The following is a 56655-nucleotide window of genomic DNA, read 5'->3' on the forward strand; positions in this document are numbered from 1 at the left end:
GCCGCAAGGGGCCACTCGTTGTTGCAGCCCTGGCCCGCACGCGAGTGCGGGCGGCGCGCTGCGTCTAGATTGGCCCCTTGCGGCGGGCCTTCGCGGCCCACTGCCATGGCGCCAACAGACCCTTACTCACCGCGGCGGCGGCGGCGGGGCCTTGATCTCGTTGCCCATGCGCTGCGCCGACTCCATGGCCTGCTTGTAGTCTTCCTTGCTCATGCAGCGCCGGACCTTGCGGTTGGTGCCCGTGGCGGCCTCATAGAAGCAGACCACGTCAGCCTGCGGGCCGTCGGCCTGCGGGCTCTCTGCCTGGGCGACTTGCTCCGAACGCTGCTGCGGCTGCGGAGCCGCACAGGCGGACAGCAGGGCCAGCAAGGACAGCACGCTGGTGAACTGAAGAGCAGACCTCACGACGAACTCCCTGATCGAGCGAAAGCGCGAATGTAGCCTCCCGGACCGGCCCTGACACGGGCTGGCATCATCAAAGCCGACCACCATGCCCCTGCCCCTCTTCGAATCCCCCTGGATGAGTGCCGAGCACCGCCTGCTGCGGGACAGCGCGGCGCGCTTCTTCACCGAGCGCTGGCTGCCGCGCGCGGCCGGCTGGCGCGAGGCTGGCCTGATGGAACGCGACACCTGGCGCGAGGCCGGCGCCCAGGGCCTGCTGTGTGCGGCCATGCCCGAGACCTTGGGCGGCAGCGGCGGAGACTTCGGCCACGAGGCCGTCATCGTCATGGAGGCGGCGCGGGCCAATCTGGGTGGCTTTGGCGGCAGCGTGCATTCGGCCATCGTGGCGCCCTATCTGCTGCGCCACGGCAAAGACGAGCAGCGCCGCCGCTGGCTGCCGCTGCTGGCCACGGGCGAGCGCGTCGGCGCCATCGCGATGACGGAGCCCGGCACAGGCTCGGACCTGCAGGCCATCCGCACCCGCGCAAGGCGGGAGGGCGCCGACTACGTCATCAGCGGCCAGAAGACCTTCATCACCAACGGCCAGAACGCCGACCTCATCGTCATCGTCTGCCGCACGGGTGACGCCCCGGGTGCCAAGGGACTGTCGTTGATCGTGGCCGAGATCGATGCCGGCACCACCGGCCTGACGCGTCGGCGCCTGGACAAGATCGGTCTCAAGGCCCAGGACACCAGCGAGCTCTTCTTCGACGAGCTGCGCGTGCCGGTCGCCAACCTGCTGGGCGAGCAGGAAGGCCTGGCGTTTGGCCAGCTGATGGGCGAGCTGCCGCAGGAGCGCCTGGTCATCGCCGTGCAGGCCGTCGCGATGATGGAGCGCGCGCTGGACGACACCGTGGCCTACGCCAAGCAACGCGAGGCCTTCGGCCAGACCATCTGGAGCTTCCAGAACACCCGCTTCGTGCTGGCCCAGGCCCAGAGTGATGTGCTGGCGGCGCGCACCTTCCTCGATGCGGCCATCTCCGCCCATCTGAAAGGCGAACTCGATGCCGCCCGCGCCGCCCTGGTGAAGGCCTGGTGCAGCGACCTCGCGTCCAGACTCACCGACGCCTGCCTGCAGCTCTTCGGCGGCTACGGCTACATGCTGGAGACCCCCATCGCCGAGCTGTGGGCCGATGCCCGCGTGACACGCATCTACGGCGGCACCAACGAGATCATGAAGGAGCTGGCCTCGCGCTCGATGTGAGTTTTTTTGGGGCCGATGTCGAAATGGCGGGCACGCCGGGCGTCATTGTCGGACGGTGCATGTCGCGCCGTTCGAACCCAACGAGGAGATTCCCATGGAATACATGCTGCTGATCCACGCCGACCCCGTCGCTTTTGCGGCGCTGAGCGAGACCGAGAGCGCTGCTGCCATGGCCGCCTACACCGCCTACGCCGAGGCACTGTCCAAGGCGGGCATTGACCGCGGCAGCAACAGGCTGAAGCCGGGCGACATGTCGACGACGGTACGCGTGCGCAACGGCAAGACCGAGGTGCTGGACGGCCCCTTCGTCGAGACCCGCGAGCAGCTGGGCGGCTACTTCATCTTGGACGTGCCCGACCTGGATGCCGCGCTGAGCTGGGCGGCCCGCTGCCCCGGTGCCAGCCACGGCACCGTCGAGGTCAGGCCCGTGTGGGATATGAAGTGAAGCCCCTCGTCCAGCCGCACACCGCCGAACGCGGTGCGTCTGGCCGGTCCCCCGAGGGGACGACGTCGCTTGCGGCATTGAGCCCCAAGCGACGCCAGTCGGGCCGGCTCGGGAGCGGCCCAGCGCTCGGCCCAGGATTGCAACACTCCATGCGCCACAAGTGCAGCAAATGCCAGATGGGCAAGTGAATCCCGCCGCCGCCGCGGAGCAGGCGGCGCGGCGCAGCTATGGGCGCCTCGTGGCCTTTCTGTCGGCCCGCTCGCGCGACGTGGCCGGCGCGGAGGACGCGCTGGCCGACGCCTTCGAGACCGCCCTGGCCCGCTGGCCGCTGGACGGCGTGCCCGACAACCCCGATGCCTGGCTGCTGACCGTCGCGCGCCGCAAGACGGCCGACGCCTTGCGCGAGCGGCGGCGTGGCGACGAAGCCGCCGCCTGGCTGGAATGGCTGGCCGAGCTCGAGACGCCGCCCGAAGCGCATGCGCTGCCGGACCGGCGCCTGGAGCTGATGTTCGCCTGCGCCCACCCGGCCATCGACGCGGCCGCCCGTGCGCCGCTGATGCTGCAGGCCGTGCTCGGCTTCGACGCCGCAACCATCGCCGCGGCCTTCCTGGTGGCGCCGGCCGCGATGAGCCAGCGCCTGGTGCGTGCAAAGGCCAAGATCCGCCAGGCCGGCATCGGCCTGCAAGTCCCGGCCCGCGATGAACTGGCCGAGCGCCTGGGCGCAGTGCTTTCGGCAATCTACGCCGTCTATGCAGACGCCTGGACCGACGCCACCGGCACGGACCCGCGCCGGCGCGACCTCGCCGACGAGGCGATCTGCCTCGCCCGCCTCGTCGCCTCGCTGCTGCCGCAGGAGCCCGAGGCCCTGGGCCTGCTCGCCCTGATGCTGTATTCCCACGCGCGCCGTGCCGCCCGCCGTGACGTCGACGGTGTCTATGTCCCGTTGACGATGCAGGACCCGGCGCGCTGGGAGGGCCAGCTCATCCGGGAGGCCGAAGGGCTGTTGCACCTGGCCAGCAGCCACGGCCGCATGGGCCGCTACCAGCTCGAGGCAGCCCTGCAATCGGCCCATGTCCAGGGCCGGCGCAGCGGCCGCGTCGACTGGCCGGCCATCGAGCGCCTGTACGCCGCGCTGTGCGAGCTGACCGGCTCGCCGGTCGCCGCGCTGAACCACGCCGTGGCGCTGTCCCACACGACCGACGCCACGGCAGCTCTGGCGGCACTGGACACGCTGCATGCGGCGTTGAGCGACTACCAGCCCTACTGGGCCGCGCGCGCCGAGCTGCTGGGCCGCTGCGGCCGCGAGGCGCAAGCGCGCGAAGCCTGCGGGCGTGCGGTTGCGCTGGAAAGCGATGAAGCCGTGCGCGAATTCCTGCGGCGCCGCGCTGCGGCTTGGGGCTCACAATGAAGTTCGCCCAAGTACTGCCAGGATCCCCGATGTTCGACGCCTATCTCTACGACCACTGCCGCACGCCGCGCGGCAAGGGCAAGCCCGAAGGGTCGCTGCATGCAGCCACGCCGATCTGGCTGGTGCGCAGCGTGCTGCAGGCCCTGCAGCAGCGCACGGGGCTGGACACCACGCTGGTCGACGATGTCGTGCTGGGCTGTGTGACGCCCATCGCCGAGCAGGGCGGAGACATCGCCCGCATCGCCGTACTGGACGCCGGCTGGGCGCAGACGGTCGCCGGCGTCACCCAGTCGCGCTTCTGCGCCTCCGGGCTGGAAAGCGTGAACCTGGCCGCGGCCAAGGTGGCGAGCGGCTTCGAGCAACTGGTCGTTGCCGGTGGTGTGGAAAGCATGAGCCGCGTGCCCATGGGGAGCGACGGCGGTGCCTGGATGCTGGACGAACGCGTCGTCCATGCCATCGGCTTCGTGCCGCAAGGCATCAGCGCCGATCTCATCGCGACGCTGGAAGGCTTCACGCGCGAGGAGCTGGACGCCTGGGCGGCCCGCTCCCACCAGCGTGCGGCGATGGCCCGCGCCGAGGGCCGCTTTGCGAAGGCCCTGGTGCCGGTGCATGACCCCGCCGGCGTCCTGCTGCTGGCCGAGGACGAGACCATCCGCCCGCAGACGACGGCCGAAACCCTGGCCGCGCTGAATCCGAGCTTCATCAAGCTGGGCGCGAAATTCGACGGCCTGGCACTCAAGAAGTACCAGCAGGCCGCAGCCATCGAGCACCGCCACCATGCCGGCAATTCGTCCGGCATCGTCGACGGCGCAGCCCTGGTGCTGGTGGGTTCCAGAGCCGGTGGCGACGCGGCCGGGCTCAAGCCACGCGCCCGCATCCGCGCAGCGGCAGTGACCGGCAGCGAGCCGACCATCATGCTGACCGGCACGACGCCGGCCTGCCAGAAGGCGCTGCGTCAGGCCGGCATGCAGGCCAGCGACATCGACTTGTGGGAAATCAACGAGGCCTTTGCGGCCGTGCCGATGAAGACGGCGCGCGACCTCGGCCTGGACCTGGATCGCATCAATGTGAACGGCGGCTCGATCGCCCTTGGCCACCCGCTCGGCGCCACCGGCGCCATGCTGCTGGGCACGCTGCTCGATGAACTCGAGCGGCGCGACCTGCAGACCGGCGCCGTGACACTGTGCGTGGGCGGGGGCATGGGCATCGCCACCATCATCGAACGCGTTTAGAGGCGGATCCAGCCGCCGGCACGCAGATGCCAGCGCCCGCCGCTGTTCTCCCAGCGGTGGGGCTCATAGCGATAGCCGGCGCGCGGGCGCTCGTAGTAGCCGGGCACCCAGTGGTGGCGGCCACTGCTCCAGCCCCAGTAGCCGCCAATCCAGACCGCGCCCGGGTAGGGCATGACGGGAACGACCTCGGCATAGGGCGCCGGCGGCGGTGCGTCGACGACGATGGTCGAGCCGCCGTCGTAGTAGCCGGCCCGGTGGGCGGGCACGACCACGCAGGCCGACAGCAGGGCCGATGAGGCCAGGGCAAGCACCAGAGTCAGTTTTTTCATTGGAATCTCCAGGCCGCGTCGGGGCAGCGGCGGGTTGTCGCCGGTTTATCGAGGGCCGTAACCGCCACCGCGGTAATAGCCGCCATCGCGGTGGTAGCCACCGTCACGGTAGTAGCCGTGGCGGGGCGGCACGATGATGCAGCCCGAGAGCAGGGCGGCGGAAGTGATCAGGCTGATGGCAAGGGCCAGGCGTTTCATGGGACTACTCCAGGCCGCAAAAACACGGCCGTACGCCACTAACCCCCCAGGCCCCTTAGCGGATGACCTGGCGTCACAGAGGGTTACTTGGTTGCCGCTTTGTAGAGTTGCCTGCGCATCCTTTAGATGACTGGGTCGGTGGCGTTAGCAGACGTTTCCTGCCGCTTATCATCCGCGCGCGCAATCCAGCGTAACCGGCGTCATGAGCTCCGTTGATTCCATGAAACACCTTCTGCTTTCCTCCCTGTTCGCCCTCGCACTGGCAGGCTGTGCCTCGACCCCTGCGCCCACCACCAACACGGCCGCCAACGACGGCGGCGCCACGTGCGAAAAGGAAGTCTCGACGGGTTCGATGCTGTCCAAGTCGCGCTGCCGCACCGCCGAGCAGCGTGAGGCCGAGCGCGCCGGCGTTGCCGCCACCGCCGACGCCATCCGCCAACAGCGCAACCTGCCGCCGGGCAAGTAATCCGCTTCAGGCCTCCTGGCGGCGCACCGCCACCAGGAGCAGCATGCCGGCCGCCAGCACGGCGGCCGTCAGCCACACCGCGGCGTCAAAGCTGCCGCTGGCTTCCACCATATGACCGGTCAACGCGGGAGCGCTGACTTGGGCCACGCCATAGCTCAGCGTCAGCCGGGCCATGGCCTTGCCCGGATTGGCCGGCGAGTGCCGGCCGACCAGGGCCAGCGTCAGGCTGACGATGCCGATGAAGGTCGCGCCGTACAGCAACGCACCCGCCAACGCCGCCACCAGCCCGCTGGCCAGCACCGGCAGCAGCACGCCGCAGATCTGCAGGCCGAAGGCGATCAGCAACGCGCCCACGTCGCCGGTGCGGCGTGCGATGCGGTCCCAGACGAACACGGCCGGTGTTGACGCCAGGCCCACCAGCAGCCACGCCCAGGGCCCCTGGCCGGCCAGCAGCGGCTGCTTCTCGACGATGGCGACCGTGAAGGTCGCGTTGACGACGAAACCCCAGCCACCGCAGAAATAGGCCGCTGCCATCAGCCCCACCCAGCGCCGGCTGGGCGCAGCGCCGGCCGCGGCCTGGGTGGCCCGCGGCGGCACCGGCGGCCGCCACCACCAGGCCGGCAACAGGAAGGCCAGGCCCAGCAGCGCAAAGCCCTGCCATTGCGCCGCCCAGCCCAGCTCCAGCCGCGTCATGCCCATCGCGCCCAGAGCCGACACGACGATGCCCAGGCCCAGGCCGATGAAATAGATGCCGAGTTCCGGCCGACGTCCGGACCGGATCAGCCAGCCCTGCACCAGGCCCGAACCCAGCAGCATGCCGGCCGCGCCGCACAGGCCGCCGACATAGCGCGACAGGGCCCAGACGCCGAAGCTGGTGCTCCACCCCATCAGCGCCGTGATCAGCAGTGCCAGCGGCAGCCCCCAGACGTAGAGGCGCTGCCGCCATGCCGGGCTTTCGATCCAGGCGGCCAGCAGCGCGCCGCTCATATAGCCGGCGTAGTTGATGGCCGCCAGCAGGCCGCCATCGGCCACGCCCAGGCCGGCCTGGGCATGCATCAGCGGCAGCAGCGGCGTGTAGGCGAAACGCGCCAGGCCGATGGTCAGCACCAGGGCGCAGATACCGCCCAGCAGAACCTGCCAGGCTTGCAGACGGGACTCGGGTTCGGGCATGGCCGCAGGATAGGGCGAGTCGGGCATACCCCGAGCTCCGGGGGACTTGCAAAGCACGGCGGCGAGCCCAGTTGCGAACCATGCCGCTGTTCATCTGCTTCTGCCTCGTCCTGCTCGCCTCCGCCGGCATCGCGCTGTGGCCGCTGTGGGTGCGCCGGCGCCGCGAACGCATCGCGAGCCGCCCTTTCCCTCAGTCCTGGCGGCGCCTGCTGCGTCGGCATGTGCCGCTGGTGTCCCGCCTGCCAGCCCGCCAGCAGCTGCGGCTGAAGGGGCTGATGCAGGTCTTCCTGGCCGAGAAGCCCATCCTTGGCTGCCGCGGCCTGCGCGTGACGGACGAGATCCGCGTGACCATCGCGGCTTTGGCCTGCCTGCCCCTGCTCGGTTCGGCGCGCGGCCTCTATCCGGAATTGCGCCAGGTGCTGATCTACCCCGGCGCCTTTGTCGTCGACCGGCCGGTGACGGAATCGGGCGGCGTGCTGTCGGACCAGCGCCGCGTGCTGGCCGGCGAAAGCTGGAGCCAGGGCCAGGTGCTGCTGGCCTGGGACGAGGTCAAGCGCGGTGCGTCAACGCCCGGCGACGGCCACAACGTCGTCATCCATGAGTTCGCCCACCAGCTGGACCAGGCCGGCGGCCCGGCCAATGGCGCACCGGCCCTGCCGACGGCCGAGGCCTACCGGCGCTGGTCGACGGTGATGCAGAACGAGTTCGATGCGCTGCGCTGGCGGCTGGCACGCGGCGAGCCGGGGCTCATCGATCCCTATGCGGCGACCGACCCGGCGGAGTTCTTCGCGGTGATCAGCGAGCTGTTCTTCGAGCGGCCGATCGAGTTGGCAGCCGGGCACCCGGCGCTGTATGCAGAGCTGAGCAGCTACTACAAGCTCGACCCGGCGAGCTGGAACTGAAAACACAGGAGGTCAGAAGCCGAGGGAAGCCAGCAGGTCGTCCACGTCGTCCTGCTTGAGCGCCTTGTCAGGCGTCTGCACGCCGCCCAGTTCGGCAGACGTGGCGGCAGAGGCCGGTGCCGGAAGGGATGCGACGAGATCCTTGAGCGGCGGCTCGGCGCGCTCCAGCATCCGGCTGACCTTGTTGATGACCTGGCCGGAGAGATCCTGGAAGTCCTGCGACATCATGATCTCGGTGTGCAGCGACTTCTCGCGCGCGGCAAAGCTCGCGGCATCCGACGCGTAGGCGGCGCACAGCTTCATCAGGGCGCGGGCACGGTCGGGGCTGATGTTGCTAGACAGGGCCAGGCGGTTCAGCGCGTCGGACAGCTCGCGGCCCTTCTTGCGCACGGCCTCGGCGTCGTCGGCGGCGGCTTCCACCAAGTTCAGCACCTTGGTGGCGGCCTGCTCCGTCATGCTGCGCACATAGGCCAGGCGCTCGCGCGCGTCGGGCAGTTCCTCGACCACATCATGCAGGACCTGGGCGGCGTCGGCCCGGATCATGGCCTGGATGGATGCGTCGGACATGTGGAACTCCCTGGGTGTGCCCGGCAACAGCGACGGGACTGGGGCAGTTTAGGACTGGGGCTTTATCAAGCAAATGCCTGATAAGCGGCCGAACGCGCCCTTTGTCACACCATCATGCAAACGTATTCAGCGCGCTGCCAGCAGGGCACGCAGCGCCGTGACCTGTGCCACATCCAGGCGTCCGGCGGCTTCGGCCAGGGCGAGCTGGCGCAGGCCCAGGGCGCGCAGCAGGTCGGCCTCCAGGCCGGCGGCCGCCAGCGCCTCCAGGTGACGGGCCAGCACGCCGGCGTCGCCGCGGGCGATGGGGCCGGAAACAGCGCCGGCCAGGCCGCGAGTCAGCGCCGTGTCCAGCGCGCCGCGGGTCAGCGGCGTCAGCGCGGGCAGGGCCTGCTCGGGCGCCAGCCCCGCAGCCCTCCACAGCGACTGGGCCTCGGCCAGCACGGCCAGCACACCGCTGGCGGCGAGGTTGGCCGCCGCGTGATAGGCCGCCCGGGCCTGGGCCGTCATGGGTGAAGACAACATCAGCGGCACCATGCCCAGCGCCTGGGCAAGTGCTTCCAGCGCCGGGCCATGGACGGCGTCCGCCTCGATGCCGACGTGCACACCCGCCAGCCCGGCGTCGCCCGCCAGCAGCTTCAGCGGATGAAAGCCCGCCCTGGCCAGGCCAGGGCTCAAGGCCGACAAGGGCGTCGCACCGCTGCAATGCAGGGCGAGCTGGCCCGGGCGCCAGGGCAGGCTGGCGGCCGTAGCGGCGATCTGGTCATCGGGAACGGTCAGCCAGACCCAATCCGCCCGCCTCGCCGCCTGCACCTGGCCGAGCTCGCCGTCGACCGGCCAGCGCCGGCCGACAACGACCTGCTGGCCGGCGGCCCGCAGCGCTGGCACCAGGGCCTGCGCCAGGCGGCCATACCCGACAACCGCGTGGATCAAGGCTTGACGAACTTCAGCGTCATGCGGTCGCTCTCGCCGATGGCCTGGTACTTGGCGCGGTCCTTGTCCTTGAGGCCATAGGTCGGCGGCAGGGTCCAGACGCCGTCGGGATGGTCTGCCGTGTCCTTGGGGTTGGCATTGACCTCGCTCTTGCCCGCCAGCTTGAAGCCGGCCTTCTCGGCGAACTGGATGACGGTCGCTTCCTGCACATAGCCGCTCGGCGCCTTGGGGTCCTGGGTGCGCGAGGCCGGCAGGCGGTGCTCCTCGACGCCCAGGGTGCCGCCCGGCTTGAGCGCCTTGAAGGCCGCGTCGAACACCGCCTGGGCCGTGCCCCCGTTCATCCAGTTGTGCACATTGCGGAAGGTCAGCACCACGTCGGCACTGCCGGCCGGGGCGATGTCGAACTGGCCCTTGGCGGGGTCGAAGCTGCTGATCTTGACCTTGCTGTAGACGCCCATGGAGTCCATCTTGGCCTTGAAGCGCACGCTGCCGCCGTCGGCCGCATACAGCTGGCCGCCCTCGCGCAGATAGGGCGCCAGGATCTCGGTGAACCAGCCACCGCCCGGGGCGAGCTCGACGACGGTGTCGGTGGGCTTGATGCCGAAGAAGCTCAGCGTCTCGTAGGGATGGCGGTAGTTGTCGCGGGCGACATTGCCGACCAGGCGGTTGTCGGCGGCAACGGCGGCCTTGAGCGGGTCATTGCCCTGGGCTTGTGCAGCCGCAGCGGCCAGGGCAAAAGTGGCGATCAGCCAAGTCTTCATGGGGGGTGTCTCCTAGTGGAAGTGGCAGTATCCGGTGCGTGTCAGCCGCTGTCCAAGCTCAGCGACGGAATGCCAATGACGCGAGACCAAACAGGGCCAGCGCGGCGCCAAACAGGCCCAGGGCGTGCAGGCCCAGCCCCTTCAGCACCGCACCGCCGACGCCGGAGCCCAGCGTGGCGCCGACATAGATGGCCGAGGCATTGAGCGCGAACAGCACCGGCAGCTGGGCCGGGTCCAGGGCTGCCAGCCGCGCCTGCTGCGGCACCATGAAACTCCAGCCGAACACGCTCCAGACCAGCATCAGTGCGCCCACCACGGGCAAGGGCCAGGTCGGCAGGGTCAATGCCGGCATCAGCAGGCTTTGCGCCAGGCAAAGCAGCACCAGGGTGCGAAGTGAACCGATGCGGTCGGTCAGGCGCCCACCCATGGCATTGCCGATGACGGCTCCCAGGCCGAACAGCAGCAGCATGCCGGTCACGCCGTCACGGCTGAGGCCATAGACGGTCTCGAACAGCGGCGCGACGAAGGTGTAGCAGACGTAAAGCCCGCCGGTGAAGAGGGCCGTGAAGGCGACGGCCACCATGAGCCGAGCATCGCGCAGCACCCTGCCCAGGTTGGCCAGGCTGGCCACCGGCACCGCGATGCCGGCCGGCAGGGCCATGACGATGGCGGCCAGGCCGATCACGGTCAGCGCCGCCACGACGACGAAAGCCGCCTGCCAGCCCAGGGCATAGCCCAGCCAGGCACCGGCCGGAATGCCCAGCACCTGGGCGAATGTCAGCCCGCCGAAGACGATGGCCAGGGCCCTGCCCTGCTGGCCCGGCCCCGCCAGCGCCACACCGACGGAAGCCGCCACCGGCGTGACCAGGCCGCCCCCCAGGGCCATCAGGGCGCGTGCCGCCAGCAGCATGGCAAAGCTCGGCGCCAGCGCCGCCGCGACGGAACCCAATGCGAACAGCGCCAGGCCGATGGACATCAGCCGCCTGCGGTCCAGCCGGCCCGTGGCCGCGATCAACAGCGGCGAAGCGATGGCATAGGTGCCGGCATAGACACTCATCAGCGCCCCGGCGTGGGCCCGGTCGACGCCAAAGGCCAGGGCCACCGGCGACAGCACACCGACGACAACAAAGGCCCCCATGCCGATGGCGAAATTGGCCAGGGCCAGCAGCCAGAGCTGGCGGGTCGCGGAGGGGGTCATCGGCCCATCATCGCCAGCGGCGCCAAGCCGCGTGCGCCTGGGGTCTTCAGTGCGTGGCCCAGCCCATCCACACCGCCAGCGTGTCGAACAGCGCCGTGATGACCAGGATGGGCAGCGGCAGGCCGAGCAGCGTGCCGATGACGTAGTCGCGCAGCTTCACGCCCGACAGGGCCAGCGTGTAGTTCAGCGCCGGCACCGAATGGAAGACCGTGCGCAGCATGACGACGCTGCGCACCGGGTGCGCATCGAGCCTCGCGAACAGCCGGCGCGCCAGGCGGTTGTCCAGCTCACGCAGCGCGTCGGCGCCCAGGGCGCGCACGACGACGAAGGTCACCGTGCAGGCGATGCAGGCGGCCACATAGGTCGTCAGCGCGCCCCACACCGGCCCCAGGGCCAGCACCGCCGCGGCGAGGAAGAAGCCGCCGGGGATGTGCACGAGATTGGCCAGCACGAACATCGCCGTGAAGGCCACCATGCCCCAGACCCGGTGATGGTCAAAACCCTCGCGCACGGCCTGCAGGCTGATCTGCTGGCGCAGGCCGGTAACCTCAACCGCCGCCCACAGCAACGCCACGAAAGCCAGGACCGCCAGCCAGCGCCAACGGGAATGGGATGACGCGACGGGGGCGGTCTCGGTGGGCTTCAACGCTTGGGCTTGGGGGGCTTCTTGGAGCCCGAAGTATCGGCGGGCGCGACGACGCCCTTGACGGCAGCCTGGGCCAGCTTGAAGAAGACGTCGGTGTTGTCGATGACGCCGGTGAAGGCGAGCGCCCCGGGGCCATAGGCCGACAGCGGCACGTCGGTGGCGGTGTGCACGGCCGATTCGCCGGGCACCTGGCCGGTGACGAGGTAGTCGCCCAGCGCATCGTCGCGCTCCTGGGCATTGGCCGGGTACCACTTCAGCGGCGCCTCGCTGGCGAAGGGCTGCTGGACGTCGCGCTGCGGCGTCTTCTTGGTGCGCCAGTCTTCGTAGCGATCGGCATTGGCGCCGTAGCCCACCAGCAGGCGGAAGTCGATGTCGGTCGTCTCGGGGTAGCCGTCGGCCGCGATCTTGTAGTGCGGGAAGCCGGCCTTCTCGTAGACACCGACGACCTGGTTGCGCAGATGGGGCACACCCTTCTTGGCGGCGAGGTCGACCAGGGCCTTGTCCGTCACCATGGAGCCGCCGATCAGGGCCGCGCCCGAGCATTCATGGTCGGCCGTCACGATGACCAGGGTGTCGCCCTGCTCAGCCGCGAAGTCCTGGGCCACGCGCACGGCGCGGTCGAACTCCAGCGTGTCCAGCATCCAGCGCTCGGTGTCCATGTTGTGGGCCTGCTTGTCGATGGAGGCGCCCTCGACCAGCAGCACGAAGCCCTTGGGCGACTTCTTCAACACGGCTATGGCCTTGGCCGCCATCTCGTCCAGCATGGGCTGGTCGGGCAGACCGAAGTCGTCGACGACGCTGCCGCCCTGCAGGCCGTTCTTGTCGGCGCCGCGGCGGCCGTTGATCTTGTCCAGGGCCACGTTCATGTTGGAGAAGGCGAACAGGCCGAGCAGGGGCTTGGCGGCGTCGGCCTTGTCCAGGTCGGTCTTGGTGGCCGCGTACTGGAAGCCGGCGGACTGGAAGGCGCCGATCAGGTCGCGGCCCTTGTCCAGGCCACCCGCGGACACACCCCAGCGCTTGACGATCTCGGCCGTGTGCGGGTCGGTCGCCGAGAAGGCGTAGTCGCTGCTGTCGGTGCGCGCCGAGCCCGGCGTGCCGGCCGGCAAAAACCATTTGCGGCCGCCGCCCATCAGCACCGTCAGGCCGGTGTGGCCGCGGTCGTCGAAGAACTGGTCGACGATGCCGGTGCCTGCGCCACGGTTGCTGGTGTGCACGGCATTGCCGGCCGGCGTGGCGTCGAAGACGTCGGCCGTCGTGACAACGCCAAGCTGCTTGCCCTGGGTGCGGTGCAGATACTCGCTGAGGTACTCGACGCGCGGGTTGTCGAAGGCGTCCACCGTATCGTCGGGGAAGACGCCCTCCTCGTTGTTGTTGTTCTTGTTGCCGCTGACATAGCTCGTCATGCCGGGCGACGAGTCGGTCACGATGGAGTTCAGCGACGAGGTCTTGACCATGGCCGTCGCCGTGAACGTGTCCATGGCCAGGGGCTGCAGGGCCTTGCCCTGCGCATAGCCATGCACGATGCGCGCAGCGGTGCGCTGCGAGGCGCCCATGCCGTCGCCGAGCAGGATGATGATGTTCCTGACCTTGGGACCGAGGGCGGCCGTGAAGGGCACGACCTCGAAGTTGCCCTTGGCGACGACCTTCTGGCCGTCGGCCTGGGTGGCTTCGACGCTGAACTCATGCTTGCCGGCAAGCTCGCTGGAGACGGCCCGCACCGTGGCGATGGTCGTCTCGGCGGCCAGGCCCTTGGTGCAGCCGCTGGCGCATTCGCGCAGCGCGACGGTGGCCGCCACCGGCTTGCCGTCGATGAAATAACGCGCCGCGGTGATCTTCTGGCCGGCGTCGGGCTTGATCGTGGCCTGCAGGTCGAAGCGCTGGCCGGGCAGGAAGCGGGCGATGACGGGGTCGGCGCGGCCGCTGGAGAAAAGTTCGCTGGGCGGCGTCAGGCGGGTCACGGTGGGCGCGGCGACGGCGGAGCCAGCGGCGATTGCGGCAAGCAGCAGGGTGTGTTTCATGGCAACAGCTCAGTGCGAATGGGGAGAGGCGGCAGCCGAGGCCTGCGCGGCCAGGGCGTCAGGCGCGAGGTGCAGGCGGATCCAGCTGACGCGGCCGGTCGCATCCTCGGCGGGGCCGTACTCGAGGCGGCCGGTCAGGGCGAGCGGCCCGGCCTGGTGGGCGACAAAGCGCGCGCTCTGCGACTCGGGCAGCAGCACGGTGACGGTGGAGGCCGGGAGGTCATCGGCATCACCGTCGGCATGCTCGGACATCGAGACCGGCCGCGGCGTCAGCAGAAACTGGCCGGCCTGGGGCTGCTCGCGCTGCACCATGAAACCCACCAGGCGCACCTCGCGGCCAGCGGCAGCCTTCAGTTGCGCCGTGGGCTCCAGCCCGCGCGGGCCGATGGGGGACGCGAAGAAGTCGGAGAAGCCGATCTCGACCGGCGCGGCCGGCGCCATCGCCGGCAGCAGGCTCAGTGCGCCGGCAAGCAGCAGGAAAGGCAGTCGCATGCTGGCCCTGTCAAAAGGGCAGCATGCTCCCGCGAAGCTGTGTCAAATCGATGACGAAGCTCAATAGCCCAGGGCCAGGCCGGAATTGCGCCGCGGGTCGTTGGCGCCGTAGTAGCGGTTCTTGCCCACCGGCTTGCCACCCAGGCGCGGTGCGCCGACCAGGATGCTGGCCAGGTGATTGGCCGGCTGCGGGTCGGCGAACTTCTGGCCCCAGCCCTCGAGGATCTTGCGCGTGTCGGGCGACAACGCATTCACCTCCAGGTTGGTGGCCTCGGGCAGCCATTGCTGGTGGAAGCGCGGCGCGTCGGTCGCCTCTTGCACATCCATGCCGTAGTCGATGACGTTGATCATGGTGTGAAGCACCGCCGTGATGATGCGGCTGCCGCCCGGCGTGCCGACCACCATGACCGTCTTGCCGTCCTTGGTGACGACGGTCGGGCTCATGGACGACAGCGGCCGCTTGCCCGGCTCGATGCGGTTGGCTTCACCCTGCACCAGGCCGTAGAGATTGGGCACGCCGACCTTGGCGGTGAAGTCATCCATCTCGTCGTTCAGCAGCACGCCGGTCTTGGCGGCCGTCACGCGCGCGCCAAACCAGTCGTTCAGCGTGTAGGTCACCGACACGGCATTGCCCCATTTGTCGACGATGGAGTAGTGCGTGGTGTTGCTGCCCTCGTGCGGCGACACGCCGGGCTTGATGTCCTTGGAGACGCCGGCCTTGTTGGGATCGATCACGGCGCGCAGCTGGGCCGCATAGTCCTTGCTGAGCAGGCGCTCCAACGGGTTCTTGATGAAGTCGGGGTCGCCCAGATAGCTGTTGCGGTCCACATAGGCGTGACGCATGGCCTCGATCTGGTAGTGCACCGCCTGGGCCGAGCGGAAGCCCAGCTCCTTGAGCGGATAACCCTCCAGGATGTTGAGGATCTCGCAGATGATGACGCCGCCGGAGCTCGGCGGCGGCGCCGAGACCACGTGGTAGCCACGGTAGTCGCATTCCACCGGCGGCAGTTCGCGCGTCTTGTACTGGTCGAGGTCGGCGGGGCCCAGGATGCCCTTGCCGGCCTTGCTCGACTCGATGAGGGCCGCGGCCACCGGCCCCTTGTAGAAGCCCGCCTCGCCTTTGTCGCGGATGGCCTTCAGCGTGGCGGCCAGGTCCTTCTGCACCAGCTTCTGGCCGACCTGCCAGGGCTCGCCCTTGTTCAGGAAGATGGCCGCTGTGGCCGGGTCCTTGCGGAAGTCTTCGGTGGCCGTGTGCAGCATGTCGATGTCGCCCTGGTCCAGCACGAAGCCTTTCTCCGCGTAATGGATGGCCGGCGTGATGACGGCGGCGCGCTTCATCGTGCCGTACTTGGCCAGCGCGTACTCCAGGCCTGACACGCTGCCCGGCACGCCCACGGCGAGATGGCCCTTGGTGCTCAGGCCCTTGATGACATTGCCCTCCTTGTCGAGGTACATGTTGGCGGTCGCCGCCAGCGGTGCCTTCTCGCGGAAGTCGAGGAAGGTCTTGCGGCCATCGGCCAGCTGGATGGTCATGAAGCCGCCGCCGCCGAGGTTGCCCGCCGCGGGGTAGACCACCGCCAGCGCATAGCCCACGGCCACGGCCGCATCCACCGCATTGCCGCCGTCCTTCAGCACATCCACGCCGACGCGCGTGGCCAGATGCTGGGCCGTGACCACCATGCCGTTCTCGGCCGCCACCGGGGCCTGCGAGGCCGCCTGGACCAGGGTCGCCATGCACAGGAGGGCGCCCGTGGTCAGGCGCAGCTTCATCAGGGATCTCATGCCAGGGTCTCCGTCAACAAATGACGCCGACCCTAATGCCACGGCCCGTGCGAGGCCATCCCCTCAATCGCTCAGTGGCCCGACCAGTACAGCAGGCCCCAGGCCAGGCCCGCGACCAATGCGGCCGCCGCGGCCAGAGGCCAGGGCGTCGGACCGGCTGAAGCAGCAGCGACTCCGGCCTGCCTGCCGGTCCACATCGCCCGCAGCAACGGCCGACGCCGGATGAAGACATAGACGGCAATGGCCACCACATGCAGGCCCAGCCAGGCATAGAGCAGCTTGGCTGCCAGCTTGTGCCAACCGGTCAGCTTCAGGCTCAGGTCTTCCTCGATCCATCCCGACCAGGGCCCGGCAAAGCCGATCTCGTCGTTGCCAAACAGGCCCGTCACCACCTGGGTAAAGAGCAGGGCCAGCACGGCAAAGACCGACAGGGCCCCCAGCGGGTTGTGGCCCAGGCCCTGCCAGCGCCCGCGCAGATAGGCCCACACGCGCGCCGGCGTGGGCAGGAACTGCGCGAAGCGGGCGTAGCGCGTACCCCACAGCCCCCAGCCCAGACGGAACACCAGCAGGGCCGCGATGGCCTGGCCGGCGCGGGCATGCCAGCTCATCCAGGCGCCGCCGGCCAGACCGGTCGCTATGGCGCCTGACACCAGGCCCACCAGGGCCCAGTGGAAGACGCGCAGCGGCAGGTCCCAGACGGCAACGTCGTCGGCCTGATGCTCCCGGCTGGGCTCAGGGCTGGCGAGCGGCTGCGACATCGGTGCTCCCGGCCGCCGCTTGCGCGCGTGGCGGCGGCGGCTGGATGTGGGCGACGGCCTTGCCGCCTTCGTGCTCGTAGTCCTCGCTGCCGGTGGCGCCGACGACCTTGTAGCCCTTGGCGGCCAGCAGGTCGCCCGCGACGCCGGCGCGCACGGCGTGGTTGGACACGGTCAGGATGGCGCGGTCCCTGGGCAGATAGGCGAGGTGCTTTTCCAGGTCCTTGTACTGGATGTTGAAGAAGACCGGGAAGCTGCCGTACTTGATCAGCTCGTCGGGGCGGCGCAGGTCCAGCACCAGCAGCTTGTCGGGCTGGGCCAGCAGCGCATCGACCTCGGGGGCCTTCAGGCGCGGCGTCTTGTTCTTCCATTCGGCGGCCGCGGCCGGTGCCGAGGCCGCGGCGGTTTGCGCCTGGGCCACGGCGCTCAGGCCGAGCAGCGCGACCAAGGCCAGGGTGTGCAGTGTTTTCATGATGGGGGGCGAGAAGGAGTGGCTGAGCTCACCCACAGCGCAGCTTCCGTGCCAGCCCAGGGGCCGTGAAAAACACGCCGCAAGCCTCAGAACTGCGCTGTGACGCGCAGCGCCTGCTGTAGCGCTGTTGAGTTCGCAACAGCGTCCGCGGCGACGGCATCCGCGAGCCGGGCGGCAAGGCCGTCAAAACGGCCCCAAACAGCCCTTGCCAACACGAAGCGCAGTTGCTTAGACGCCCTGCGCATTGGGCACGCTCCCTGCAATGAAGTGAATCGCAACCTGTTCGATCACTCCATTCCATGACCACAAAACACCGCCTCCGTCCGCTGACCGCCCTGATCACCACACTGAGCGCCACCCTCGCCAGCAGCGCCTTCTCGCAGGAAGCCGCAGCCCCCGCTGAACCCGCAGCCGAGGCCCAGGCCCTCGGCGCCGTCACCGTGCGCAGCCGCAACCGCATCGAGAAGCTGCAGGACGTGCCCCTGTCCATCTCCGTCATCCAGGGCGCCGAACTGGACCGACTGGGTGCCGTGGGCATCGACGACATCACCAAGCGCGCCGCCAACGTCAGCTGGAACCTCGGCAACCAGCGCACCAGCTCCATCTCCATCCGCGGCATCGGCAAGATCGGCCAGACTGAGGCCCAGGACCCGAGCGTGGGCATCATCGTGGACGGCGTCTCCTACGCCTACAACGCGCTGACCTCGAGCTTCGACTTCGTCGACATCGACACCATCGAGGTCACGCGCGGCCCGCAGGGCACGCTGCTGGGCAAGAACGCCAGCGTCGGCAACATCATCTTCACGACCAAGCGCCCCAGCTTCACGCCGACGGCCGACTTCACGCTGGGCTTTCGCCAGCGCGACGGCCTGTTCGCCACGGCTGCCATCGGCGGCCCCATCGTCGACGGCCTTGTCGCCTGGCGCGGCACCTTCTCCGCCAACCGCGGCGCCGGAGACATCAAGGACCCCTACAACCGCGACATCAGCTACACCAACACCGACCGCATCTCGGGCCGCGTGCAGTTCCTCGTTACCCCGTCCACCGACTTCAAGGCTCGCTTCGCCTTCGACCTGCAGCCGCGCGCCGGCGAAACCACCAACGGCCGCAGCTTCCCCGTCATCAGCCCGCCGACGACCTATTCCAACGGTGCACCCATCACCTCGCTGACGAATGAGCAGCGCCTGGGTCGCCGCTGGTTCAAGGACAACACCGGCTACTCGTTGAGCGACTACCAGAACACGCTGACGACCGACTCGGTGCGGGGCCTTGTCACCGGCAGCTCGGGCGCCACCGCCGACCTGAACTGGCAGGTCGCCGGCCACACGCTGACCTCCATCACCGCCTACAAGCGCTACCACTTCAACGCCGTCAATGACGATCCGACACCCTTCGACGTCTACCGCAATGCGGGGGGCTTCTGGAACGACTACTGGCAAGCCACGCAGGAGGTGCGTCTGACTTCGGCGCCCGGGGGCTTCGTTGACTATCAGACGGGCCTGTACTTCATCAAGGTCAACAACCAGGTCGACTACCGCCGCTGGTGGGGCAACGACGCCGGCGCCTGGTTCGCCACCAACGCGCAATACGGCCGCCTGGACGCCGACGGCGCCGGCCGCGACCTGCTGCGCAACAGCCTGGCCAATGTGAAGGCCTCCTACAACAGTCCGACCGGCGTTCAGGACATCCGCAACAAGAGCACCGCAATCTTTGCCCAGGCCAACTGGCACTTCAGCGATGCGCTGACGCTGACCACTGGCGCCCGCTTCACCCACGAGGACCGCCGCAACGCGGGCACCAGCCGCATCACCAGTGACGGCAGTGCGCCGGAGCTCGATCCGTCCATCGTCAACGGCGTGCTGCTGGGCGGCTTTGACAGCTATCTCAATACCGGTGCCGCCAAGTGGGTCAAGGACGGCCTGGTCGTTCCCGCAGGCACGGCCGGCGCCGTGCAGGTGGCCGCCGGCACGGCCAACGCGCCCACCGTCGCGCTGACCACGGACACCACCGACGCCGCCCGCTCGGCAAGCGCCCTGGCCGCCGCCGACAAGGCCGCCGCCAAATACTTTGGCGTGGCCAGCTGGAATGCGCTCAGCGCCGCCCAGAAGCGCCAGCTCGCCGATGCCCAGGCCATCCGCCGCGCCAACGTCGGCGTGCTGTTCCCGACGACGACGGCCGAGCCCTACAAGGCGACTCAGCCGGCCTGGGTGCTGAGCCCGAGCTACAAGTTCAGCCGCGACCTGACCGGCTATGCCTCCCTGCAGCATGGCGAGAAGGCCGGCATCGCCCAGTTCGTTAATGGCGTCTCCACGCCTGTCAAGCCTGAGAAAACCGACAGCTTCGAGCTGGGCTTCAAGTCGGCCCTGCTGAACAAGACGCTGATCCTGAACGCCGATGTCTTCCTGACCCGCATCAAGGACTACCAGCAGAGCGTGCGCATCGTCGACAACTACACGACGACGCAGACCAATGACGGCACGCGCTACTACACCAGCGCCACCGGCAACGCGCCCAAGGTCGAGGTCAAGGGCCTGGAGGTCGACGGCGTCTACGGCGGCATCCGCGACCTGACGGTGCGCTTCTCGGCGGCCTACAACGACGCCAAGTACAAGTCCTTCCCCAACGCCGCCCAACGCGTCGAGGACGGTTACCCGGGCTCTTCGCCCTACACCGACGTCAGCGGCCAGCCGCTGGCGGGCGCGGCCAAGTACACCGGCAATGTCGGCGTCGACTACCGCCAGGCCGTCTGGGGCGACAAGGAAATCAACTACACGGCCAATGTGGCCTTCTCCTCGTCCTACTACTCGGACGTGAACCTGTCCGCCTACTCGGTCGTGCCCAAGAGCACGACGGTGGACGCCGGCATCGGCTTCGGCACGCGCAACAAGAGCTTCAACGTCAGCCTGATCGTCAAGAACCTGTTCAACGACGACACGGTGCGCAACATCAGCAGCACCAGCTACACGCCGGCCATCCCGCGCAGCGTGGGCGTCCAGTTCATGGCCCGGCTGTAAGCGCTGTTGATCCGCCAACAGCGCTTCAACAGCGCTGTTGGTGCCACCGCAAACCTGACCCGCTTTCGGCTCGATTCGCGCCGTTTTTGCTGGCGCGCTTATTGCGCTGACCCTTTCAGTTCCGTCTTTGTCATTCCTCCCGGGAGACCTACGTGCCCAAGTTCCGGATCGCCCCTCTTGCCCTCGCCGCCCTGCTGGCCGGCGTCACCACCCTCAGCCCCGCCGAGGACTACGCGCCGCCCGGTGGCTTCGTCAAAGGCAGCGAGCGCCCCTGGTCGTACACACCGCTGAACACCCAGGTCGCCACGCCCACCCCCAAGGCCAAGGCCTGGGTGCGCCAGCCACTGGACGCCTTCGTGCTGGCCAAGCTCGAGGCGCAGGGCATCACGCCTTCGCCCGAGGCCGACCGCCACGCCTACATCCGCCGCGCGACGCTGGACAGCTGGGGCATCCTGCCGACGCCCGAGGAGGTCAATGCCTTCGTCAACGACAAGTCGCCCAAGGCCCACGAGAAGCTCGTCGAGCGCCTGCTGGCCTCGCCGCGCTACGGCGAGCGCCAGGCGCGCCGCTGGCTGGACCTGAGCCGCTATGCCGACAGTGACGGCTACAACACCGACGGCACCCGGCCCAATATCTGGCGCTACCGCGACTACGTCGTCAACGCCTTCAACGCCGACAAGCCCTTCGACCGCTTCGTCAAGGAGCAGATCGCCGGCGACGAACTCTGGCCCGAGCGCACCGAGGCCCTGATTGCCACCGGCTTCCTGCGCAACCTGCCCGATGAGATCAATGCCCGCGACCTGAACCTGAAGAAGCAGGAGGTCGCCAACGACCTGACCGACACGGTCTCGGCTGTCTTCCTCGGCACGACGTTGGGCTGCGCCCAGTGCCACGACCACAAGACCGAGAAGATCACGCAGAAGGAGTACTACGAGTTCCAGGCCTTCTTCGCCAACACCAGCTGGAAGGACGACGTCTCGCCGCTGACGGGCAAGGCCAAGGCCGACTACGACGCCCAGCTGGCCAAGTGGCAGGACGCAACCAAGGACATCCGCGAACAGCGCGACGCCCTGCTCAAGCCCATCATCGACAAGCTGGAGACCGACCGCCTGTCGGGCTTCGTGCCGGCCACGCGCGACTCCATCACCAAGCCGGCGTCCGAGCGAAACGCCTACGACCGCTGGATCTACCACCGCAACCTGTGGACCCTGTCCGGCCGCACCCGCAACGCCGAGAACCAGCTCAAGACCAAGGACAAGGAGGCCTACGCCAAGTACGAGGTGCTGACGGCGCAGCTGAAGAAGTTCGACAACCTGAAGCCCAGGGACCCGGGCAATGTCTCCACCATCGCCGAGCTGGGCAGCGACGCGCCGCCCACCAAGGTGCTGTTCAAGGGCATCTACGACCGGCCGCTGCAGGAAGTGCAGCCCGGCCTGCCGGCGCTGCTGACCGACAACACGACGCTGAAGATCGAGCCGACGGCCACGTCCTCGGGCCGCCGCACGGCCCTGGCCAATTGGCTGGTCAGCCCCGACAACGGCCTGACCGCCCGCGTCTTCGTGAATCGCCAGTGGGCCCAGTTCTTCGGCCGCGGCATCGTCGAGACCAGCGCCGACTTCGGCAAGACGGGCACCAAGCCCACCCACCCCGAGCTGCTCGACAAGCTGGCGGCCGACTTCGTCAAGCAGGGCTGGAGCGTGAAGACGCTGCACCGCGAGATCCTGCTGTCCAGCACCTACCGCCAGGCCAGCCAGGCGCGTGACGTGAAGCAGGACCCCGACAACAAGCTGCTGTGGGCCTTCCCGCGCCAGCGCCTGGAGGCCGAGCAGCTGCGCGACTCCCTGCTGGCCGCCTCCGGCCTGCTGGAGGAGAAGCGCGGCGGCCCGTCGGTCTATCCGCCCATCCCTGCCAACTTCGACATCGGCGGCCAGCGCAACCGCTGGCAGACGTCCGAGGACCCGCGCGACCACAACCGCCGCAGCCTCTATGTCTTCGTGCTCCGTAACTCCCCCTATCCGCTGCTGGAGACCTTCGACTGGGCCAATCCGCAGTCGCCCCACTTCAAGCGTGACGTGACGACGACGGCACCGCAAGCCCTGGCCCTGGTCAACAGCGACCTGGTGCTGGGCTGGAGCCAGGCCCTGGCCGGCCGCGTCATCCAGGAGGCCGGCGGTAACGAGGCCGCCCAGATCGACCGCGTCTACGAGATCCTGTTCTCGCGCAAGCCGTCGGCCAAGGAGAAGGACAAGCTCGTCGCCTTCCTGAACGCCCAGGAAGCCCTGCAGACGGCCCAGGCCGGCGAGGTCAAGAAGCCGCATCTGCCCGACGGCTGGGGCGTGGACCCCAAGATCGCCAAGCAGATCGACGGCTTCTACAAGGCCGCCTACCAGCGCCAGCCCGACCGGTATGAGCGCACCGCCTTCCTGAGCTATCTGGACCAGCAGGCCGCCAAGCGCAAGAAGGCCGACGGCGGCGACGAGTCGGCGGATGACGGCGGCGGCACGACCGCCGTGGCTGCCGCGACGACGGCCAGCCCCGTCAAGGGCGCGGCCAGCAAGGCCCGCGCCGCCGCCTTTGTCGACCTGGTCCACACCCTGGTCAACACCAACGAATTCACTTACCGTTTTTGAGGACTGACGCCATGAGCCACTCCCACGACCATTCCCGCCGCCACTTCCTCGGCACCGCTGCCGGCGCCGCCACCGCAGGCGCCTTCGGTTTCGGCAGCTTCGGCGGCCTCTCCTCCGCCTTCGCCAGCGAACTCTTCGACCCGACGACGCCGCGTCAGCCGCACCACCCGGCCAAGGCCAAGTCCGTCATTTGGCTGCACATGGCCGGCGCGCCCAGCACCCTGGACCTGTTCGACTACAAGCCCGAGCTGATCAAGCTGGCCGGCACGCCCCTGCCCGACAGCTTCGGCAAGGACCTGAAGACGGCCACCGACGGCGGTGTCGGCAACCTCTACGCCAGCAAGCGCACCTGGAAGCAGCATGGCGAGAGTGGCGCCTGGGTCTCCGACCTGTTGCCCAACATCGCCAAGCAGGCCGATGACATCGCCTTCCTGAAGGGCAGCAAGACCGAGGGCAGCACCCACGTCATCGCGTCTCTGAAGCTGCACACCGCCGGCCTGGTGCCGGGCCGCCCGGCCCTGGGCTCCTGGGTGCAGTACGGCCTGGGTTCGGCCAACCCCGACCTGCCGGCCTTCGTCGTGCTGCCCACCGGCGTGGGTGCGGCCGGTGGTGGCCGCGGCGCGGTCATCTGGAGCAGCGGCTTCCTGCCCGCGGCCCTGCAGGGCACGCCCTTCCGCAAGGGCGACTCGCCCATCCTGCACCTGGCCCGCCCCGACGGCATCACCGAGAAGGAGCAGCGCGCCCAGCTCGATCTGCTGCGCGCGCTGAACGGCGAGCACGCCGAGCGCTACCCCGGCGACACCGAGCTGATCGCCCGCGCCAAGAGCTATGACCTGGCCTATCGCATGCAGTCGTCGGCCCCCGAGGCCGTGGACCTGAGCAAGGAGACGGCCGCGACCCGCGCCGCCTATGGCATCGGCACCAAGGAGACCGACGAGTACGGCACGGCCCTGCTGCGCGCCCGCCGACTGGTGGAACGGGGCGTGCGCTTCATCCACGTCATCTCCGGCGCGCCGGACAACAGCGTGGATTCGTGGGACGCGCACAACAACCTGGAGAAGAACCACGCCGTCATGTGCAAGCAGGTGGACCAGCCGGTGGGTGCGCTGCTGGCGGACCTGAAGGCGCGCGGCCTGCTGGAGACGACGCTGGTGGTCTGGGCCTCGGAGTTCGGTCGCACGCCGTATGGGCAGTCGGGCAACGGACGGGATCACAACCCCTGGGGCTACACGCAGTGGGTCGCGGGCGGGGGTATCAAGCCGGGGACGTACGGCGGCACGGATGAGATCGGACTGCGCGCAGCGACCGGGGTGGTGGACACCTATGACCTGCAGGCGACGTTGTTGCATCAGCTGGGGCTGAATCACAAGAAGCTGGTGTTTGCGCATCAGGGTCGTGCTGAGAAGGCGACGACGGTGTTCGGGGATGTGATCAAGGAGATCCTGGCCTGACGTGAGCGTCGTTGTTGCGGGGCGGCGCGTCTCATCGCTGCATTGCCGGGAGTCCGTCCCGGCGGCCGGGTAACTTTCTTCTACGGGGCCAGAAGAAAGTCACCAAAGAAGAGGCCCTGAACCGCACACCAGCACCACAACGCCATCAGCGGCGCGCGAAAACGGCCAACGGCGTTGTGGGAAGAAGCGACCCGCTTCGCTCTCGCTGCTGTCCCTATGAAGAGCACCACGCATCGCAACAGCGGGCCGCTGAACGCGCGGCTGCACGCCGGGCTCACGAGAAATGCAAAACAGCGTCGCTCGGGCGACGCGACGAGTGCCACCACCCTCGCCGTCGCCCCAGCGACGCTGCATTCCTGGTGAGCCCGGCGTGCAGCCGGCGTTAACGGTGGTGAAGCGGCGAACAGTGGTAGTCGTCATAGGGACAGCAGCGAGAGCGCAGCGGGTCGCGTGTAGGCATGGCCCAGCTCCAAGCATCGCGAGCGCATGCCACCGCTCGAGTGCGGATTGCATTCAGCGCTCCTCTTTTGGTGACTTTTCTCTGGCGCGTCAGAGAAAAGTTACCCGCCCTGCCGGGGCGGATTCCCGGCTCACTGCATCGGGTCGAAAGGCTCTCCGCAAAAGCAATCGAATGAACCTCTCGCGATATCTCACCGTCCTCCCCGTGCTCATCGCCACCACCGTCTTCGCCGCTCAGAGCGATCTCACGGCCGATGAGATGCGCACGGCCGAGGACACGCTGCGCGACCTGGACTCCAACATTAGCCTGCAGAACCGCAAGGCCCTGGACGAGGCGCGTGAGCTGGCGCGCTTTTTCCAGCAGGTCGGTGCCCACTACACGGCCCAGTCCGATGCCGCCCGCGGCGTCGATTTCGCACGCAAGTCCCAAGCCCACGCCGAAGCCATCGCCACTGCCGTCGAGGCCGGCGACTACGACACCGCCCAGGACCGGCTGAGCGACCTGACCCGCAGCTGCAAGACCTGCCACGAGGTCTACAAGACCAAGAAATGAAAAAGCACGCACGCCTCCTCATCTCGATCGCCCTGTTGGCAGCGCCGCTCTGCCACGCCGCATCCAAGCTGGATCTCGGCATCTGGATGCGCGCCATCGACCACAAGTCGGTCAACGTGCAGAAGGCCCTCGCAGCCGGCCGCCACGACGAGGCCGCGGCAGACGCCCAGGCCCTGCAGAAGCTCTATGCCGACATGACAGCCTTCTTCGAGAAGGACTACCCGGCCGCCGACGCCGTCGGCTTCTCGCGCGAAGGCGAGCGCCAGGCCTCGGCCATCACGACGGCCCTGGCCGCCGGTGACGTGACGAGTGCCAAGGGCGCCGCGCGCGCCATCGCCCTCGCCTGCAACGACTGCCACGACCCCTACAAGCCCCTGCCATGAAGAAGACCCTCATCGCTCTGTCTATGCTGGCTCTCGCAGCCGGCGCCCATGCCGCCCTCAAGCCTGGCGACATCGCGCCCGACTTCCGCGCCACGGCAGCCTTCGCGGGCAAGACCGTCGACGTGCAATTGAAGGACGCCCTGGCCAAGGGGCCGGTCGTCGTCTACTTCTACCCGGCCGCCTACACCGGCGGCTGCAATCTGCAGGCCCATGCCTTCGCCGAGAACCTGGCCCGCTTCACGGCGGCCGGAGCGACCGTCATCGGTGTGTCGGGCGACGGCATCGAAAGGCTGCGCGAGTTCTCGGCTGACCCCGAAACCTGCGCCGGCAAGCTCGCGGTCGCCTCCGACGCCGACGGTCGGGTCGCGCGCGCCTTCGACATCGCCACCGCCGCGACACCGGCCGGCCGCAAGACCACCAAGGGCCAGGACATCACCCACGCCCGCGCCGAGCGCACCAGCTTCGTCGTCGGCCGCGATGGCCGCGTCGTCGCCACCGTCGGTGGCCTGGCGCCCGAGGCCAATGTCGATGCGGCCCTCGCCGCCGTGCAGTCTCTCGCCCCTGCGCCGGCCCGCACCGGTGCCATTCCCGGCGTCGTGGCCGACGGCACACCCATCGTCGTGCTCGGCGACGGCTTCAAGGGCACCGAAGGCCCGCTGGCCCTGCCCGACGGCAGCTTCGTCTTCACCGAGACCCAGGACGCCCGCATCACCCGCATCGCCGCCGACGGTCATCTCAGCACCCATCTGCGCGACACCAACGGCGCCAACGGCCTGGGCCTGAACGCGGCCGGCGAGATCGTCGCCGTGCAGGTCAATGATACCCGCGTCGGCACCCTGGGCGCAGCCGCCAAGACCTTGGCCAGCGGCTGGGCCGGCAAGCCCTTCGGCCGGCCCAACGACCTCGTCGTCGCCCGCGACGGCAGCATCTACTTCACCGACTCGGGCCGCAATGCCAACCAGGCCGCACCGGCTGCTGGAGAAACCGCGCCGCCTGCCGTCTACCGCGTGAAGCCCGGCCTGCTGGAACGCCTCGCCGCCGACATCACGCGGCCCAACGGCATCCAGTTGAGCCCCGACGAAAAGACCCTGTACGTAGCCGACACCGCCGGCGAGCATGTGCTGGCCTATGCGCTGCAGGCCGACGGCAGCCTGGGCACCAAGCGCCCCTTCGCCAAGCTGGCCGGCTACCGCCAGGCCCAGAACGGCAGCTTCAGCAGCGGTGCCGACGGTCTCGCCGTCGACGCGCAGGGGCGCCTCTATGTCGCGACCAACGCCGGCATCGAAGTCTTCGACGCCGCAGGCCAGCCCCTGGGCGTCATCGCGCTCCCGAAGCAGCCGCAAAACCTCGCCTTTGCCGGCACGGAGAAGAAGCAGCTCTTCGTCGTCGGCCGCGGCGCGGCCTACCGCATCGACACGCTGGCCCAGGGCTACACCGGCCGCGCCAAGTAATCCCTCCCCCGCCCCCACCCATCTCATGAAAACCACCCTCATCGCCCTGACCACCCTGCTGCTGGCCGCATCCGCCCAGGCCCAGCAGGCCCCCAAGCCCGAACAGCTGATCAAGTGGCGTCAGTCGGCCTACCAGGTCATTGGCTGGAACACCGGCCGCGTCAAGGCCAACGTGGACGGCACGTACAACAAGGACGACGTCATCCGCGCGGCCAACACGATTGCCGCCGTCGCCAATGGCGGCCTGCCCACCCTCTTCGCCGCCGGAACCGACAGCGGCAAGGGCTGGCACGACACCTCGGTCAAGGCCACCTTGTTCAGCGACGCCGCCGGCGCCGCCGCCGCCCAGGCCGCCTTCGGCAAGGAAGCCAACGAGCTGGCCCGCGTCGCCCAGGGCGGCGATGTGGCCGCCGTCAAGGCCCAGCTCGCCGCCCTGCAGAAGACCTGCAAGGCCTGCCATGACGACTACAGGAACAGCAACTGATGAAAGCCGCCCTCTTTTCCGCATGCCTGCTGGCGGCTCTCGGCGCCCGGGCCCAGACCGCGCCCGCCGCAGCCGCCAGCGCCCCGCCCCCTCCTCCCTTCAGCTTCTTCGTCACCAGCACGGGCGGCGGCAATGGCGCCAACTACGGCGGCCTGGAAGGCGCCGATGCCCACTGCCAGAAACTGGCCGACGCGGCCGGCACGCCCTTCAAGACCTGGCGCGCGTACCTGAGCACCCAGGGCGCCGGCGCCGTCAATGCGCGCGACCGCATCGGCAAGGGCCCGTGGACCAATGTGCGCGGCCAGGTCGTGGCCCGCGACGTGGCGCATCTGCATGGCGACACGCTGGAGCAGGCCCAGCTCGGCAGCAACCTGACGCGCAACACCGCCCTGACCGAAAAGGGCGAACGCCCCAAGGCTGCCGGCGACACGCCCAACGAGCACGACATCCTGACCGGCTCGACCCAGGACGGCCGCGCCTACCCGGACGGTGCCGACAAGACCTGCCGCAACTACAGCTCGGGGGCCGAGGACGGCTCCGTGCAGCTCGGCCACTTCGACCGCACCGGGGGCGGCAACGCGTCCTGGAACTCGGCCCATGCCAGCCGCGGCTGCAGCCAGCCCAAGCTGGTCAGCACGGGCGGCGCGGGCCTGCTGTATTGCTTCGCAGCGAACTGAGCCGCGCGGTCCACGGGCCGGCCTTGCCCGCCTCAAGGACGGCGGCGCTGCCCCACCCTAGAATTTGGCCAACAAGTTCAGGGTGCACAAGGCGAAATGCGAATCCGGACCCGTCTGCTGGTCGTCGTGTTCGGGGTCTGGCTCGCCGCAGCGGCAGGCTTCGGGCTGCTGACATGGAATCTGCACAACCAGAAGGCGGCTGCTGACCTGCAGCAGGTCAAGGATTTCGCCGACGGGATCAACACCCTGGTCGAGCGTGAACTGGACAAACGGGTCGTGCTGGCGCGTGCCTTGGCCTCGTCGCGGGCGGTGCGCGACGGCGACCTTGCGCGCTTTCACGAAGAGGCGGCCGTCGCCACGCGCGCTTCCGACAGCTGGGCCCTGCTGGTGGAGCCGGCTTCGCTGCGGGCCAACACCCTGGCGCCCTTCGATCCGACGCCCATCCCGCGCACCCGGCCCCGCCCGCTTGCGCAGACCGGGCCTGCCATCGTGTTCGTGCCCAAAGGCCCCGTGTCCATGAAGCCGGTGGTCACCGTGACGGTACCGGTGCCGGGCATGGAGCCTCAGCGCTACAACGTCGGCGTCGCCTTCGAGCCTTCCAGCATCCAGAAGCTGCTGAAGGCCGAGAACACGCCGGCATCAACCTTGACATCCGTCGTCGACGACGAGCAGGTCATCATGGCGCGTTCGCGCGACCCGGAACGCTGGGTCGGCGAGTCGGCGTCCACCACCTTCAAGAAGCGCATGCTCGAAGGCGGCTTCGGCTTCGCCGAATCGACCACGCTGGACGGCATGCCGTCGCTCACCTATCTGACACGCCCGAACGCCTATGGCTGGTCGGTGGTGGTGGCCATCCCGCGGGCGCAGATGGCCGCCGCGGCGTGGGCGGCGTCGGCCAAGGCCATGGGCGCGTCCGGCGTGCTGCTGCTGATGCTGCTCGCGAGTGCCCTGTATGGCGCGCGCGCCATCAGCGCCGCCGTGGAACGCCTGAGCGCTGCCGCCGTCAACCTCGGCAACAATGAAGTGCCGGAACGCCTGCAATCGGGTGTGAAGGAGTTCGACGACGTCGCCGCGGCCCTGCATGCCGCTGGAGTGAAGGCCCATGAGTCCACCGCCCTGCTGGAGCGCCGGGTCGACGAGGCGGTGCGCGCCGAGGCCGAGGCCCAGGCCAAGCTGCTGCAGGGCCAGAAGCTGGAGCTCGTCGGCCGCCTGACCGCCGGCGTGGCCCATGACTTCAACAACCTGCTGCAGACCATCACCACGGCGCACCAGGTGCTGAACCTGCGTGTGACCGGCGAGCGGGAGCAGAAGATGCTCAGCGCCGCCGCGCGCGCCACATCCAAGGCGGCCGACCTGGTCAAGCAGATGATGATGCTGGGGCGCGCCCAGGCGCTCGAACCCACGCTGGTCCATGTTGCGGACGCGGTGCTGAAAGGGCATGACCTGACCAGCAAGGCCGTCGGCGCCGGCGTCGCGCTGACGGCGGCCATCGCCCCCGGCCTGCCGCCCGTCTTCGTCGACGCGGCGCAGTTCGACATGGCCTTGCTCAACCTGGTGTTCAACGCTCGTGACGCCATGCCTGCCGGCGGACGCATCCACGTGTCGGCACGCCTGGCGCAGCCCGATGAGGTGGCCGACTTGCGCGCCGGCGACTACCTGTGCCTGGAGGTCGCGGACGACGGCACCGGCATGAGCCGCGAGACGATGGCGCGGGCGCTGGAGCCCTTCTTCACGACCAAGCCCGTCGGCTCCGGGACGGGGCTGGGCCTGGCCCAGGTGCACGCCTTTGCGCTGCAGTCGGGCGGCAACATCAAGCTGAGCAGCGAGCCGGGCCAGGGCACACGCGTGACCCTGTTGCTGCCGGTGGCCGCCCAGGCGACGCACGCGCCAGCCGACCGCTCGCCGCTGGCGCCGCCGGCCTTGTCGCATCCGGAGCTCAAGGTGCTGATGGTGGAAGACGATGCGCTGGTCGCATCCGTCGTGGCATCGGCGCTGCGCGGCGCAGGTCACGACGTCCAGGTCTGCCACAGCGCCGACCAGGCCGTCGAGGCGCTGCTCACCGACAAGCCCTTCGACGTGCTGTTCTCCGACGTCGTCATGCCGGGCTCCATGAATGGCGTGGAGCTGGTCGGCTGGGCCAGGACGCATCGCCCCGACCTCGCGGCCATTGTGGCGACCGGCTATGCAGACAATGTGGATGCGCTGAGCGTGCCGGTGATCCGCAAGCCCTATGACGTCGATACCCTGCAGCGCGCCCTGGCCGAAGCCGCGGCGCAGCGCGCCTGAAGGCCACGGTTAGCGCCTTCGCAAGCCTTCCACGTCGATGACGAGAATGCCCTGGCGGCGGGCCTCGATCAGCCCGTCGGCATCCAATTGTTTCAGCGCCGCATTCGCCCGTTGCCGCGACACCCCGGCCAGCAGGCCGATCTCGCTCTGGCTGAAGGGCAGCAGGTTGGCGCGGCCGGGATAGAGATAGGGATCGAAGAGGCTGGCCAGCGTGTGCGCAACCCGGGCGTCGATGCTCGGCAGGCGGCCGATGGCCAGCAGCTCCATGAAGTGGCCGAGCCGGGCGTTCAGCAGCCGCGCGACGAACTGGTTGAAGGCCAGGCTGCTGTCCAGCAGCCACTGGAAGATGTGCAGCGGGATGAGGGCCACGCGCGCCTCGCGCTGCACCACGGCGTCGTAGCGCCAATGCCCCTGCTTCATCAGCGTGCCCTCACCGAACCAGGTGCCGGAACAAGCCGCCGTCAGCGCCGTCTCCTCGCCTTTCTCGCTGACGACCTTTTGCACCACCAGGCCGTCCATGATGCCGACCCAGTAGCTCGCCTCGCCGCCGGTGCTGACCACCGATTCGCCAGGGAAATACGTCCTTTCGATGGCCGCGGACAGCACCAGCTCGAGATCGCCCGTGGCCAGGGTCCGGCCCCAGGGCGAGGTGCGGATGAAGGTGTAGAGGTCCTTGGAGGCTTGCATCTCGAGGCTCAAGGCAGGGAGCTCAGCGCCTCGCCGCGGGACAGATAGGCGCTGAATATCTTCAGCAGCGTGCCGTCGGACCGCATGGCGGAAATCGCCTCCTGGATGCGGCGGGCATCGTCCTCACGCACCCTGGCCCGCGACAGCGCGAAGCCTGCGGCGTAGTTGTCGCCCGGGAAGGCGTCGATGACGGTGATGCGGCCTTGCAGCTTGCTGTCCGTCAGGATGCGCTTCCAAACCACGGGCTCGGACAAGAAGGCCGCGTCACGCCCCAGTGCAACGAGGCGGGCCGCCTGTCGGGCATCGGCGTATTCGTCGACCCGCCCCTGCTGGTGCAGCATGGCGATCCAGGGATCCCACTGCGGGCCATGCTTGAAGCCCTTGACAACCGCCAGGCGCAACTCGGGGCGCTCGGCGAATGCGTCCAGCGTCGCCACCCGGTCAGGCAGATCGGACCGGACGAGCAGCCGGTTGCGCCCGGTCATGTAGATCACGAAACGTGCAAACCCCTTGCGCTCGTCCATCTCGATGGCCGAGACCGTCATGTCCAGGCTGCCATGGGCCAGATCGGTCCAGGTGCGGACCCTGGAGTCCACGAAGGTCTCGAACCTGCAGCCGGTCCGGCGCGCGACTTCCGCGACGATGTCGACGTCGATGCCCGCTGCCTCCGGCCCTGCACGTCGGTAGGCCAGCGAACCATATTCGTACAAGGCCACGCGGTAAGGGCCGCACACGGCTGGCTGTGCCAAGGCCGGCGCACTGCATGCGCCCCAACACAACGCCGCCACCCACATCCCAAACTTGCCCATGCGCCTTTATTACCCAACGAGTCTCGGCCGAGTATCGGTGGGCTGCGTGTGAGGCTCGCGTGAAGACCGCTTCGCGGCGGCCGACAATGAACGACGCTCATCGCCCCAAGGAAAGCCATGCGCCTGATGCTGGCCACGACGCTCTCGCTGCTCAGCCTTGCGCAGAGCACTCCCGCCTGCAGCATTTCACGGGATTGGCGCCCGCCCACGGTGGAGGCGGCGTTGAACCAGGCAGAGGTCGTCATTCATGCCAAGGTCACCGCAGTGAAGCAGGAAGGTGGAGTGTCCTTGGCCACAGTTTCAGTTGAGCAGGTATTGAAGGGCAAATACTCGGGCCATCTGGTGGAAACAGGTGGCGGAGGAGCCTGCGGGATCGGGACATTCACGGTGGGGCGAAGCTATGTGTTTTTCTTCGAGCAGCGCGGGACTTGGTACGTGACCGGGTTGCTGCAGCCTCGTTCGACCAACGGGGGTGAATCGCGTCTGCTGGATGCCAACGAAGTGATTCCAGCCTTCAACGCCTTGTCCAAGCGCGACCGCTGGACACCGGGTGTCTGGGTGCCAGAGGCGCAGTGGGACTTGCCGCCTTACAAAACCTCGCTGTCCACGGTGAGGCTGCTCAATGAGCGCGAACGGCAGTACCGGAGCCAGCAGCGATAACGACCAGGCATTGCCTTGGGCCGATGCGAGGCCGTGGGCACGCCGGCCGTCATCGTTGGGCTCCGGATAAGAGGCGAAGGATTGCTCAGTAGTCGTCTCGCCCGTGTGTGGCCGTCGTCCAGCCAACGAACTGGTTCGACCCACCGTCAGGACGGCGCTGCTTGGCCAGTTGCTGGAAGTTCGGGATCGCCACGCCGCGGTTCATATAGCCGTTGACGGCGATGTCCATATAGCCAGCTTCCATGTAGGCGCCCTGGCAATTGCGCACGCCGCTGCCGTTCAGCAGGGACTTGGCCATGTACTCCAGCCCCTTGGCCAGGCGCGGCGTCGTCTCGCCCGAGGCCTTCCACAGCCAGATCGAGGTGTCGCCCGTCTGGATGACGGACATCTCCGCGGCCTGGGACAGGCCGATCAGGTTGTACTGCGGGTGGGTGCAGTCCCGGTCCTTCAGCTCGTTGACTTCACCGCTGGAGAAAACCGACAGCGGGATCATCTCGGTGATGCGCTGGGCGCCGGCGGCGTAGCGCGAGGCGTTGTCCTGGTAGACGCCGGCGGCCATCATGGCCAGGCCCGCGGAGACCGCCCAGTTGTTGACGCGGGTCTTGGCCTTCTCGGCCTCGTTGTACTGGCGGTCGACAAAGCCGTTGAAGGTGTTGATGTCGGCCTGCGACCAGGCTGCCTGGCCGTTGTTGTAGCGGCGGATGACTTCGGCCGCGCTGACCCAGACCGGCAGCATCCAGGCCGCCTCCAACTGCACCTGGGCTGCGTTGGTGCCCGAGGCCACCGAGTAGGTGCGGAAGGTGCGCGCCCAGTCGTTGAGGATGGCGACCGCCTTGTCGCGGTGGCGAGCGTCGCCCGTCTTCACCCAACGCAGCGCGTTCAGATAGGCCGCCTGCGCATCGTCCTTGTAGCGCTTCTCCTGGGGCCCGATGGCGCTGCCGACCACCTCCACGTTGGACAGGGCTTGATGGGAATAGCTGTAGCTGCTGCGCGCGTCGTTGAGGATGGACTCGTAGCCCGTCTTCATCACGCTGGCATTGGGCGAATTCCAGGCCGCCTTCATGCTGTCCAGGCGGGCCTGCGTCATGAAGAGTCCGGGGTGCTTGAAGGTCGTCGGCGTGGCGGCCAGCGCGCGGCTCATGCTGCCGCCGTCGGACTCGGCGGCGGCGACGCTGGCTGCGGGGCCGTCAGTGCCGCCTCCGCCGCAGGCCGCGAGCGCCAGCAAGGCGACGGCAGAAGCGAGTTGCTGGGTTCTGGATTGAACGACTCGGAATGAAAGATGGCTCAAGGTTGTCTCCTTAGTGGTGGCCTCTTGTTTCGCCGGCCAAAGCGAGTCCCGGGCGCCCCACCGGACGGTGAGGCACCAGAGTCGGAGTCGCTCCAGGGGAGCGATGAATGGGGTTGCCTAGCGCCGCATCTGCGCTGACGTGAAGCGGCGAACCGCCAGCGTCACCCGCGTTGTCGCGCGGATGTCGTCGGAGGCGGCGCCGAGTTGCACTTCATAGCTGCCGGGTGTGATGACCCACTGGTTGCTGGCCTCGTCGAAGGTGGACAGCAGGCGCGGGTCGATCTGGATGCTGCTCGTGCCCTTCTCGCCCGGCTTCAGGTTCTGCTTGTCGAAGCCGACGAGGCGCCGCGGGGCTTCCCAGTGGGCCTCGGGCGGCGCGCTGACATAGACCTGGCCCACCGAGGCGCCTTCGCGGGCACCGGTATTGCGGGTCGAGAACTTGACCGTCACCCGCCCCTTGCCCTGCTGCGCCTGCAGCTCGGCCAGCTCGAAGCGGGTGTAGGACAGGCCATGGCCGAAGGCATAGAGCGGCTTGTGGCCGCGCAGGTCAAACCACTTGTAGCCCACCGCCGCGCCTTCGGTGTAGCGCACCGTGAAGGGCGGCCCGTCGGTCTTGCCGAGGATCTGCGGGCGCACCAGTTGGTCGGCGCTGGCGGGGAAGGTGATGGGCAGGCGACCCGACGGATTCACCGCGCCGGTGAGGAGGCGCGCAATGGCCTCGCCGCCGGCTGCGCCGGGATAGAAGGCAGCGAGGATGGCCTTCACGTCCTGGTGCCAGGGCATCAGCACGGCGCCACCGCTCTCGACGACGACGATGGTGTTCGGGTTGGCCTTGGCGGCCGCACTGACGACGTCGTTCTGCTTGCCCAGCAGGCTCAACGAGGCGTCCATCGATTCGGCCGTCCACTGGTGGACGAAGACGATGGCCACGTCGGCGGCGGCCGCGGCCTTGCTGGCAGCGTCCACATCCGTCCCCGCATCGAAGGTGAACTGCGTGCCGGGCAACTCGCGCTGCAAGGCCTTCATCGGCGACGAGGGCTGCCACACCTGGGTCAGCCAGCCGCCCGGGCCGAGGCCGGGCACGGCATTGCCGCCGACGGGCGTGACGGAGGCCGAGCCACCACCGGCCAGCACCCCCTTGTCGGCATAGGAGCCGATGAGGGCCACGCGCTTCGGGCTTGCCAGCGGCAGCACGCCGCCCTCGTTCTTCAGCAGCACCAGGGACTGCTCAGCGGCCGACTGCGACACCTTGGCGTTGGCGGCAAAGTCGATGGGGCCGACCTGGACCGGGTGGTCCATCACGCCCTTGTCGAACAGGGCCCACAGCACGCGGCGGGCCATGTCGTCCAGGCGGGCCTGGGGCACGGAGCCGTCCTCCAGCGCATCCTTCAGCGGCTTGGCGAAATAGGCGACCTTGTCGAAGGGGAAGCCCGACTGCTGGTCCAGGCCCGAGGTGGCGGCGAACACGGTCGAATGCACACCGCCCCAGTCGGACATCACATAGCCCTGGTAGCCCCAGTCGCCCTTGAGAATGCTGTTCAGCAGCCAGGGATGCTGGCAGGCATAGACGTCGTTGATGAGGTTGTAGGAGCACATCACCGAGCCCGGGCTGGACTTCTCGATGGTCAGCTCGAAGGCCAGCGCGTCGCTCATGCGCAGCGCGGCCTTCGAGATCTGGGCGCTGACGATGCGCCGACCCGTCTCCTGGGAATTGATCAGGAAGTGCTTGACGGTCGAGACGATGTGGTTGGACTGGATGCCGCGGATCTGCCCGGCGCCCATCTCGGCGGCCAGCAGCGGGTCCTCGCCCGTGTATTCGAAGTTGCGGCCGTTGGCCGGCTCGCGCGCCAGGTTGATGCCGCCGGCCAGCATGACGTTGAAGCCCGACAGGCGCGCCTCCTGGCCGATCATGCGGCCGCCCGCCTCCATGACACGCGGGTCCCAGCTCGCGGTCGTGGCCAGCGACGAGGGCAAGGAAGTGCGCTGCAGACCCTCGGCATTGCGCACGCCGATGGAGGCGTCGGTTTCATACTGCGCCGGGACGCCCAGGCGGGGAATGCCGGGCACATAGCCGGCCGAGCCGGGAATGGCGGCGGCCATGCCGGCCTCGGCGTCAGCACTCAGGATCGAAGTGGCATCGATCTGTCCCAGTTGGGCACGCGGCGAGTAGCCGAACACCAGCAGCAGCTTTTCCTGCTGCGTCATCTCCTTCAGCAGCAGCTCGGTGCGCTGCGTGGAGGTCTTGGCCTTGTCCATCCAGGGCTGGGCGGCCGAGGCCGAGCCGGTTGCGACGGCCAGCAGCGTGGCTACGAGAGGAGTGCGCATGGTTTTCATCGAGAGGGAGAGCATTAGCAAAGGGTGGTCATGGCCACGTGGTCCATGTCCTTGAAGACCTGGTTCTCGCCCACCATGCCCCAGATGAAGGTGTAGGCCTGGGTGCCGACACCGCTGTGGATGGACCAGCTGGGGCTGATGACGGCCTGCTCGTTGCGCACGACCAGATGGCGCGTCTCGGCGGGCTCACCGAGCATGTGGAAGACCACCGCGTCGGCCTTCATGTCGAAGTAGAAATAGACCTCCATGCGCCGGTCGTGGGTGTGGCAGGGCATGGTGTTCCAAAGCGAGCCGGGCTCGAGCCGCGTCAGGCCCATGACCAGCTGGCAGGTCGGCAGCACATCGGGCACCAGGTATTTGTAGATGGTGCGGCGGTTGCTGGTCTCGGCGCTGCCGAGGGTCTCGGGGCTGGCCTGGGCCTGGGTGATCTTGCGCGTCGGATAGGCAGTGTGAGCCGGCGCGCAGTTGAAGTAGAGCTTGGCCGGATGGGCCACGTCCAAGGACTCGAAGGCCAGGGCCTGGGCGCCCTGCCCCACATAGAGGGCCTCGCTCATGCCGACTTCAAACACCTGCCCGTCGACCGTCACGCGGGCCGGGCCGCCGATGTTGATCAGGCCCAGCTCGCGGCGCTGCAGGAAGAAGTCGGTGCCGGTGTAGCGGCCGAGTTCCGATGAGAACGTCACGGGCTTCGTCACCGGATGGATGCCGCCGACGATGATGCGGTCGATCTGGCTGTAGGTCAGCGTGGCCTGGTCGGGCGCGAACAAGGTCTCGACGAGGAACTGGCGGCGCAGACCGGTCGTGTCCAGCGTGCGGGCATGATCGCTGTGGATGGGTTGGCGGATTTCCATGGTGTCGGGGGCTAGCGGTAGCGCAAGGTCCACGTGATCACGAGGGGGTCACGCAGCTCGAAGTCCTTCGTCTCGCAAGCGATGTGCGTGGGCATGGGGCCGTCGGGCGAGCGGTCCGCCGCATCACCAGCACGGGCCATGCAGTTGGCGATGCCCTGGACCTCGAAGGAGGTCACACGACCCTGGCCGAAGCGCACGGTGCCGGCGTCCATGCGTGGCTGCTGCGAGAAGGAGGCGAAGTCCAGGCTGAGCCGACTCACCTTCAGCGGCTGCACAGCCGTGTAGCGGTCGATGCGCTGCACCTGGCCCGGCTCGAAGCGGTACTCGGTCTCGACCTGCAGGCGCCCATCCTTGACCGGAGCCGGCTGGCCGACGCGGTCCAGCTCGGTCTGGCGGTAGCGGACGGCGTGGCGGGGGCCATCGGCGCTGTGCGAGACGTCCTTGATGAAGGCCGTGGCCAGCAGCTCACTGCCGTCGTCGAGCACGAACTTCGGAATCAACTGGGCCTGGGCCGCCGTGCTGTCGGCCACGCCGGCGACGAGCTGGTGCGCGAAGGGCAGCGGGTAGTAGGGACTGTTGGCATGTTGTCCAACGCCGCCATTGATCAGCGGCAGGCTGAACACGATGTCGCGATCGCGCACCAGGGCCAGGGCGCGGTCGTATTCGCCCTTGGCAAACCAGACGAACTTGAACGGCGGCAGATGGCCGTCGGCCCAGGCCTGCAGATCCTCGCGCGGCTTCTTGTCGCGATAGCCTGCGGCGTTCCAACGCTCGCTGGCCGAGATGATCTGGTGCAGCAGTGAAAAATTCTCGCCCAGGATGCGGTGCTTGGCGCGGTAGGCGTCGGTGCGCCGGCCCTGGTTCCATAGGTCGACGGAATGCATGCGGCCGTCGAACCAGAAGTCGACGTATTTGCGCACGATGCGGTGGGAGTAGGCGTAGGCGATGTCCTTCTCCTCGCCCTTCAGCACGCCCAGCTCAGCCGCCACCGACAGGATCTCCAGCACGGCCGTGTCGCCATAGGGACCGAGGCTGCGTCCATAGCTGAAGCCGTCGCCGCGCGTGTTGGTCATCATCAGCGCGACATCGACGGCCTTGCGCAACGTGGCGCGCAGCTCGTCCGTCACAGGAACGTCCGTCTCCAGGAAGCGCTCGCAGATCTCGGCGATGAGCAGGATGCTGTAACGGTCGAAGCGCCCCTCGCCCTCGGTCTCGTCGGAGAAGCCGTACTCGCCCGAGTAGCGGCGGTAGTGCTCCAGCATCTTGGCGAGCAGCTTCTGGCCGGCGGCATCGGACTCCCAACCCAGCAGGGTTCTCAGCCGCGCGACGCCAAAGGCCACGCCGTAGTAGTTGGTGGGCAGCCGGATCAGCGTGAAGTCGTCGGCGCGCACGAATTTGCGCCAGTCGAGTTGCTGACGCAGATGGACCAGCAGCTCGGGGCCCAGCGTGGGCTCCAGCAGCTGCAGCCGGCGCAGCTTGTCCAGCGCCAGCATGTAGTAATAGATGCCCCAGGTGTCGTTGGGCATGGCGCGGGTCAGCTCGGCCACGCGGCGAAAGCTGCGCAGATGCGCGGCGCGCTGCTCGGGCGGGCTGGCCTCGATCAGGTCGGCGATGCCCAGCGCGACCTTGCCGGGCAGGAATTTGTCGCCCGACTTCAGCACCGCCACGCCGTCCAGCGTGAAGGCCTCGCCCTCGGCATCCAGGCGCTGGACGAGGTAGGCCAGTTGCGGTGTCAGCTCGTCTCGCACCACGGCACTCAGGCTGTCTGCGGCAGACGCCGATGCAGCGACGAGCAGGGCAACGACGGCCAGCCAGGGCCTGAAGAGCATGCGCGCCACGATCAGTTCGACACGGTCACCGTCAGCGGATGCGCCAGGCGCTCGGCGCTGTGGGCGACATGGGCGTCCCAGGCCGCGGCGTTGGCGAAATCGCCGCTCTTGCTCCAGCCGCCGCCCAGGTAGTAGACGAAAGCCTGGCCGGGCTTGGCCGGTGCGAGGGCCAGGTAGTGGCCGGCGTTCTCGGTGAAGCCGCTGGCGCCGGGCAGGATGACGGCGCAGGCATTGCTGCCGTTCTTGCCCGTGACCGGCTCCCAGTAGCTCATCCAGCCGCCGGCCTTGTCGTGGTAGCTGCCCTGGCCCTCGCGCTGGACGATGCCGACGCCAATGGTCAGGGGGCGGTCATTGCTGAAGCGGCTTTCGACGCGGCTGAAGTTGCTGCCGGCGTCCAGCGTGACGCGACGCGTCTCGGCCACCTTGCGGCCTGCGGCGTCCCAGGCGTCGAAGCGCAGTTCGAACTCGGTGCGCAGGGGGCCGTCAGCCAGCACCTTCCAGCTCGAGAAGTTCTTAGACACATAGAGCTGCTTGCCGTCGAAGACGCCCAGGCCGCCGCAGCCGCGCGTGCGGCCCACGCCGTAGTTGTCGAGGCCTTCGCCGTTGTCGACGTGATAGTCGCCGCGCCGGTACCAGGCATCCTGCACCAGGCGGTGGGCCGACTTGACCCACAGGTCGACGCCCGAGGACACCAGCATCTCCTTGGGGTCGGTCATGATGGCCGGACCGTAGACACGGTGGGCGATGCGGTCGTTCTCCCAGGCGAAGTCGTCCAGGCGCTCGGGCACGAAGCGGGCGTGGGCGCGCGACGTGACGGGCGGCAAGGCGGGCAGGCGGCTGCGCGGGAAGAGCAGGAAGCGCCGTGTCTCGCCGGGTGCGAAGTCAGCCTGGATGAGCAGGCCTTTGTCGGTCGCCTGCGTCGGCAAGATGCGTGAGGTCAATGCGTCCATCACGGCCACGTCGGCCGTCGCACCGGGCAGCATCAGCGACTCCTCGGCGCGGTGCAGGGCGCCGTCGTTGCGCACCGTCGCCACGCGCGGCGCGCCGCCCTCCTCCAGCCCCATGCGATAGACCTCGCTGCCCGCCATCAGGAAGGCGCCGACGGCGAAGATGTTGGTGGACGACGGGTCGAAGTGGCGCGGGTCGGCGCCGATGGGCTGCACATGGACCAGCTTGCCGTCGGCCTCGACATTGGCCGACAGCGCCGCCCAGGCGCGCTGCACGGCCGGGCCGTAGCGGTCTTTCGGCAGCAGGCCCTGGTTGACGCCCCAGGCCAGCGCATAGGTGTACAGGCCCGTGCCGCTGCTTTCCCGGCTCTGATAGCTGACCGGGTCGAGCAGGCTGGCCCGCCACAAACCGTCGGCCTGCTGCAGCGCCAGCAGGCGCTCTGACATCTCGCGGTACTGCTCGACGAAGCGGGCGCGCGCCGGATGGTTGTCCGGGATGTACTGCAGCATGCGCACCAGACCGCCCATCACCCAGCCATTGCCGCGGCCCCAGAACACCTTCTTGCCGTTGGCCTCGCGCTTGTCGAAGTAGCGGCTGTCGCGGTAGTAGAGGTGCTCCGCCTTGTCGTAGAGGTAGTCGGAGGTCTTCCACCAGCGCGCGATGGCGAACTCCAGGTAGCGGGCGTCGCCCGTCAGATGGGCCAGGCGCGCCCAGGCCGGCGGCGCCATGAAGAGGGCATCGCACCAGGTCCAGCGCGTGAACACGCCGGGGGCGTTGAAGTCCAGGGTGTCGTCTTTCGGGTCTTCGATGATGGCGTCGAACTGCGCTCGCATCGCCGCGATCATCCTGGGCTCGCGCTGCAGCTGGTAGAGCTCGGCATAGGTCTGGCCGACGACCTGGTCATCGGCGTGCCAGGTCTGGGGGCCGAGCTTCCAGCGGTTCTTGCTGCCCACGCGCAGCATGGCGTCGCGGTAGTCGGGCTTGCCGGACACGCCCACCAGGGCCATGAAGCCGGCGTCGCCGACGCCTTCCGTCCAGTCATCGTTGGGGTAGGACGACGGATGCAGGATCTGCCAGTCAGCCACCTTCTCCATCAGGCCCAGCACGTCGCGCGGTGCAGGCGTCTGCGCATGGGCCGGTGCGGCCGCGAGGGACAGGGCGGCCAGCAGCGCGGCCAGGGGCGACAGATTCATGCGAAGGGTCCTCGGATCGGGCTGTCAGGCGTGGCAGCTTCGGTGGGCAAGAAGGGCTTGCAGGCCATCGAAGGCCCGCATCACCACGGTTTTGTCGGCATCGCCGGGATGCCAGGCGGAGGCCATCGGGCCGTTCACGCCGAACAGCGCGATGAACATCTCGCTGCGTCCCGCGGCGCGGCAGGCGCGGGCCAGTTCGTCGGCCCGCGGGTCGTCGACGGGGCCATTGGCACCCAGCAGATGGTGGAGCCAGCCCGCGATGGCGGCGCAGATTGCCGGGCTGGCCTGGCCGGCGCCCTGCCGCAAGGCCAGGGTCTGCAGCCAGCGCTGGGGCAGCTTCTGGCTGCCGTCGATGGCGATCTGGCTGAGCCGGTGCCGCAGCGACGGGTTGGCAAAGCGGTCCAGCAACGCGCGCCGGTAGGTCCGGGCCGCCTGCACAGCGGCGGAGGCCAGGGTGGTGGCGGCTTCGGCCAGCAGGCCTTCGACCACGCGCCGGATCTCCGCGTTGGCCACGGCCTCGTGAACATAGCTGTGGCCGTGGGCCAGGCCCAGATAGGCCAGGGCCGAGTGGGCCGCGTTGAGCAGGCGCAGCTTGGCGTCCTCATGCGCGGCGATGTCCGGCACCAGCAGGGCACCCACCCGCTCCCAGCGGGGGCGCGGCCCGGCAAAGCGGTCCTCGATGGCCCATTGGCAGAAGGGCTCGGTGAGGACCGCGCCCTCGTCGCTCAAGCCCAGGCGCGAGGCGACGGCGAAGCGGTCGTCATCGGTCGGGGCCGGCACGACGCGGTCGACCATCGTGGACGGGCAGGCGCAGTCGGCCTGGAACCAGGGCAGCAGCAAGGGGTCGTGGCGCTCGAGGTATTCCGCCATCAGGCGCGCGAGCTGCCGCCCGTTGTGCGCGAGGTTGTCGCAGGACAGCAGCGTCAGGCCGGCCAAGCCGGCATCGCAGCGCGCGCGCAGGCCCGCGGCCAACACGGCAAAGGCGCTGTTGGAGGACGCCTGCTCAGAGTCGAGCGAGCCGTCCGGCTTGCGGCAATAGCCGCGCTCGGTGATGGTCAGGCTGACCACATGGGTACCCGGGGCCGCGAGGCGCGCGGTGACCGCGTCCCTCTGCAGCGGCGCCACCAGCACCTCGCGCAGCGAGCCCAGCAGGCGGCAGTGCTCGGCATCGGCGCTTCTTTCGGTGACGGTGTAGAGCCCGTCCTGCGGATTCAGCTGCGCAGCCACCTTGCCCGAGCGCATGGACACGCCGGCAATCGCCCAATGGCGGTCGCCCGCATCCATGCAGCGATCGGTGTACCAGGCCTGGTGGGCGCGATGGAAGGCACCGATGCCGAGGTGGACGATGCCGACCTGCTGCTCGTCCCGCGCGTATCCCGGTCGCGCAACCCGAGTCGGCAACTGCTGCCAGGTGGCGTTCGAGAGCCTCATAGCCGATACGCCCGCTTGGCCAGGCCATAGGCCAGGTCTTGCGCCAGTTCGGCGGCTTCCCAGTCTTCCAATCGATGCTCGACAACCAGCTCGGCCAGGAAGCCGCAGTCGATGCGACGCGCCATGTCGTGGCGGGCCGGGATGGACAGGAAGGCGCGCGTGTCGTCGTTGAAGCCCACCGTGTTGTAGAAGCCCGCCGTCTCGGTGCACAGGCGCCGGTAGCGGCGCATGCCTTCGGGGCTGTCGTGGAACCACCAGGCCGGGCCCAGCTTCAGGCAGGGGTAGTGGCCGGCCAGCGGTGCCAGTTCACGCGAATAGGTCGACTCGTCCAGCGTGAACAGGATCAGCGTCAGGCGCGGATCGTTGCCGAAGCGGTCCAGCAGGGGCTTGAGGGCATGGACGAACTCGACGCGCATCGGAATGTCGGCTCCCTTGTCGCGGCCGAACTGCGCGAACAGCGACGGGTTGTGGTTGCGGAAGCTGCCCGGATGCAGTTGCATGACCAGGCCGTCGTCGAGGCTCATGGCCGCCATCTCGGTCAGCATCTGGGCGCGGAACAGCTCGGCGTCGGCCTGGCTGGCGGCGCCCGCCGAAACGCGGCGGAACAGGGCCTCGGATTCAGCGAGCGGCAGATCGGCCGTCAGCGCGCTGGGGTGGCCGTGGTCGCTGCTGGTCGCGCCCATGGACTTGAAGAAGGCGCGGCGCTGGCGATGGGCGTCCAGATAGCCGCGCCAGCTGAAACAGTCTTCGCCGGTGAGGTCGGAGAACGTGCGCAGGTTGGCGACGAAGCCTTCGAACTCGGGGTCGACGACGGGGTCGGGGCGGTAGGCGGTGATGACCCGGCCCGACCACCCGCTTTGCCGGATGGCCTGGTGATGCGCGAGGGAATCCAGCGGGCTCTCGGTGGTGGCGATGACCTCGATGTCGAAGCGGTCGAAGAGGGCCCGCGGACGGAAGCTTTCGTGGCGCAGCTGCTCACCGATGCTGTCGAAATAGAAGTCGGCGGTGCCGCCGTCCAGGCGCACGTCCAAGCTGAAGACGGTGGCGAAGACATGGTCGAGCCAGATGCGCGAAGGCGTGCCGCGGAAGAGCTGATAGCGCTCGGCGAAGACGCGCCAGACCTCGCGCGCATCAGCGGGCGCACCGATGCCCAGCTGCTGCAGCGGCACGCCCTGGGAATAGAGCATGCGGAACAGGTAGTGGTCCGGCACCAGCAGCAGGTCGGCCGCGTTGCCGAAGCTTTCGTTGCCGGCGAACCAAGCGGGATCGGTATGCCCATGCGGACTGACGATGGGCAGCTTGTGCACGCTGGCGTACAGCGCGCGCGCCACGGCGCGGGCCGCCGGGGCGATGGGGAGCAGCCGGTCGGGATGCAGGAGAAGCGCTTGCTGCATGCGGGGGTGCGGCTCAGGCGGTGGCACGGGCGTAGCGGTCGCGCTTGGCCTGGATGCTGGCCCGGGCCGCCTCGATCTGCCTCTCCTCGGTGGCGAAGAGCAGGCTCTCCAGCACCTGGGACAGGTGGGCGCGCATGGCGCTGCGAGCGGCAGCCGGGTCACGCGTGCGCAGGGCCGCCAGGATGGCCGTGTGCTCGTCCACCACCGGCTTGATGTTGGCGGTGCGGGCCTTCTCGTGCAGCAGGGCGGCCTCCGGCGAATTGGCGCGCAGGTCCCAGAGCTGCTCGATGGTGTTGTAGACGGCGCTGTTGCGGGTGGCGCGCGCGATGGCCAGGTGGAAGGCCCGGTCGGCCTGCTCGCTGCCGTTCGGCGCCAGGTTCTCGGCGGCGATCTGGTCGACCAGTGAAGTGATCTCTTCCAGGTCGGCTTCGGTCACCTGCGTGGCGGCCAGCGCCGCGGCCTCGCCTTCGAACAGCAGGCGGGCTTCGGTCAGCTCGATGGCCGAGACGTCGAATTGGGCCGTCGCTTGATTACCACCTGGTCTGACCACATAGGTCCCAGAACCGACCCGCGTTTCTAACCAGCCCTGGGCTTCGAGGGCAATGATGGCCTCGCGAACGGTGGGCCGGCTGACCTCCATCTGCAGTGCCAGCTCTCGCTCTGCGGGCAATCGGCTGCCCACGGCATATCGCCCCGAGGCGATCTCCGCCATCAGCTTGCGGGCCAGGTCCTGGTAGAGGCGATTCGACGAATTTTCTACCTTGCTGCTCATCAGGTCAGTCCTATTGGTATTTCCAATTATGTTGACAGGTCATACCAGTTCCGTCAACATCTCCTTACCGCACCACCGATTGAACCAGAAACCGCCTCATGAAAATCCTGTCCGCCAAGGTCATCGTCTGCAGCCCGGGACGGAACTTCGTGACGTTGAAGCTGGTGACGGACCAGGGCGTCTACGGCATCGGCGACGCCACGCTGAACGGCCGCGAGCTCGCGGTGGTCGCCTACCTGGAAAACCACGTCATTCCCTGCCTGGTCGGCATGGACCCGCGGCGCATCGAGGACATCTGGCAATACCTCTACCGCGGCGCCTACTGGCGGCGGGGCCCCGTGACGATGCGGGCCATCGCCGCCGTCGACATGGCGCTGTGGGACATCAAGGCCAAGCTGGCCGGCATGCCCCTTTACCAATTGCTGGGCGGGCGCAGCCGCGACGGCGTGATGGTCTACGGCCACGCCAATGGCCGGGACATCGCCGAGACCGTCGACGCCGTCGGGCAGTACATCGAGCTGGGCTACCAGGCCATCCGCGCCCAGACCGGCGTGCCGGGCATCAAGGACGCGTATGGTGTCGGCCGCGGCAGCCTGTCCTATGAGCCCGCCGATGCCGCCCTGCCCACCGTGACGGGATGGGACACGGCCAAGGCCCTGCGCCATGTGCCCCAGCTGTTCGACAAGCTGCGCGCCACCTACGGCTTCGAGCATCAGCTGCTGCACGACTGCCATCACCGCTACACGCCGCGCGAGGCCGCCACGTTGGGCCGGGCGCTGGAGCCCTTCCAGCTGTTCTGGATCGAGGACTGCACGCCGGCCGAGAACCAGGAAGCCTTCCGGCTGATCCGTCACCACACGACGACGCCGCTGGCCGTGGGCGAGGTCTTCAACACCATCTGGGACGTCAAGGACCTGATCCAGAACCAGTGGATCGACTTCGTCCGCTGCAGCGTGCTCGGCGCCGGCGGCATCACCCATCTGCGGCGCATCGCCGACCTGGCGGCTCTCTACCAGGTCCGCACCGGCAGCCATGGCGCGACGGACCTGTCGCCCGTGACCATGGGCTGCGCCCTGCACTTCGACACCTGGGTGCCGAACTTCGGCATCCAGGAGTACATGCGGCACAGCGACGCGACGGACGAGGTCTTCCCGCATGACTACCGCTTCGAGCGCGGCCTGCTGTATTGCGGCGAAGCCCCGGGCCACGGCGTCGACATCGACGAGGCCCTGGCCGCCAAGCATCCCTACCAGCCGGCTTGCCTGCCGGTGACGCGGCTGGAGGACGGCACCTTGTGGAACTGGTGACGTCCACGGTTGCCCCGGCGCGGTGACCAGCCGCGCGCATTTCCGAGATCACAACAGAACTCACCCAGAGTGAGACAACACGGAGACAAAAATGAAAGACACAAGATTCCAGAACCACTCGCTGAGCCCGCTGGCGGCGGCCATCGCTCTGGCCATTGCCGCTCCGGCTTGCCTGGCGCAGGCCCAGCAAAAGCCCGCGGCCGATGGCGCCAAGGCCGAGGCCGACACGACCCGGCTCGAGGCCGTCGTCGTGACGTCCAACAAGCGCAAGGAAAACCTGATGGAGGTGCCGGCCGCCATCACCGTGCTGGACAGCGCGACGCTGGAGCGCAGCAATGCCAAGACCCTCGAAGACGTGTCGGCCCTGTCGCCGGCGCTCACCATCTCCTACGGCACCCAGCCCGGCAACTTCAGCATCAACATGCGCGGCATCGGCACCTACTCCCTCGGCGTGGGCGTCGAGGCCGACGTGTCGGTCATCCTGGACGACGTGCCGATCGCGCTGCAGGCCGGGGCCTTCAAGGACCTCGCCGACGTCAGCCGCATCGAGGTGCTGAAGGGTCCGCAGAGCACACTGTTCGGCAAGAGCTCGATTGCGGGGGTGATCAACATCGCCACCAAGCCCATCCAGGACAAGTTCGTCACCAAGGCCAACGCGCTGATCACCAACGATGGCGAGCACCGCATCGGCGGTTCGATCTCGGGTGCGCTGACCGACACGTTCCGCATGCGCATTGCCGCCAGCAGCACGGACTACGACGGCACGGTCAAGAACCTCACCGACGGCGGCCACCTCAACGGCACCAAGGGTAAGACCGTGCTGGGCAAGCTGGAGTGGACGCCGACGGAGTCGGTGACGGTGGCCCTGTCGCCGCACTACAACCGCCAGACGCTGAACTGCTGCGTCCAGCCCTACAGCTCCATGACGCCCGGCGGCCAGTACGGCTTCTCCGGCCTCATCCCCTCGCAGCCGGCCCTGCCCGCCAGCCAGCTGTTCAATGGCATCACGGTCGGTCCCGACAACGTGTCGGTCCGCAACGACTATCCCGCCGGCGGCGAGGCCCATGACTACGGCAGCGGCTTCAAGGTCGACTACCAGCCCGAGGCGGGATCCTGGCTCGCGGGCCACATCCTCAGCTCCATCACGTCGTACAGCAAGTACCACATGAAGGACTACCAGGACGGCGACGGCACCGATGCCGACGTGCTGCGCTATGCGTCGCCCGCCGTCCCCTTCACCGGCGGCCTGTATCAATACGGCACCTTCGACGTCAAGTCGGTCACCCAGGAGTTCCGCATCACCTCGCCGGACAAGCAGCGGCTGCGCTACGTGGCTGGCTTCTGGTACGGCAAGAACAACCTGGGGCGCGTGCTGACCAAGCTGCCCGTGTCGCCCTTCTCGGCCGACTACGCGGCCTCGGCCTACAACACCACCTACGCCGTCTTTGCGCAAGGCCGGTTCGACATCGTCGACAGCACCAGCGTCATCGCCGGCCTGCGCCTGAACCGCGAGGACACGGGCTACACCTTCACCAAGTACGCCAACCCACCGCTGCCCAAGACCGTGGTGGGCTACTGGTCGGAGGACAACAAGGAGAACAGCACCACGGGCCGGCTGGGCCTCGAGCATCGTTTCAACCGGGACGTGATGGCCTACGGCACCTATTCGACCGGCCACAAGGGCGTCGCCTATGACCTGACGAGCAGCTTCACGGCCGTCACAGCCTTGAACCAGCCCATCCCGTCGGAGCGCGCCAAGAACTTCGAGCTGGGCCTGAAGGCCATGCTGCTGGACAACCGCGCGGCGATCAGCATCGCCGTGTTCAAGACCAACTTCTTCGGCTTCCAGCAGTCGGCCAGCGTGCGCGATGACGACGGCGTCTTCCGCACCCAGCTGCACAGCATCGGTGAGCTGCAGACCAAGGGCGTCGAGGTGGACGGCAGCTTCCGCGTCAGCCGGGGTTTCCAGCTGAACGGCAGCTTTGCCTACATGAAGGCCATCGTGGCGGAATTCCCCAACGGCCCCTGCTACAACGTGCTGAACGCCACCGGCACGGGTCAGGTGTCCGCGCCGGTCTGCGGCCCCAACCCGATCTATGGCACCGGCGTGTTCCAGGACCTTGCAGGCAAGACCCTGCCCAATGCGCCCAAGCTCAAGGCCAACCTGGGCGGCATCTACGACATCGCCCTGCCCGCCCAAAGCTTCGACCTGTTCGCCACCGGCAACTACCGCTGGCAGAGCGCGACGCAGTTCAGCCTGTCGCAGGACCCGGGCACCATCCAGAGCGCCTACGGCATTCTTGACGCCGGCTTCGGCATCAAGGACAAACAGGAGGCCTACAAGTTCTCCTTCTTCGTCAGGAACCTGCTGGACAAGCGCTATGCCGCCGGCCTGAGCAACTCGCCGCGCAACGGGACCTGGAGCACGCCGACGCTCAATGTGTCGACGACGTCCTGGACGCCGCCGCGCGACTGGACCCGCTACTTCGGCGCGCGCCTGGACCTGACCTTCTGAAGCCATGAGCAGCCCACGCATCGGCAACTATCGCTGGGTCATCTGCGGCCTGCTGTTCTTCGCCACCACCGTCAACTACCTGGACCGCCAGGTCCTGAGCCTGCTGGCGCCCGCCTTGTCGAAGGAGTTCGCCTGGTCGAACTCGGACTACGCCAACATCACGGCCGTCTTCCAGTTCACCTATGCGATCGCGATGCTGTTCGTGGGCCGCTTCATCGATGCCATCGGCACCAAACGGGCCTTCGGCACCGCCGTCGGGGTCTGGTCCTTCGGCGCGCTGATGCATGCCTACGCCGTGCCCATCGGCACGGCGCTGCAGGCCCTGGGCATCGGCATCCCGGTGGCCATCGCGGGCTTCATGCTGTCCCGCGCGGTGCTGGCGATCGGCGAGTCGGGCAACTTCCCGGCCGCCATCAAGGCCACGGCGGAGTACTTCCCGAAGACCGAGCGTTCGTTTGCGACCGGCATCTTCAATTCCGGCGCCAACGTCGGCGCCATCCTGGCGCCGCTGACGGTGCCGTGGATTGCCGTCACCTGGGGCTGGCAGACGGCCTTCATCGCCGTCGCCGCCATCGGCCTGGTGTGGATGCTGCTGTGGCAGGTCTATTACGACACGCCGGACCGCCAGCGGCGGCTGGGCGCGCCGGAGCGGGCGTATATCGCCAGCGATTCGGAGCCGGCAGCGGTGGCCGAGGAAGAGGTGCCGCTGCCGTGGTTCCACCTCCTTGGATATCGCCAGACCTGGGCCTTCGCCTTCGGCAAGTTCATGACCGACGGCGTCTGGTGGTTCTATCTGTTCTGGCTGCCCAAATACCTGGCCGCGCAATACGGCATGAGCACGACGGACATCGCGCTGCCTCTCGCCGTGCTGTACAGCATGACCATGATCGGCAGCATCGGCGGCGGCTGGTTCCCGGCCTTCTTCATGAAGCGCGGCCACACGCCCTATGACGGCCGCATGCGGGCCATGCTGGTCATCGCCTTCTTCCCGCTGGTCGTGCTGCTGGCCCAGCCTCTCGGCGGTCTGGGCTACTGGGCCCCGGTGCTGCTGATCGGCATCGGCGCCTCGGCCCACCAGGCGTGGTCGGCGAATCTGTTCACCACGGTGTCCGACATGTTCCCCAAGGCCAGCGTCGCCTCGGTCGTCGGCATCGGCGGCATGGCCGGAGGCCTCGGCGGCGTGACCGTGTCCAAGCTCGGCGGCTGGATCTTCGACGCCTACGGTGCCCAGGGCCGGCTGGCGACGGGCTACATGATCATGTTCTCCTTGTGCGCCCTGGCCTATCTGGTGGCTTGGGTGGTCATGAAGACCCTCGTGCCGCGGTACAAGAAGATCGCTTAGCTCTTTCGGCTGGGAACCCCAATGAAGACGATTCAAGCCCTGCTCGCCAGCGCCCTCCTCTGCATGGCATGGGTCGCGCACGCGGTAGCCCCCGCACCGCTGCTGGTCTCGGCCGACCTGCGACCTGGGCAGGATCTCTCCGGCCCCTGGCACTATTCCATCGACCCCTACCGCTCCGGCATGGCGGGCTTCCATGGCGAGACGCCCGATGCCGGGCAGCAGCGCTGGCGCGACGTCGACGTGCGCCAGGCCATGGCCAGCGACAACCGCGTGCTCTACGAGTTCGATCTGGCCCATTCACCGGTCACGACGCTGCCTTCGTCCTGGCTGACCCAGGCGCCGGAGCTGCGCCACTACCAGGGCCTGATCTGGTACCAGCGCACCTTCAAGGCGTCGGCCGCGCCACGCGCGGGCCGGCAGTTCCTGCGCTTCGGCGCGGCCAACTACAAGACCGTCGTCTACGTGAACGGCCAGGCCGTCGGGCGACACGAGGGTGGCTTCACGCCCTTCGCCTTCGAGGTGACGAAGCTGCTGCGCGACGGCGACAACCAGGTCACCGTGGGCGTCGATTCGCAGGCCACACCTGCGACCGTGCCGCCGCCCGTCACCGACTGGGAGAACTACGGCGGTGTCACGCGGCCGGTGCGGCTGATTTCCACGCCCGACACCTATGTCGACGATGCCTGGGTGCGCCTGACGCGCGACGGGCAGCTGGCCGTGGATGCGACGCTCAACGGCCCGCAGGCGGCCCAGCGCGCCGTGCGCCTGCGCATCCCCGAGCTGGGACTGGATCTGGCCGGCAGCACCGACGCGCAAGGCCGCTGGCGCGCCACCATCGCTGCGCCACGCACGCTGAGCCGCTGGTCGCCCGACACACCCAAGCTCTACGACGTGGCCATCGAAGCCGGCGAGGACCGCTGGCGCGACCGCATCGGCTTTCGCACCGTCGAGACCCGCGGCGCCGACATCCTCCTCAACGGCAAGCCCGTCTTCCTGCGCGGCATCTCCCTGCATGAGGAGGAGATCGGCCCCAACCCCACCCGCGACATCACACCCGAGGCGGCGCGCGCGCTGCTGGGCGAGATCAAGAACGGGCTGCACGGCAACTTCGTGCGCCTGGCCCACTATCCGCACTCCGAGGTGATGACGCGCACCGCCGACGAGCTGGGCCTGCTGGTCTGGAGCGAGGTGCCGGTCTACTGGATGGTGGCCTGGCCCAACCCGGACACCCTCGCCACCGCAGGCAACATGCTGGCCGAGAACATCCTGCGCGACCGCAACCGCGCGTCCATCGCCATCTGGAGCGTCGCCAACGAAACGCCGCTGAGCGACGCGCGCAACAGCTTCCTGCGCACGCTGGTGAGCGACGTGCGGGCGCTGGACGACACCCGCCTGGTCAGCGCCGCCCTGCTCGTCGAGCGCGACCGCAAGGCCAGCGTGCCCACCATGACGCTGGCCGACCCGCTCGCCGAGATGCTCGACATCGTCGCCATCAACACCTACAACGGCTGGTACTCGCAGGACCGGCTGGCCGACCTGCCGGCCAGCGTCTGGCACCTGCCTGCTGACAAGCCCCTGGTGTTCTCGGAGTTCGGTGCCGACGCCAAGGCCGGCTTCAGCGACACACGCCCTGCGCCGCGCAAGTTCTCCGAGGACTTCCAGGCCGAGTACTACCGCCAGACTCTGGCCATGGCCGACAAGCTGCCGACGCTGCGCGGCCTGTCGCCGTGGATCCTGAAGGACTTCCGCTCGCCGCGGCGGCAGAACCCCGACTTCCAGCAGGGCTGGAACCGCAAGGGCCTGATCTCGGAAACCGGGCAGCGCAAACAGGCCTTCGGCGTGCTCGCGGACGACTACGCGAAGCGGCAGGCCGCGGGACGCTAGGGCGCAGGCGTCATGAGGCGCGTCGCAGGATCTTCTCCATGGCCTTGCCCTTGGCCAGCTCGTCGATGAGCTTGTCCAGCCAGCGCAGCTTCTGCATCAGCGGGTCCTCGATGTCTTCGACGCGGATGCCGCAGACCACGCCCTTGATGAGGGCCGCGTCGGGGTTCAGCGCCGGCGCCTGGTTGAAGAAGGTCTCGAAATCCACGGCCTGATCGAGCTGGCGCTGCAGCCCGGTTGCGTCATAGCCGGTCAGCCACTCGATGATGCGGTCGACCTCTTCCTTGCTGCGCCCCTTGGCCTCGGCCTTGCGGATGTAGAGGGGATACACCTTGGCAAATGCGGTGCTGAAGATGCGGTGGCCGGCCATGGGTTCCTCCTGCTGCTCGACTATCTGCAGCCACCGACGACCTTGCGGATCTCCTGCACGAAACGCTCCGCGGCCTTGGCGCCCTGGTCGTCGCCGCGCTGGTGGCTGACGCGCAGCTTGACGTACTGGTTCTTCAGCCCGGTGAGATAGGTGTAGGACGTCAGCGCCGTGCCGTCCTCGAGTTCCATGTCATAGCCGCGCCAGAGGAACTGTGGGCCGCAGCCGGCGTAGGTCGTCGTCTGTGCGGCGCTGCCATGCAGGCTGATGCGCGCCTTGCCGGCCGCCTGCAGCTGCTGGACTTCCTGGATGACCTCGGCGAAATGCTGGCGCACGGCGGGCGCTTCGGCGCCGGTCGGAATGGTCTTGACGCCGCCGTTGTAGATGTAGACCGAGCCGCGCGCCAGGCCGCTGCGCTGGTAGCCGATGTTGACGCCCAGCTCCTTGCGCGGAAACTCCGTGCGGCCGGCAAAGGCCAGGCCAGCCACCTCGTCAGGAAAGTCGACGGCTATCGATGCTTCATGGGTGGCGGCGTTCGCCGACAGGGCCAGTACGGCAAGACCGGAGGCGAGGAAGCGCGGGAGGGCGATGGTCATGGGCGGCGGGCGGAGCAAGGGGCTTGAATGTAGCCCCGGCGCCGCGCTAGACCACCGCCTCGATCGCCCGCTTCAGCAGGGACAGGCCAAGGTCGATCTCTGCATCGCTGACGGTCAGTGGCGGAGCGATGCGGAACACGCCGCCCATCAGCGGCAGCTGCACGATATTCATGCTCAGGCCTTCAGCCATGCAGGCCCGCGTGATGGCCGCCCCCAGCTCGGGTGCCGCCTGCTTGCACGCCTGGCTCCTGACGATCTCCACGCCCAGCAGCAGGCCGCGGCCGCGCACGTCGCCGATGCAGTCGAACTCGCGCTGCAGGCTGCGCAGGCCGGCCTCCAGCCTGGCGCCCGCGACGCGCGCACGCTCCACCAGGCCGTCACGGGCCACGATGTCCAGCACCTTCAGACCAGCGGCAGCCGGCAGCGGGTCGGAGACATGGGTGGTGTAGAACAGGAAGCCGCGCTCATGGCAGCGCGACTCGATCTCGGCGGTGGTCAGCACGGCCGACAGCGGCAGGCCGGCCCCCAGGGTCTTGGACAGGGTCAGGATGTCGGGCGAGACGCCGTCGCGGTCGCAGGCGAACATCAGGCCCGTGCGGCCGACGCCCGTCTGCGCCTCGTCGAGGATGAGCAGCATCTCCCGCTCTGCGCACTTCTGCTTCAAGGCGCGCAGATAGCCCGGCGGCAGGTCGATGAGGCCCCCCGAGCTGAGGATGGGTTCAGCGATGAAGGCCGCGAGGTTGCCGCTGGACTGGCGGTCGATGAGGTCGAAGGCGTAGTCCAGTTCGGCCTGCCAGTCGTAGGCGCCATCACGCTCGAAGCGCGGCCGGTAGGGGTTGGGCGCGGGGATGGCAAAGGAGCCGACCGCCGCGGGACCGTAGCCCTTGCGGCCGGCGCAGTAGGTGGCTGACGCGGCCGCGCCCGTCATGCCGTGCCAGGACTGGGCGAAGCTGACGATCTCGTAGCGGCCGGTGTAGAGCTTGGCCATCTTGATGGCGGCCTCGTTGGCCTCGGCGCCGGTGCTCAGCAGCATGGAGCGCTCCAGGCCCGCGGGGGCCACCTCGGCCAGGCGGGTGGCCAGCTCCACCACGGGGCGGCTCAGCATGCCGCTGAAGAGATGGTCCAGGTTGCGGGCGTGCTCGGCCACGACGGCGGCGATCTCCGGGTGACCGTGGCCCAGCAGCGAGCTCATCTGCCCGGACGTGAAGTCGAGGATGGCGCGGCCGTCGGCGTCGTAAACGAAGCTGCCCTGGGCGCGCTCGATGATCAGCGGCTCGAAGCTGCCGCCGTAGCGGATCAGGTGCTGGCGGGCACGTTGCCAGAAGAGGGGATCGGCATTGCGGGACATCGCGGGCTCCAGGCTGAATGAATGCCCGCGAGCGTAGGAAGTGCGCGCCCGCTGGTGAAGCGAATTGTTTTGATATCAGCTATCAGGCGCCCGGCAAGGTCTTCCTGACGTGGGCGGCGAAAGCCGCGGCCAGGGCACCGGGCTGCTCGCGGTCGAAGGCCAGCGTGAGGCCGACATCGGGCAGAGGCGGCAGGCCGCTCTCCTCGCCCAGAATCTCCAGGTCATCCGGCACGGCGGTGCGCGTCAGCACCGTGACCGCCTGGCCCGAGCGGGCCATGCCGATCAGGCCCGACAGGCTGCTGCTGGCGTAGGCGATGCGAAAGCGCCGCCCGGTCGCCTCCAGCGCCCGGCGCGGCAGCACATGGTCCAGGGAATCCGGCGCGCCCAGGGCCAGGGGCAGCGGGTCCAGCATCGCTGCCGAGGCACCGCGTCGCGCGACCCAGACCAGGGGTTCGCGGCGGATCACGTCGGCCTCGTCGGCACCCGCTTGCACGGACACCAACGCCAGGTCTGCGGCATGGCGGGCCAACTGCTCCAGCAGCCGGGGCGTCGGCGCGCACACCACTTCCAGCTGCACCTGGGGATAGAGGCTGGCGAAACCCTGCAGCAGATGGGGCAGGAAGACGACGGCGTAGTCCTCGGGGCATCCCAGGCGCAGCAGGCCCGAGACCTGGGCGCCGCGCAGTTCCGCCAGCGCCTCATCATGCCGGCGCAGCAGCTCGCCCGCATGCACCAGCAGGCGCTCGCCGGCCGCCGTCAGCGTCACGCCGCGGCCGGTGCGGTAGAGCAGGGGCTGGCCAGCCACCTCCTCCAGGCGCTGCATCTGCATGCTCAGGGCCGACTGGGTCCGCCCCACGCGCGCTGCGGCCTTGCTGAGGCCGCCGGTCTCGGCGACGGCGACGAGGCTGCGCAGCAGGTCGATGTCCAGGGTTGCGGTCACTTGGGCTGGCCTGCCTTGGGGATTCGGGTCATGGTACAGGCCGCTTCGGGCATCCCCTCGTGCCGCCGCTCGACGGTCTCCCTAGGATTCGTCGCTTGCCCACGCCACCGCTGGAAGGTCCCATGCGCCGCATTCAAACCGTCATCCTGGCCGGCCTGGTCGCCGGTGCGCTGGACATCCTGGCCGCATTCGCGAGCTATGTGTCCCAGGGCGCCACCGTCGAGGGCATCCTGAAGTACATCGCCAGCGGCCTGCTGGGCGCTTCCGCCCTGCAGGGCGGTGCGGCCATGGTGGCGCTGGGACTGTTCTGCCATTTCGCCTTGACCACCGGCATGGCCACCGTCTATCTGGTAGCGGCGCAGAGGCTGCGCGCGCTGATCGCCCATCCCTGGCTCTGGGGCAGCGTCTATGGCGTGCTGACCTGGGTGGCCATGGTCTACGTCGTCGTGCCGCTGTCCGGCGTCACCGGCTGGAAGCTGCCCGAAGGATGGAGCATCGTCAGCGGTCTGCTGTCGCACATCTTCTATGTCGGCGTCCCCATTGCGCACATCACGCAGTGGGGCTTGCGCGGCTCCAACAGCACCCACTGAACGAAGACCCGTCACCACACGATCGAGCGCGCCCGAGTACGACCGATCGTGGAAACGATTCCATGCAAATCGCGCCGCGGGCCGCCGTAGCCGCCCGCCCCTGTTAAAGGTTACCCAGGCACGGTTGACAAGCATCTGCTCCGTCTTGGATACTGATTTGGAACCGGTTCCAATCAAATAACGGAGACAAGACGTGGCAAGAGAATGGTTCGTGGGCGGCGCGGCCGTCGACCTGGGCGTGTCTGCGCGCGGCGCATTGCTGAGCGGCGTGATGGGCGCGGCCCTTCTGGCCGGCTGCGGCGGCGGGTCGTCCGCTGCCTCACCGGCGCCCGCGCCGGCACCCGCTCCCGCCCCGGCACCAGCCCCCAGCGACAGCCTCACCCAGCTGAAGACCGACGGCACGAAATGGGTCGATGCCGGCGGCAAGCAGGTGCTGCTGAAGGGCACCAACCTCGGCAACTGGCTGGTGCAGGAGTTCTGGATGATGGGCCAGGGCGGCAATGGCGTGACCGACCAATGCACCCTCGAGGCCAAGCTGACCGAGCGCTTCGGCTACGACGAGAAGGAACGCCTGATCAAGCTCTACCGCGACAGCTGGATCACCAGCCGCGACTGGGACCAGCTCAAGGCCTTCGGCTTCAATGTCGTGCGCCTGCCCATCCTGTGGAGCGCCATCGAGGACGAGAAAAAGCCCAAGACCCTGCGCGCCGACGCCTGGAAATATCTGGACTGGAGCATCGCCGAGGCCAAGAAGCGCGGCATCTACGTC

51 protein-coding genes (1 of these 51 only partly in view) are annotated in these 56655 nt (G+C 68.5%); 23 read left to right on the forward strand and 28 right to left on the reverse strand.

The annotated features are described in order from the left end of the window. Positions 1-126: 126 nt before the first annotated feature. On the reverse strand, positions 127-405 hold the full coding sequence (locus tag ACS5PN_RS30045) for a hypothetical protein (protein WP_439467699.1): 279 nt from the start codon (positions 403-405) through the stop codon (positions 127-129). A gap of 85 nt (positions 406-490) precedes the next feature. Between ACS5PN_RS30045 and ACS5PN_RS30050 the strand changes: the two genes are divergently transcribed. The 4 genes from ACS5PN_RS30050 (at position 491) to ACS5PN_RS30065 (ending at position 4730) form a co-directional block, all read left to right on the forward strand. Continuing rightward, positions 491-1645, forward strand: a complete 1155-nt coding sequence (locus ACS5PN_RS30050; RefSeq protein ID WP_439467700.1) for an acyl-CoA dehydrogenase family protein — start codon at positions 491-493, stop codon at positions 1643-1645. Between the two features lie 94 nt (positions 1646-1739). Next, positions 1740-2090 carry a YciI family protein gene (locus ACS5PN_RS30055; protein WP_439467701.1) on the forward strand — a complete coding sequence of 117 codons (351 nt, stop codon included), beginning with the start codon at positions 1740-1742 and terminating at the stop codon, positions 2088-2090. A gap of 169 nt (positions 2091-2259) precedes the next feature. Continuing rightward, positions 2260-3498, forward strand: a complete 1239-nt coding sequence (locus ACS5PN_RS30060; RefSeq protein ID WP_439467702.1) for an RNA polymerase sigma factor — start codon at positions 2260-2262, stop codon at positions 3496-3498. A gap of 29 nt (positions 3499-3527) precedes the next feature. Then, positions 3528-4730, forward strand: a complete 1203-nt coding sequence (locus tag ACS5PN_RS30065) for an acetyl-CoA C-acetyltransferase (RefSeq protein ID WP_439467703.1) — start codon at positions 3528-3530, stop codon at positions 4728-4730. On the opposite strand, the gene ACS5PN_RS30070 is transcribed toward ACS5PN_RS30065, so the two are convergent. Together ACS5PN_RS30070 and ACS5PN_RS30075 are read right to left on the reverse strand one after the other, a co-directional pair. Beyond that, positions 4727-5059 (reverse strand): hypothetical protein, encoded by a 333-nt coding sequence (locus ACS5PN_RS30070; RefSeq protein ID WP_439467704.1) that lies wholly within the window; start codon positions 5057-5059, stop codon positions 4727-4729. The two genes, ACS5PN_RS30065 and ACS5PN_RS30070, sit on opposite strands and share 4 nt — an antisense overlap. Positions 5060-5104: 45 nt before the next feature. Next, positions 5105-5257 carry a hypothetical protein gene (locus tag ACS5PN_RS30075; RefSeq protein ID WP_439467705.1) on the reverse strand — a complete coding sequence of 51 codons (153 nt, stop codon included), beginning with the start codon at positions 5255-5257 and terminating at the stop codon, positions 5105-5107. A 220-nt stretch (positions 5258-5477) separates the two neighbouring features. Between ACS5PN_RS30075 and ACS5PN_RS30080 the strand changes: the two genes are divergently transcribed. Then, on the forward strand, positions 5478-5723 hold the full coding sequence (locus ACS5PN_RS30080; protein WP_439467706.1) for a hypothetical protein: 246 nt from the start codon (positions 5478-5480) through the stop codon (positions 5721-5723). A gap of 6 nt (positions 5724-5729) precedes the next feature. Here ACS5PN_RS30080 and ACS5PN_RS30085 read toward each other — a convergent pair whose 3' ends face one another. Beyond that, positions 5730-6893: a YbfB/YjiJ family MFS transporter gene (locus tag ACS5PN_RS30085; RefSeq protein WP_439467707.1), complete on the reverse strand. Its 1164-nt coding sequence runs from the start codon at positions 6891-6893 to the stop codon at positions 5730-5732. An 80-nt stretch (positions 6894-6973) separates the two neighbouring features. On the opposite strand from ACS5PN_RS30085, the gene ACS5PN_RS30090 reads away from it, so the two are divergent. Further along, positions 6974-7795: a zinc-dependent peptidase gene (locus ACS5PN_RS30090; protein WP_439467708.1), complete on the forward strand. Its 822-nt coding sequence runs from the start codon at positions 6974-6976 to the stop codon at positions 7793-7795. 12 nt (positions 7796-7807) lie between these two features. On the opposite strand, the gene ACS5PN_RS30095 is transcribed toward ACS5PN_RS30090, so the two are convergent. The 10 genes from ACS5PN_RS30095 to ACS5PN_RS30140 form a co-directional block, all read right to left on the reverse strand. Further along, positions 7808-8362, reverse strand: a complete 555-nt coding sequence (locus ACS5PN_RS30095) for a protein phosphatase CheZ (protein WP_439467709.1) — start codon at positions 8360-8362, stop codon at positions 7808-7810. A gap of 126 nt (positions 8363-8488) precedes the next feature. Then, entirely contained in the window at positions 8489-9292 is an 804-nt protein-coding gene (locus ACS5PN_RS30100; RefSeq protein ID WP_439467710.1) for a DUF2520 domain-containing protein, read from the reverse strand. Next, positions 9289-10053, reverse strand: a complete 765-nt coding sequence (locus ACS5PN_RS30105; RefSeq protein WP_439467711.1) for a class I SAM-dependent methyltransferase — start codon at positions 10051-10053, stop codon at positions 9289-9291. Before ACS5PN_RS30105 ends, ACS5PN_RS30100 begins: the two co-directional genes overlap by 4 nt. A 58-nt stretch (positions 10054-10111) precedes the next feature. Continuing rightward, positions 10112-11251: an MFS transporter gene (locus tag ACS5PN_RS30110; protein WP_439467712.1), complete on the reverse strand. Its 1140-nt coding sequence runs from the start codon at positions 11249-11251 to the stop codon at positions 10112-10114. A 46-nt stretch (positions 11252-11297) separates the two neighbouring features. Further along, the gene (locus tag ACS5PN_RS30115) at positions 11298-11897 is read right to left on the reverse strand and encodes a TVP38/TMEM64 family protein (RefSeq protein WP_439467713.1); all 600 of its coding nucleotides are present in this window, start codon (positions 11895-11897) and stop codon (positions 11298-11300) included. After that, on the reverse strand, positions 11894-13915 hold the full coding sequence (locus ACS5PN_RS30120; protein WP_439467714.1) for an alkaline phosphatase: 2022 nt from the start codon (positions 13913-13915) through the stop codon (positions 11894-11896). Before ACS5PN_RS30120 ends, ACS5PN_RS30115 begins: the two co-directional genes overlap by 4 nt. A gap of 9 nt (positions 13916-13924) precedes the next feature. Beyond that, positions 13925-14407, reverse strand: coding sequence for a hypothetical protein (locus ACS5PN_RS30125; protein WP_439467715.1), 483 nt, complete (start codon positions 14405-14407; stop codon positions 13925-13927). Between the two features lie 60 nt (positions 14408-14467). Continuing rightward, the gene (ggt, locus tag ACS5PN_RS30130) at positions 14468-16177 is read right to left on the reverse strand and encodes a gamma-glutamyltransferase (RefSeq protein ID WP_439467860.1); all 1710 of its coding nucleotides are present in this window, start codon (positions 16175-16177) and stop codon (positions 14468-14470) included. 83 nt (positions 16178-16260) lie between these two features. Beyond that, positions 16261-16947, reverse strand: coding sequence for a cytochrome b/b6 domain-containing protein (locus ACS5PN_RS30135; protein WP_439467716.1), 687 nt, complete (start codon positions 16945-16947; stop codon positions 16261-16263). Next, positions 16922-17416, reverse strand: a complete 495-nt coding sequence (locus ACS5PN_RS30140; RefSeq protein WP_439467717.1) for a rhodanese-like domain-containing protein — start codon at positions 17414-17416, stop codon at positions 16922-16924. Before ACS5PN_RS30140 ends, ACS5PN_RS30135 begins: the two co-directional genes overlap by 26 nt. 299 nt (positions 17417-17715) lie before the next feature. Here ACS5PN_RS30140 and ACS5PN_RS30145 point away from each other — a divergent pair, with 299 nt between their 5' ends. The 10 genes from ACS5PN_RS30145 to ACS5PN_RS30190 all read left to right on the forward strand — a co-directional run bounded on the left by ACS5PN_RS30145 (position 17716) and on the right by ACS5PN_RS30190 (position 30804). Further along, positions 17716-20430 carry a TonB-dependent receptor gene (locus ACS5PN_RS30145; RefSeq protein ID WP_439467718.1) on the forward strand — a complete coding sequence of 905 codons (2715 nt, stop codon included), beginning with the start codon at positions 17716-17718 and terminating at the stop codon, positions 20428-20430. Positions 20431-20582: 152 nt separating this feature from the next. Then, positions 20583-23060 carry a DUF1549 and DUF1553 domain-containing protein gene (locus ACS5PN_RS30150; protein WP_439467719.1) on the forward strand — a complete coding sequence of 826 codons (2478 nt, stop codon included), beginning with the start codon at positions 20583-20585 and terminating at the stop codon, positions 23058-23060. Positions 23061-23071: 11 nt separating this feature from the next. After that, positions 23072-24511, forward strand: a complete 1440-nt coding sequence (locus ACS5PN_RS30155; RefSeq protein WP_439467720.1) for a DUF1501 domain-containing protein — start codon at positions 23072-23074, stop codon at positions 24509-24511. Positions 24512-24727: 216 nt separating this feature from the next. Further along, entirely contained in the window at positions 24728-24874 is a 147-nt protein-coding gene (locus tag ACS5PN_RS30160) for a hypothetical protein (RefSeq protein WP_439467721.1), read from the forward strand. A 268-nt stretch (positions 24875-25142) separates the two neighbouring features. Further along, the gene (locus ACS5PN_RS30165) at positions 25143-25523 is read left to right on the forward strand and encodes a hypothetical protein (protein ID WP_439467722.1); all 381 of its coding nucleotides are present in this window, start codon (positions 25143-25145) and stop codon (positions 25521-25523) included. Continuing rightward, a complete protein-coding gene (locus tag ACS5PN_RS30170) occupies positions 25520-25906 on the forward strand; it encodes a hypothetical protein (protein WP_439467723.1) in 387 nt (128 codons plus the stop codon). Before ACS5PN_RS30165 ends, ACS5PN_RS30170 begins: the two co-directional genes overlap by 4 nt. Beyond that, on the forward strand, positions 25903-27357 hold the full coding sequence (locus ACS5PN_RS30175) for an SMP-30/gluconolactonase/LRE family protein (RefSeq protein WP_439467724.1): 1455 nt from the start codon (positions 25903-25905) through the stop codon (positions 27355-27357). Before ACS5PN_RS30170 ends, ACS5PN_RS30175 begins: the two co-directional genes overlap by 4 nt. 25 nt (positions 27358-27382) lie before the next feature. After that, complete coding sequence (locus tag ACS5PN_RS30180; protein ID WP_439467725.1) at positions 27383-27841, forward strand: c-type cytochrome; 459 nt, start codon at positions 27383-27385, stop codon at positions 27839-27841. Next, entirely contained in the window at positions 27841-28518 is a 678-nt protein-coding gene (locus ACS5PN_RS30185; RefSeq protein ID WP_439467726.1) for a lectin, read from the forward strand. Before ACS5PN_RS30180 ends, ACS5PN_RS30185 begins: the two co-directional genes overlap by 1 nt. 96 nt (positions 28519-28614) lie before the next feature. Next, entirely contained in the window at positions 28615-30804 is a 2190-nt protein-coding gene (locus ACS5PN_RS30190; protein WP_439467727.1) for an ATP-binding protein, read from the forward strand. 9 nt (positions 30805-30813) lie between these two features. Here the strand turns inward: ACS5PN_RS30190 and ACS5PN_RS30195 are convergent, their stop codons facing one another. Together ACS5PN_RS30195 and ACS5PN_RS30200 are read right to left on the reverse strand one after the other, a co-directional pair. After that, entirely contained in the window at positions 30814-31491 is a 678-nt protein-coding gene (locus ACS5PN_RS30195; RefSeq protein ID WP_439467728.1) for a Crp/Fnr family transcriptional regulator, read from the reverse strand. Between the two features lie 8 nt (positions 31492-31499). Then, the gene (locus tag ACS5PN_RS30200; protein ID WP_439467729.1) at positions 31500-32207 is read right to left on the reverse strand and encodes a substrate-binding periplasmic protein; all 708 of its coding nucleotides are present in this window, start codon (positions 32205-32207) and stop codon (positions 31500-31502) included. 210 nt (positions 32208-32417) lie between these two features. Here ACS5PN_RS30200 and ACS5PN_RS30205 point away from each other — a divergent pair, with 210 nt between their 5' ends. Then, positions 32418-32960 carry a hypothetical protein gene (locus ACS5PN_RS30205; RefSeq protein ID WP_439467730.1) on the forward strand — a complete coding sequence of 181 codons (543 nt, stop codon included), beginning with the start codon at positions 32418-32420 and terminating at the stop codon, positions 32958-32960. A gap of 85 nt (positions 32961-33045) precedes the next feature. On the opposite strand, the gene ACS5PN_RS30210 is transcribed toward ACS5PN_RS30205, so the two are convergent. From ACS5PN_RS30210 to ACS5PN_RS30245, 8 genes are all read right to left on the reverse strand, one after another. Next, positions 33046-34248 (reverse strand): alginate lyase family protein, encoded by a 1203-nt coding sequence (locus tag ACS5PN_RS30210; RefSeq protein WP_439467731.1) that lies wholly within the window; start codon positions 34246-34248, stop codon positions 33046-33048. 117 nt (positions 34249-34365) lie between these two features. Next, complete coding sequence (locus ACS5PN_RS30215; RefSeq protein ID WP_439467732.1) at positions 34366-36573, reverse strand: beta-glucosidase; 2208 nt, start codon at positions 36571-36573, stop codon at positions 34366-34368. A gap of 23 nt (positions 36574-36596) precedes the next feature. Beyond that, a complete protein-coding gene (gene kduI, locus ACS5PN_RS30220) occupies positions 36597-37433 on the reverse strand; it encodes a 5-dehydro-4-deoxy-D-glucuronate isomerase (RefSeq protein ID WP_439467733.1) in 837 nt (278 codons plus the stop codon). Between the two features lie 11 nt (positions 37434-37444). Beyond that, complete coding sequence (locus tag ACS5PN_RS30225) at positions 37445-39262, reverse strand: hypothetical protein (RefSeq protein WP_439467861.1); 1818 nt, start codon at positions 39260-39262, stop codon at positions 37445-37447. Positions 39263-39273: 11 nt separating this feature from the next. Next, positions 39274-41403 (reverse strand): glycoside hydrolase family 88 protein, encoded by a 2130-nt coding sequence (locus tag ACS5PN_RS30230; protein ID WP_439467734.1) that lies wholly within the window; start codon positions 41401-41403, stop codon positions 39274-39276. Positions 41404-41427: 24 nt separating this feature from the next. Continuing rightward, positions 41428-42834, reverse strand: a complete 1407-nt coding sequence (locus tag ACS5PN_RS30235; protein ID WP_439467735.1) for a mannitol dehydrogenase family protein — start codon at positions 42832-42834, stop codon at positions 41428-41430. Next, complete coding sequence (gene uxaC / locus ACS5PN_RS30240) at positions 42831-44228, reverse strand: glucuronate isomerase (protein ID WP_439467736.1); 1398 nt, start codon at positions 44226-44228, stop codon at positions 42831-42833. Before uxaC ends, ACS5PN_RS30235 begins: the two co-directional genes overlap by 4 nt. Before the next feature lie 13 nt (positions 44229-44241). After that, a complete protein-coding gene (locus tag ACS5PN_RS30245) occupies positions 44242-45000 on the reverse strand; it encodes a FadR/GntR family transcriptional regulator (RefSeq protein WP_439467737.1) in 759 nt (252 codons plus the stop codon). Between the two features lie 98 nt (positions 45001-45098). Between ACS5PN_RS30245 and manD the strand changes: the two genes are divergently transcribed. The 4 genes from manD (at position 45099) to ACS5PN_RS30265 (ending at position 52048) form a co-directional block, all read left to right on the forward strand. After that, positions 45099-46307 (forward strand): D-mannonate dehydratase ManD, encoded by a 1209-nt coding sequence (manD, locus tag ACS5PN_RS30250; RefSeq protein WP_439467738.1) that lies wholly within the window; start codon positions 45099-45101, stop codon positions 46305-46307. 91 nt (positions 46308-46398) lie between these two features. Next, positions 46399-48822, forward strand: a complete 2424-nt coding sequence (locus tag ACS5PN_RS30255) for a TonB-dependent receptor (RefSeq protein ID WP_439467739.1) — start codon at positions 46399-46401, stop codon at positions 48820-48822. Between the two features lie 4 nt (positions 48823-48826). Next, positions 48827-50164, forward strand: coding sequence for an MFS transporter (locus tag ACS5PN_RS30260; protein ID WP_439467740.1), 1338 nt, complete (start codon positions 48827-48829; stop codon positions 50162-50164). 21 nt (positions 50165-50185) lie between these two features. Beyond that, positions 50186-52048, forward strand: a complete 1863-nt coding sequence (locus ACS5PN_RS30265) for a glycoside hydrolase family 2 protein (RefSeq protein ID WP_439467741.1) — start codon at positions 50186-50188, stop codon at positions 52046-52048. Between the two features lie 10 nt (positions 52049-52058). Here the strand turns inward: ACS5PN_RS30265 and ACS5PN_RS30270 are convergent, their stop codons facing one another. The 4 genes from ACS5PN_RS30270 to ACS5PN_RS30285 form a co-directional block, all read right to left on the reverse strand. After that, a complete protein-coding gene (locus ACS5PN_RS30270) occupies positions 52059-52415 on the reverse strand; it encodes a DUF2200 domain-containing protein (protein WP_439467742.1) in 357 nt (118 codons plus the stop codon). Positions 52416-52435: 20 nt separating this feature from the next. Continuing rightward, entirely contained in the window at positions 52436-53008 is a 573-nt protein-coding gene (locus tag ACS5PN_RS30275; protein WP_439467743.1) for a hypothetical protein, read from the reverse strand. A 46-nt stretch (positions 53009-53054) separates the two neighbouring features. Further along, positions 53055-54356, reverse strand: coding sequence for an aspartate aminotransferase family protein (locus tag ACS5PN_RS30280; protein WP_439467744.1), 1302 nt, complete (start codon positions 54354-54356; stop codon positions 53055-53057). A gap of 82 nt (positions 54357-54438) precedes the next feature. Continuing rightward, on the reverse strand, positions 54439-55296 hold the full coding sequence (locus ACS5PN_RS30285; protein WP_439467745.1) for a LysR family transcriptional regulator: 858 nt from the start codon (positions 55294-55296) through the stop codon (positions 54439-54441). Between the two features lie 122 nt (positions 55297-55418). Between ACS5PN_RS30285 and ACS5PN_RS30290 the strand changes: the two genes are divergently transcribed. Continuing rightward, on the forward strand, positions 55419-55886 hold the full coding sequence (locus ACS5PN_RS30290; RefSeq protein ID WP_439467746.1) for a hypothetical protein: 468 nt from the start codon (positions 55419-55421) through the stop codon (positions 55884-55886). A gap of 193 nt (positions 55887-56079) precedes the next feature. Next, positions 56080-56655, forward strand: the 5' end (the start) of a protein-coding gene (locus ACS5PN_RS30295) for a cellulase family glycosylhydrolase (RefSeq protein ID WP_439467747.1). 2019 nt of this gene lie beyond the right edge of the window; the window shows 576 of its 2595 coding nt (coding positions 1-576); the start codon lies at positions 56080-56082; its stop codon lies off the right edge, out of view.

Source organism: Roseateles sp. NT4, assembly GCF_051857475.1.
Lineage (GTDB): Bacteria > Pseudomonadota > Gammaproteobacteria > Burkholderiales > Burkholderiaceae_C > Pelomonas.

Coding starts and splice junctions, on each gene's coding strand:
- ACS5PN_RS30195 (WP_439467728.1), bottom strand. CDS start 31,491: ATGCAAGCCTCCAAGGACCTCTACACCTTCATCCGCACCTCGCCCTGG.
- ACS5PN_RS30245 (WP_439467737.1), bottom strand. CDS start 45,000: ATGAGCAGCAAGGTAGAAAATTCGTCGAATCGCCTCTACCAGGACCTG.
- ACS5PN_RS30230 (WP_439467734.1), bottom strand. CDS start 41,403: ATGAATCTGTCGCCCCTGGCCGCGCTGCTGGCCGCCCTGTCCCTCGCG.
- ACS5PN_RS30290 (WP_439467746.1), top strand. CDS start 55,419: ATGCGCCGCATTCAAACCGTCATCCTGGCCGGCCTGGTCGCCGGTGCG.
- ACS5PN_RS30280 (WP_439467744.1), bottom strand. CDS start 54,356: ATGTCCCGCAATGCCGATCCCCTCTTCTGGCAACGTGCCCGCCAGCAC.
- ACS5PN_RS30095 (WP_439467709.1), bottom strand. CDS start 8,362: ATGTCCGACGCATCCATCCAGGCCATGATCCGGGCCGACGCCGCCCAG.
- ACS5PN_RS30135 (WP_439467716.1), bottom strand. CDS start 16,947: ATGTCGCAGCCGCTCGCCAGCCCTGAGCCCAGCCGGGAGCATCAGGCC.
- ACS5PN_RS30165 (WP_439467722.1), top strand. CDS start 25,143: ATGAACCTCTCGCGATATCTCACCGTCCTCCCCGTGCTCATCGCCACC.
- uxaC (WP_439467736.1), bottom strand. CDS start 44,228: ATGCAGCAAGCGCTTCTCCTGCATCCCGACCGGCTGCTCCCCATCGCC.
- ACS5PN_RS30270 (WP_439467742.1), bottom strand. CDS start 52,415: ATGGCCGGCCACCGCATCTTCAGCACCGCATTTGCCAAGGTGTATCCC.
- ACS5PN_RS30125 (WP_439467715.1), bottom strand. CDS start 14,407: ATGCGACTGCCTTTCCTGCTGCTTGCCGGCGCACTGAGCCTGCTGCCG.
- kduI (WP_439467733.1), bottom strand. CDS start 37,433: ATGGAAATCCGCCAACCCATCCACAGCGATCATGCCCGCACGCTGGAC.
- manD (WP_439467738.1), top strand. CDS start 45,099: ATGAAAATCCTGTCCGCCAAGGTCATCGTCTGCAGCCCGGGACGGAAC.
- ACS5PN_RS30160 (WP_439467721.1), top strand. CDS start 24,728: ATGAAGAGCACCACGCATCGCAACAGCGGGCCGCTGAACGCGCGGCTG.
- ACS5PN_RS30120 (WP_439467714.1), bottom strand. CDS start 13,915: ATGAAACACACCCTGCTGCTTGCCGCAATCGCCGCTGGCTCCGCCGTC.
- ACS5PN_RS30070 (WP_439467704.1), bottom strand. CDS start 5,059: ATGAAAAAACTGACTCTGGTGCTTGCCCTGGCCTCATCGGCCCTGCTG.
- ACS5PN_RS30085 (WP_439467707.1), bottom strand. CDS start 6,893: ATGCCCGAACCCGAGTCCCGTCTGCAAGCCTGGCAGGTTCTGCTGGGC.
- ACS5PN_RS30055 (WP_439467701.1), top strand. CDS start 1,740: ATGGAATACATGCTGCTGATCCACGCCGACCCCGTCGCTTTTGCGGCG.
- ACS5PN_RS30145 (WP_439467718.1), top strand. CDS start 17,716: ATGACCACAAAACACCGCCTCCGTCCGCTGACCGCCCTGATCACCACA.
- ACS5PN_RS30255 (WP_439467739.1), top strand. CDS start 46,399: ATGAAAGACACAAGATTCCAGAACCACTCGCTGAGCCCGCTGGCGGCG.
- ACS5PN_RS30105 (WP_439467711.1), bottom strand. CDS start 10,053: ATGAAGACTTGGCTGATCGCCACTTTTGCCCTGGCCGCTGCGGCTGCA.
- ACS5PN_RS30170 (WP_439467723.1), top strand. CDS start 25,520: ATGAAAAAGCACGCACGCCTCCTCATCTCGATCGCCCTGTTGGCAGCG.
- ACS5PN_RS30260 (WP_439467740.1), top strand. CDS start 48,827: ATGAGCAGCCCACGCATCGGCAACTATCGCTGGGTCATCTGCGGCCTG.
- ACS5PN_RS30065 (WP_439467703.1), top strand. CDS start 3,528: ATGTTCGACGCCTATCTCTACGACCACTGCCGCACGCCGCGCGGCAAG.
- ACS5PN_RS30175 (WP_439467724.1), top strand. CDS start 25,903: ATGAAGAAGACCCTCATCGCTCTGTCTATGCTGGCTCTCGCAGCCGGC.
- ACS5PN_RS30205 (WP_439467730.1), top strand. CDS start 32,418: ATGCGCCTGATGCTGGCCACGACGCTCTCGCTGCTCAGCCTTGCGCAG.
- ACS5PN_RS30180 (WP_439467725.1), top strand. CDS start 27,383: ATGAAAACCACCCTCATCGCCCTGACCACCCTGCTGCTGGCCGCATCC.
- ACS5PN_RS30060 (WP_439467702.1), top strand. CDS start 2,260: ATGCCAGATGGGCAAGTGAATCCCGCCGCCGCCGCGGAGCAGGCGGCG.
- ACS5PN_RS30050 (WP_439467700.1), top strand. CDS start 491: ATGCCCCTGCCCCTCTTCGAATCCCCCTGGATGAGTGCCGAGCACCGC.
- ACS5PN_RS30185 (WP_439467726.1), top strand. CDS start 27,841: ATGAAAGCCGCCCTCTTTTCCGCATGCCTGCTGGCGGCTCTCGGCGCC.
- ACS5PN_RS30140 (WP_439467717.1), bottom strand. CDS start 17,416: ATGAAAACACTGCACACCCTGGCCTTGGTCGCGCTGCTCGGCCTGAGC.
- ACS5PN_RS30080 (WP_439467706.1), top strand. CDS start 5,478: ATGAAACACCTTCTGCTTTCCTCCCTGTTCGCCCTCGCACTGGCAGGC.
- ACS5PN_RS30110 (WP_439467712.1), bottom strand. CDS start 11,251: ATGACCCCCTCCGCGACCCGCCAGCTCTGGCTGCTGGCCCTGGCCAAT.
- ACS5PN_RS30215 (WP_439467732.1), bottom strand. CDS start 36,573: ATGCGCACTCCTCTCGTAGCCACGCTGCTGGCCGTCGCAACCGGCTCG.
- ACS5PN_RS30075 (WP_439467705.1), bottom strand. CDS start 5,257: ATGAAACGCCTGGCCCTTGCCATCAGCCTGATCACTTCCGCCGCCCTG.
- ACS5PN_RS30265 (WP_439467741.1), top strand. CDS start 50,186: ATGAAGACGATTCAAGCCCTGCTCGCCAGCGCCCTCCTCTGCATGGCA.
- ACS5PN_RS30155 (WP_439467720.1), top strand. CDS start 23,072: ATGAGCCACTCCCACGACCATTCCCGCCGCCACTTCCTCGGCACCGCT.
- ACS5PN_RS30190 (WP_439467727.1), top strand. CDS start 28,615: ATGCGAATCCGGACCCGTCTGCTGGTCGTCGTGTTCGGGGTCTGGCTC.
- ACS5PN_RS30275 (WP_439467743.1), bottom strand. CDS start 53,008: ATGACCATCGCCCTCCCGCGCTTCCTCGCCTCCGGTCTTGCCGTACTG.
- ACS5PN_RS30090 (WP_439467708.1), top strand. CDS start 6,974: ATGCCGCTGTTCATCTGCTTCTGCCTCGTCCTGCTCGCCTCCGCCGGC.
- ACS5PN_RS30225 (WP_439467861.1), bottom strand. CDS start 39,262: ATGCTCTTCAGGCCCTGGCTGGCCGTCGTTGCCCTGCTCGTCGCTGCA.
- ACS5PN_RS30235 (WP_439467735.1), bottom strand. CDS start 42,834: ATGAGGCTCTCGAACGCCACCTGGCAGCAGTTGCCGACTCGGGTTGCG.
- ggt (WP_439467860.1), bottom strand. CDS start 16,177: ATGAAGCTGCGCCTGACCACGGGCGCCCTCCTGTGCATGGCGACCCTG.